General features: G+C 40.6%; 53 protein-coding genes and 1 tRNA gene (1 of these 54 running past the window's edge). 4 read left to right on the top strand and 50 right to left on the bottom strand.

Going from position 1 to position 57671, the window contains the following annotated elements; all coding sequences use genetic code 11:
• The 5 genes in view from rsxA to rsxC are tightly spaced (at most 21 nt apart) and all read right to left on the bottom strand, a layout consistent with a single transcriptional unit that may run on beyond the window.
• On the bottom strand, positions 1 to 310 hold the 5' portion of the coding sequence (rsxA, locus tag DWV68_RS02855; RefSeq protein WP_022243743.1) for an electron transport complex subunit RsxA. 266 nt of this gene lie to the left of the window's left edge; only the first 310 of its 576 coding nucleotides appear in the window; its start codon is at positions 308 to 310; the stop codon falls past the left edge of the window.
• 14 nt (positions 311 to 324) lie between these two features.
• Positions 325 to 1047: an electron transport complex subunit RsxE gene (gene rsxE, locus DWV68_RS02850; RefSeq protein ID WP_022243742.1), complete on the bottom strand. Its 723-nt coding sequence runs from the start codon at positions 1045 to 1047 to the stop codon at positions 325 to 327.
• Complete coding sequence (locus DWV68_RS02845) at positions 1047 to 1655, bottom strand: RnfABCDGE type electron transport complex subunit G (protein WP_117841015.1); 609 nt, start codon at positions 1653 to 1655, stop codon at positions 1047 to 1049. Before DWV68_RS02845 ends, rsxE begins: the two co-directional genes overlap by 1 nt.
• The gene (locus tag DWV68_RS02840; protein ID WP_022243740.1) at positions 1648 to 2595 is read right to left on the bottom strand and encodes an RnfABCDGE type electron transport complex subunit D; all 948 of its coding nucleotides are present in this window, start codon (positions 2593 to 2595) and stop codon (positions 1648 to 1650) included. The genes DWV68_RS02845 and DWV68_RS02840 overlap by 8 nt, the downstream gene beginning before the upstream one ends.
• Before the next feature lie 21 nt (positions 2596 to 2616).
• Positions 2617 to 3945, bottom strand: coding sequence for an electron transport complex subunit RsxC (rsxC, locus tag DWV68_RS02835; protein ID WP_118665011.1), 1329 nt, complete (start codon positions 3943 to 3945; stop codon positions 2617 to 2619).
• 196 nt (positions 3946 to 4141) lie between these two features.
• On the opposite strand from rsxC, the gene DWV68_RS02830 reads away from it, so the two are divergent.
• On the top strand, positions 4142 to 5248 hold the full coding sequence (locus DWV68_RS02830; protein WP_118057421.1) for a ribonuclease H-like domain-containing protein: 1107 nt from the start codon (positions 4142 to 4144) through the stop codon (positions 5246 to 5248).
• Between the two features lie 125 nt (positions 5249 to 5373).
• Here DWV68_RS02830 and DWV68_RS02825 read toward each other — a convergent pair whose 3' ends face one another.
• From DWV68_RS02825 to DWV68_RS02750, 16 genes are all read right to left on the bottom strand, one after another.
• Complete coding sequence (locus DWV68_RS02825; protein ID WP_022243737.1) at positions 5374 to 6147, bottom strand: CheR family methyltransferase; 774 nt, start codon at positions 6145 to 6147, stop codon at positions 5374 to 5376.
• Between the two features lie 20 nt (positions 6148 to 6167).
• Entirely contained in the window at positions 6168 to 7274 is a 1107-nt protein-coding gene (gene rpsA, locus DWV68_RS02820) for a 30S ribosomal protein S1 (RefSeq protein WP_118056731.1), read from the bottom strand.
• Positions 7255 to 8133: a 4-hydroxy-3-methylbut-2-enyl diphosphate reductase gene (gene ispH, locus DWV68_RS02815; RefSeq protein WP_118056732.1), complete on the bottom strand. Its 879-nt coding sequence runs from the start codon at positions 8131 to 8133 to the stop codon at positions 7255 to 7257. The genes rpsA and ispH overlap by 20 nt, the downstream gene beginning before the upstream one ends.
• A gap of 1 nt (position 8134) precedes the next feature.
• Positions 8135 to 8800: a (d)CMP kinase gene (cmk, locus tag DWV68_RS02810; RefSeq protein ID WP_118056733.1), complete on the bottom strand. Its 666-nt coding sequence runs from the start codon at positions 8798 to 8800 to the stop codon at positions 8135 to 8137.
• A gap of 36 nt (positions 8801 to 8836) precedes the next feature.
• Positions 8837 to 10072 carry an NAD(P)/FAD-dependent oxidoreductase gene (locus DWV68_RS02805; RefSeq protein ID WP_117697191.1) on the bottom strand — a complete coding sequence of 412 codons (1236 nt, stop codon included), beginning with the start codon at positions 10070 to 10072 and terminating at the stop codon, positions 8837 to 8839.
• Positions 10065 to 10994 (bottom strand): MurR/RpiR family transcriptional regulator, encoded by a 930-nt coding sequence (locus tag DWV68_RS02800; protein ID WP_022243732.1) that lies wholly within the window; start codon positions 10992 to 10994, stop codon positions 10065 to 10067. Before DWV68_RS02800 ends, DWV68_RS02805 begins: the two co-directional genes overlap by 8 nt.
• A gap of 73 nt (positions 10995 to 11067) precedes the next feature.
• Positions 11068 to 11709 (bottom strand): PilZ domain-containing protein, encoded by a 642-nt coding sequence (locus tag DWV68_RS02795; protein WP_118665009.1) that lies wholly within the window; start codon positions 11707 to 11709, stop codon positions 11068 to 11070.
• Positions 11710 to 11949: 240 nt separating this feature from the next.
• A complete protein-coding gene (locus DWV68_RS02790) occupies positions 11950 to 13368 on the bottom strand; it encodes an oxaloacetate decarboxylase subunit alpha (protein ID WP_022243730.1) in 1419 nt (472 codons plus the stop codon).
• A 10-nt stretch (positions 13369 to 13378) separates the two neighbouring features.
• A complete protein-coding gene (locus DWV68_RS02785; RefSeq protein ID WP_022243729.1) occupies positions 13379 to 14530 on the bottom strand; it encodes a sodium ion-translocating decarboxylase subunit beta in 1152 nt (383 codons plus the stop codon).
• 10 nt (positions 14531 to 14540) lie between these two features.
• Positions 14541 to 14906: a biotin/lipoyl-containing protein gene (locus DWV68_RS02780; protein ID WP_022243728.1), complete on the bottom strand. Its 366-nt coding sequence runs from the start codon at positions 14904 to 14906 to the stop codon at positions 14541 to 14543.
• Positions 14907 to 14934: 28 nt separating this feature from the next.
• The gene (locus tag DWV68_RS02775; RefSeq protein WP_117697185.1) at positions 14935 to 15669 is read right to left on the bottom strand and encodes an OadG family protein; all 735 of its coding nucleotides are present in this window, start codon (positions 15667 to 15669) and stop codon (positions 14935 to 14937) included.
• A gap of 13 nt (positions 15670 to 15682) precedes the next feature.
• Positions 15683 to 17119 (bottom strand): acyl-CoA carboxylase subunit beta, encoded by a 1437-nt coding sequence (locus tag DWV68_RS02770; protein WP_117697184.1) that lies wholly within the window; start codon positions 17117 to 17119, stop codon positions 15683 to 15685.
• Positions 17120 to 17260: 141 nt separating this feature from the next.
• Positions 17261 to 18523 carry a D-alanyl-D-alanine carboxypeptidase family protein gene (locus tag DWV68_RS02765; protein WP_242988714.1) on the bottom strand — a complete coding sequence of 421 codons (1263 nt, stop codon included), beginning with the start codon at positions 18521 to 18523 and terminating at the stop codon, positions 17261 to 17263.
• A 91-nt stretch (positions 18524 to 18614) separates the two neighbouring features.
• Positions 18615 to 19184, bottom strand: coding sequence for an SMC-Scp complex subunit ScpB (scpB, locus tag DWV68_RS02760; protein WP_022243724.1), 570 nt, complete (start codon positions 19182 to 19184; stop codon positions 18615 to 18617).
• A gap of 23 nt (positions 19185 to 19207) precedes the next feature.
• Complete coding sequence (locus DWV68_RS02755) at positions 19208 to 19957, bottom strand: segregation and condensation protein A (protein ID WP_118056735.1); 750 nt, start codon at positions 19955 to 19957, stop codon at positions 19208 to 19210.
• A 107-nt stretch (positions 19958 to 20064) separates the two neighbouring features.
• Positions 20065 to 20922 (bottom strand): metallophosphoesterase, encoded by an 858-nt coding sequence (locus tag DWV68_RS02750; protein WP_118056736.1) that lies wholly within the window; start codon positions 20920 to 20922, stop codon positions 20065 to 20067.
• Between the two features lie 98 nt (positions 20923 to 21020).
• On the opposite strand from DWV68_RS02750, the gene DWV68_RS02745 reads away from it, so the two are divergent.
• Complete coding sequence (locus tag DWV68_RS02745; protein WP_118056737.1) at positions 21021 to 22283, top strand: D-alanyl-D-alanine carboxypeptidase family protein; 1263 nt, start codon at positions 21021 to 21023, stop codon at positions 22281 to 22283.
• An 8-nt stretch (positions 22284 to 22291) separates the two neighbouring features.
• Here the strand turns inward: DWV68_RS02745 and cls are convergent, their stop codons facing one another.
• The 20 genes from cls to galE form a co-directional block, all read right to left on the bottom strand.
• A complete protein-coding gene (cls, locus tag DWV68_RS02740; RefSeq protein ID WP_118056738.1) occupies positions 22292 to 23827 on the bottom strand; it encodes a cardiolipin synthase in 1536 nt (511 codons plus the stop codon).
• 153 nt (positions 23828 to 23980) lie between these two features.
• Positions 23981 to 24871 carry a S8 family peptidase gene (locus DWV68_RS02735; RefSeq protein ID WP_118056739.1) on the bottom strand — a complete coding sequence of 297 codons (891 nt, stop codon included), beginning with the start codon at positions 24869 to 24871 and terminating at the stop codon, positions 23981 to 23983.
• A 239-nt stretch (positions 24872 to 25110) separates the two neighbouring features.
• Entirely contained in the window at positions 25111 to 27204 is a 2094-nt protein-coding gene (locus DWV68_RS02730) for a polyribonucleotide nucleotidyltransferase (RefSeq protein ID WP_117697175.1), read from the bottom strand.
• Positions 27205 to 27497: 293 nt separating this feature from the next.
• Positions 27498 to 27764: a 30S ribosomal protein S15 gene (gene rpsO, locus DWV68_RS02725; RefSeq protein ID WP_118056740.1), complete on the bottom strand. Its 267-nt coding sequence runs from the start codon at positions 27762 to 27764 to the stop codon at positions 27498 to 27500.
• Between the two features lie 144 nt (positions 27765 to 27908).
• Positions 27909 to 29027 (bottom strand): C40 family peptidase, encoded by a 1119-nt coding sequence (locus DWV68_RS02720; RefSeq protein WP_117946901.1) that lies wholly within the window; start codon positions 29025 to 29027, stop codon positions 27909 to 27911.
• 174 nt (positions 29028 to 29201) lie between these two features.
• On the bottom strand, positions 29202 to 30125 hold the full coding sequence (locus DWV68_RS02715) for a bifunctional riboflavin kinase/FAD synthetase (RefSeq protein ID WP_022242574.1): 924 nt from the start codon (positions 30123 to 30125) through the stop codon (positions 29202 to 29204).
• Positions 30126 to 30157: 32 nt separating this feature from the next.
• Positions 30158 to 31090: a tRNA pseudouridine(55) synthase TruB gene (gene truB, locus DWV68_RS02710; protein ID WP_118665007.1), complete on the bottom strand. Its 933-nt coding sequence runs from the start codon at positions 31088 to 31090 to the stop codon at positions 30158 to 30160.
• Positions 31091 to 31102: 12 nt separating this feature from the next.
• Entirely contained in the window at positions 31103 to 32053 is a 951-nt protein-coding gene (locus DWV68_RS02705; RefSeq protein WP_117841001.1) for a DHH family phosphoesterase, read from the bottom strand.
• A 35-nt stretch (positions 32054 to 32088) separates the two neighbouring features.
• A complete protein-coding gene (gene rbfA, locus DWV68_RS02700; protein WP_022242577.1) occupies positions 32089 to 32451 on the bottom strand; it encodes a 30S ribosome-binding factor RbfA in 363 nt (120 codons plus the stop codon).
• A 23-nt stretch (positions 32452 to 32474) separates the two neighbouring features.
• Entirely contained in the window at positions 32475 to 35396 is a 2922-nt protein-coding gene (gene infB / locus DWV68_RS02695; RefSeq protein ID WP_118056742.1) for a translation initiation factor IF-2, read from the bottom strand.
• Positions 35397 to 35411: 15 nt separating this feature from the next.
• Positions 35412 to 35729: a L7Ae/L30e/S12e/Gadd45 family ribosomal protein gene (locus DWV68_RS02690; protein ID WP_022242579.1), complete on the bottom strand. Its 318-nt coding sequence runs from the start codon at positions 35727 to 35729 to the stop codon at positions 35412 to 35414.
• Positions 35716 to 35994: an RNase P modulator RnpM gene (gene rnpM / locus DWV68_RS02685; RefSeq protein WP_022242580.1), complete on the bottom strand. Its 279-nt coding sequence runs from the start codon at positions 35992 to 35994 to the stop codon at positions 35716 to 35718. The genes DWV68_RS02690 and rnpM overlap by 14 nt, the downstream gene beginning before the upstream one ends.
• Entirely contained in the window at positions 35981 to 37141 is a 1161-nt protein-coding gene (gene nusA / locus DWV68_RS02680; RefSeq protein ID WP_117697162.1) for a transcription termination factor NusA, read from the bottom strand. Before nusA ends, rnpM begins: the two co-directional genes overlap by 14 nt.
• Positions 37142 to 37192: 51 nt before the next feature.
• Positions 37193 to 37660: a ribosome maturation factor RimP gene (gene rimP / locus DWV68_RS02675; RefSeq protein ID WP_022242582.1), complete on the bottom strand. Its 468-nt coding sequence runs from the start codon at positions 37658 to 37660 to the stop codon at positions 37193 to 37195.
• A gap of 144 nt (positions 37661 to 37804) precedes the next feature.
• Complete coding sequence (gene pulA / locus DWV68_RS02670) at positions 37805 to 40522, bottom strand: type I pullulanase (RefSeq protein WP_118665005.1); 2718 nt, start codon at positions 40520 to 40522, stop codon at positions 37805 to 37807.
• A 186-nt stretch (positions 40523 to 40708) separates the two neighbouring features.
• A complete protein-coding gene (locus tag DWV68_RS02665) occupies positions 40709 to 40888 on the bottom strand; it encodes a hypothetical protein (protein WP_118056744.1) in 180 nt (59 codons plus the stop codon).
• A 3-nt stretch (positions 40889 to 40891) separates the two neighbouring features.
• Positions 40892 to 41944 carry a ribonuclease III family protein gene (locus DWV68_RS02660; RefSeq protein ID WP_118056745.1) on the bottom strand — a complete coding sequence of 351 codons (1053 nt, stop codon included), beginning with the start codon at positions 41942 to 41944 and terminating at the stop codon, positions 40892 to 40894.
• A 995-nt stretch (positions 41945 to 42939) separates the two neighbouring features.
• Positions 42940 to 43590: an SLATT domain-containing protein gene (locus DWV68_RS02655; RefSeq protein ID WP_117946896.1), complete on the bottom strand. Its 651-nt coding sequence runs from the start codon at positions 43588 to 43590 to the stop codon at positions 42940 to 42942.
• Between the two features lie 419 nt (positions 43591 to 44009).
• A tRNA-Glu gene (locus DWV68_RS02650) sits at positions 44010 to 44081 on the bottom strand.
• 83 nt (positions 44082 to 44164) lie between these two features.
• Positions 44165 to 45181 carry a UDP-glucose 4-epimerase GalE gene (galE, locus tag DWV68_RS02645; RefSeq protein ID WP_022242586.1) on the bottom strand — a complete coding sequence of 339 codons (1017 nt, stop codon included), beginning with the start codon at positions 45179 to 45181 and terminating at the stop codon, positions 44165 to 44167.
• Positions 45182 to 45365: 184 nt separating this feature from the next.
• Between galE and DWV68_RS02640 the strand changes: the two genes are divergently transcribed.
• Entirely contained in the window at positions 45366 to 46208 is an 843-nt protein-coding gene (locus DWV68_RS02640) for an AraC family transcriptional regulator (RefSeq protein WP_117840997.1), read from the top strand.
• On the opposite strand, the gene spoIVA is transcribed toward DWV68_RS02640, so the two are convergent.
• The 9 genes from spoIVA to DWV68_RS02595 all read right to left on the bottom strand — a co-directional run bounded on the left by spoIVA (position 46188) and on the right by DWV68_RS02595 (position 55942).
• On the bottom strand, positions 46188 to 47675 hold the full coding sequence (gene spoIVA / locus DWV68_RS02635; RefSeq protein WP_117840996.1) for a stage IV sporulation protein A: 1488 nt from the start codon (positions 47673 to 47675) through the stop codon (positions 46188 to 46190). The two genes, DWV68_RS02640 and spoIVA, sit on opposite strands and share 21 nt — an antisense overlap.
• Before the next feature lie 52 nt (positions 47676 to 47727).
• Complete coding sequence (locus DWV68_RS02630; RefSeq protein ID WP_117840995.1) at positions 47728 to 48657, bottom strand: diacylglycerol/lipid kinase family protein; 930 nt, start codon at positions 48655 to 48657, stop codon at positions 47728 to 47730.
• Between the two features lies 1 nt (position 48658).
• A complete protein-coding gene (malQ, locus tag DWV68_RS02625; RefSeq protein ID WP_118665003.1) occupies positions 48659 to 50176 on the bottom strand; it encodes a 4-alpha-glucanotransferase in 1518 nt (505 codons plus the stop codon).
• Between the two features lie 25 nt (positions 50177 to 50201).
• A complete protein-coding gene (locus DWV68_RS02620; protein WP_117697153.1) occupies positions 50202 to 51212 on the bottom strand; it encodes a LacI family DNA-binding transcriptional regulator in 1011 nt (336 codons plus the stop codon).
• A gap of 54 nt (positions 51213 to 51266) precedes the next feature.
• Positions 51267 to 52151 carry a carbohydrate ABC transporter permease gene (locus DWV68_RS02615; RefSeq protein WP_117840993.1) on the bottom strand — a complete coding sequence of 295 codons (885 nt, stop codon included), beginning with the start codon at positions 52149 to 52151 and terminating at the stop codon, positions 51267 to 51269.
• Positions 52151 to 52993 (bottom strand): carbohydrate ABC transporter permease, encoded by an 843-nt coding sequence (locus DWV68_RS02610; RefSeq protein WP_117697151.1) that lies wholly within the window; start codon positions 52991 to 52993, stop codon positions 52151 to 52153. Before DWV68_RS02610 ends, DWV68_RS02615 begins: the two co-directional genes overlap by 1 nt.
• Before the next feature lie 85 nt (positions 52994 to 53078).
• Entirely contained in the window at positions 53079 to 54473 is a 1395-nt protein-coding gene (locus DWV68_RS02605) for an ABC transporter substrate-binding protein (RefSeq protein ID WP_117840992.1), read from the bottom strand.
• A gap of 230 nt (positions 54474 to 54703) precedes the next feature.
• On the bottom strand, positions 54704 to 55114 hold the full coding sequence (locus DWV68_RS02600) for a C-GCAxxG-C-C family protein (RefSeq protein WP_117840991.1): 411 nt from the start codon (positions 55112 to 55114) through the stop codon (positions 54704 to 54706).
• A gap of 90 nt (positions 55115 to 55204) precedes the next feature.
• Entirely contained in the window at positions 55205 to 55942 is a 738-nt protein-coding gene (locus tag DWV68_RS02595) for a class II aldolase/adducin family protein (protein WP_117697145.1), read from the bottom strand.
• 228 nt (positions 55943 to 56170) lie between these two features.
• Here DWV68_RS02595 and DWV68_RS02590 point away from each other — a divergent pair, with 228 nt between their 5' ends.
• Positions 56171 to 57445: a chloride channel protein gene (locus DWV68_RS02590; protein ID WP_118665001.1), complete on the top strand. Its 1275-nt coding sequence runs from the start codon at positions 56171 to 56173 to the stop codon at positions 57443 to 57445.
• Positions 57446 to 57671: the final 226 nt, after the last annotated feature.

Below are 57671 nucleotides of genomic sequence, written 5' to 3'. Positions count from 1 at the left end.
CAAGGCTCTTATAAAGAGCAGGCATGGATTTCTTTAAGAACATTTCTACAAACTGTACCAGCGCTGCGATTACAAGAATAAATACAATAGTCTGTAAATACTGTGTTCCCGTCGGAATCAGTATAAACTTATAAATCAATGAGGTAACAAAGGAGGATATCGTTATGACAAAGATAACGGCTCCACCCATTCCAGCAGCGGTCTCTGTTTTCTTTGATACACCCAAGAAAGGACAGATACCAAGGAACTGGCTTAATACTACGTTATTTACAATGGCTGAACCAATTGCAATCAATAATAATGTCTGCATCTGTCATATTCCTCCTATTCACTTTTTTCCTCTGCATCTGCAGCTTTCTTCTCTTTTTCGCTGCAGGTTGCAGACATGCTGCATCCGGCACAGTCTCCACTGATACAGCCGGCAGGCTCTGCCAGTGGTTTGCCTTTTGCTTCCATCTTCTGACGAACAATACTCATTAAAGCAACTAAGAATGCCAGTACCAAGAATGCACCCGGTGCCATAACAAAGATATTGATTGGTGTATACCATTTCAGTGAAAGAATCTGGAATCCAAACAACTGTCCTGCACCTAAAATCTCACGGACAATGCCAATACAGGTTAATCCGAAGGTAAATCCAAGTCCCATACCAACACCGTCTAAGATAGACAATACAGGTGGATTTTTAGATGCATAGCTTTCTGCTCGTCCAAGGATAATACAGTTAACAACAATAAGAGGGATATATACACCAAGCTGTTTAGCCAGTGCCGGTGTATAAGCCTTCATAATAAATTCTACAATGGTTACCAAAGATGCTACGATAACAATGTATGCCGGCATTCTGACACCATTTGGAATTGCTTTACGGAATAAGGAAATCAACAGGTTAGAGAAAATCAATACCACTGTTGTAGATAATCCCATTCCCAGTGCATTCATTGCTGATGTTGTTACTGCCAGTGTCGGACACATACCAAGCATCAGTACAAAGGTAGGATTTTCTTTAATCAATCCGTTATATACGCGTTCTAAATACTTATTCATTATTCAGCGCCTCCTTCCAATTCATTCTGGAAGTATGTAATGCAGGCATTTACACCATTGGTCATTGCTTTTGATGTAATGGTTGCACCGGAAATTGCTTCAATCTCGTTATCAGCAGATGGTGCCTGTTTCACAACGGTAAAGCTGTCTACATTCTTATTCTTATACTGTTTGGAGAAGTCTTCTGTCTTTGCCTTGTCTCCAAGTCCAGGTGTCTCTGACATACTGGTAACGGAATAGCCGTTTACGGTTCCATCATTCTTTATGCCAACAGAAAATGTGATATTACCCTGGCTTCCGTCTTTAGCTGTTACAGTAATCACATAGCCTAATACATTGCCATCTTTATCTAATGCTTCCTGCACACCATTGATTTCATCACTGTAACCATTCTGCTCTAACAGGCTGGCTGCGGCTTCTGCATCAAAATCATAGGTGGAAAAAGAATCTGCATCTTCAAACACTGCTTTGTATGCAGCCTGTGCAGTTGCCTCTTCTGCCTTTGCAATCGGATCCTTGGTAATCTCATATACCAGTCCGAGAATAAATCCGATTACTACGGTAAATACGGTTAAAATCAACGCGTCATGTACAATCTTCTTATTCATGCTGCTTTGCCTCCTTTACCTGTCCAAAGGCCTTTGGAATTGTAATCCTTTCAATCATAGGAACCAGAAGGTTGCTTAAAATAATTGCAAAGGATACACCTTCTGCGTTTGCTCCAAAGATACGGAATAATCCGGTAAGAATACCTAAAAGAATTCCATATAAAATCTGTCCCTTCGGTGTGATTGGTGATGTTACATAGTCGGTTGCCATAAAGAATGCACCAAGCATTAATCCACCACCACAAAGCTCAGCAACGATATAGTCGATGTCAAAGCCATGTCCGCCGAACAAGCTGATAAATACTACAAATGTAATGATATAGGTTCCCGGAATCCGAAGTGTAATGACACCCATCAGGATTAAGAACATTGCTCCAATTAAGATAGCAATAGCGGATGTCTCTCCGATGGTTCCGGCTGTCTTACCAATTAACATATTCATGGTATTAACAGCTCCAACGCCCTGTTCTCTGATCAGAGCCAGTGGAGTTGCTCCTGAATATCCATCTACGGTAAAGTTTGTCATGTCTGCGGCAAATGCTATCAGTAAAAAGCATCTTGCACCCAGTGCCGGGTTCATAAAGTTCTGTCCCAGTCCGCCAAACATCATTTTAACAATAACGATTGCAAATACACTGCCGATTACAGCTTCCCACCATGGAAGGGATGCCGGCAGGTTTAATGCAAGTAACAGTCCGGTAACTACCGCACTTAAATCACTGACGGTATTCTTCTTATGTACAATCAGATTGAAAATCCACTCTGATGCAATACAGCTTGCAACAGATACCAAAATCAATACTGCTGCTTTATATCCAAAATTAACAATACCAAATATACTTGTTGGAAGCAGAGCTATAATTACATAAAGCATGATTCTGCTTGTTGTATCTTTGGCTCGTACATGTGGTGATGATGATACATGATATAACTCACTCACAATAGTCCACCTCTTTCTTTGTTATTTATTTTTTTTCTTTTCAGCAAGAACCTGTTTTTTCATTGTCTTAATAAGCTGTGCTAACGGACGTTTTGCCGGGCAGATAAAACTGCAGCTTCCACATTCCACGCACTCAAGACCATGCCATTTTTCAAATTCTGCCATATCTCCATGCTCTGAGAATTTAGATAATCTGGATGGAACAATCTGTTCCGGACATGCTTCTACGCAACGACCACAATTGATGCATGCTGTTGCATCTGCATCTGCTTCTGCCACTTCATCTTTGGTCATACAAAGGAGTGCCGAGGTAGTCTTGGTTGTCGGCACATCTAATCCGAACATGGAAAAGCCCATCATTGGTCCACCGGAAATAATTTTCTCCGGCTGCTCTTTAAATCCACCGGCAGCATCTAAAAGTTCCTGGAAACTGGTTCCGATTAAGAACTCAAAGTTACCCGGATCTTCTACTGCATCACCGGTAACTGTAAAGATTCTGCTTGTAACAGGTTTTCCTTCTTTTACTGCATGGTATACGGCAACCATGGTTGCAACATTATCTACGATACATCCTGCATCTGCCGGAAGCATCTTGGAATTAATTGCACGTTTGGTTACTGCATAAATAAGCTGACGTTCACCACCCTGTGGATATTTTGTCATAAGAGGTGCGACCTCCATACGAGGCTCATCTTTCGTTAATTCTAATAATTTTGCGATACAATCCGGTTTATTATTCTCGACTGCAAATACACCCTTGGCATGTTCAAACATACTGAGAATGATACGCATGCCTTCTACCAGTTCTTCCGTGTGATCTAACATGATGCGGTAATCAGATGTCAGATATGGTTCACACTCTGCACAGTTGGCAATAATATAGTCGATTTTTTCCGGTTCCTTCGGAGATAATTTTACATGGGTTGGGAATCCTGCTCCACCCATACCAACAACTCCCGCTTCTTTTATACGGTTAATAATTTCTTCTTTGGAAAGAGCACTGACGTCTTCTACTGCCTGATACTCTACCTCCTTAAATTCACCATCGCTTTCAATTACAATGGAGTTCACCATATCACCTGTTGGAACTCTTCTTGGCTCAATTTTCTTAACAGTTCCGGATACGGACGCATGGATTGGTGCAGATACGAAGCCGCCTGCTTCTGCTATCTTCTGCCCTTTCAAAACGGAATCTCCTACCGCTACGATTGGTGTTGCCGGTGCTCCAATATGCTGCGATAACGGATATACCAGTTCACCTTTGGGTAATAATTCACGTATTGGCTTATCTTTTGATAAATCCTTTCCTTCGAAAGGATGGACGCCACCTTTAAATGTCATTAAACCCATCTTATGTGCCCCTCTTTCTATGATAGTATTACACTGCATATGCAATGCATTTAACATAAAATGTATTATAACACAAATTAGAATTTTTTGACACACTAAAAAGATTTTTTCTCAATATTTTTGTCGATTTTTAACAAGGAATGATTACTTTTTGACCATACATCGTGTATAATAAAAAAATGACAGGAGGGCAGATATGAAAACAATTGTACATGAAATTCCATATAGTCCGGCTTCGAATTTAGATGAGGAAATATTCACTGCTTCCTCTGTCTTTTTCGATATCGAAACTACCGGATTTTCCCCGGCTCATACCAGTCTTTATCTGATTGGATGTGCCTATCATATAGAACAGATGCTTTATATCAAACAGTTTTTTGCCGAAACACCGGAAGAAGAAAAAGAAGTACTTGAGCAGTTTCTTTTGCTATTAGACGGTTTTGATACAATTATCACTTTCAATGGAATCGGCTTTGATATTCCTTATCTGAAAGCAAAATGCAATACTTATGAATGTAACGAGCACTTTGCTGATTTTACTTATGTGGATATTTTCAAATCCATTTCCCAGATAAAGCATATTCTCCAGCTGCCAAATTACAAGCAGAAGACCATCGAAGCTTTTCTTGGTATTGGCAGGGATGACTTATATTCCGGCGGTGAATTGATTGAGATCTATCATTCGTATACCAAGGAACCACGTCCGGATAAATTGGAAATTCTTCTGCTCCACAACTACGAAGATGTTCTGGATATGCCTGCATTACTTCCCGTCTTATCCTATGTCCATCTGTTTTACGGACAGTATTTATCCTGCAGTGCTTCTGTTTCTGAATATACAGATTATAAGCAACAGGAAAAGAAAGAACTGATTCTTTCTATTGAGCCGGAATTTCCATTTCCAAAGCATATTTCCTGCCGCATAGGTTCTGTTTATTTCTATGCAAAGGGCAAAAAATGCACCCTCTCCGTCCGTTTAGAAGAGGATGCCCTGAAATATTTCTTTCCAAATTATAAGGATTATTATTATCTTCCGGCTGAAGATACTGCAATGCACAAAAGTGTAGCATCATATGTCGATAAAGAACACCGCAGACAGGCTACCGCTGCCACCTGCTATACCCGGCATGAAGGAAGCTTTCTTCCACAGTACGAAGAGCTTATTTCTCCTTCTTTTAAACACGACTATAAGGAAAAAATATCTTACTTTGAACTTACGGAAAAATTTCTTTCATCTCCGGAGCTTATTCATAGTTATGTAAACCACTTGTTAGAAGCTATAAAAAACAAGAAAATTAAGTGATACCTACATTATACGCCGCAGTGTGCATCCTCGCGGAGCGTTTTTTTTACTTTACAGGAAAGCAATTTCCTGTAAAAAAAGACCTCTTTCCCAATTTTGAGAACGAGGTCTTTACTATGTCATTATTATTTCTGAAAGAAAAATGACTGATGCCTTTTTAAATTCAACTCACGATAATTCATAATCTGCTCTGTACTTCCGATAAATAACATTCCATCTTTTGCCAAAGAATCATAGAACTTGCGATAAATCTCGTCTTTTGCTTCTTCTGTAAAATAAATTACTACATTTCTGCAGACAATCAAATGGCAACCTGATGGATATGGATCCCGCAAAAGATTATGTTCCCGAAATTCTACATGCTTTTTGATTTCATCGGAAATCTTATAGGATTTTCCTACCTGTGTAAAATACTTACGCTTCAAATCATCCGGTACAGATTCAATGCTCTTTTCGTTATAAAGTCCAACTCTTGCTTTCTCAAGTACCTGTTTATCAATATCAGTAGCAATTATATGTATCTGGTTCAGCGGAACATGCTTTGATAAAGCCATTACAAGAGAGTATGGCTCATCTCCGGTAGAACACGCTGCACTCCAGATTTTCAAATTGCTGCCAAACTGTTTTATAAGTGCCGGGAAAACCTCTTCGTCCAAAAACTTCCACTGTTCCGGGTTCCGGTAAAATTCTGAAACATTAATAGTCAGGAAATTAATAAACTGGTCAAACTTCTCTTTATCTGTATGAAGCAGATGTACATACTCATCATAGGACTGAGCCTTATTCTTTACCAAAAGGCTGTCAATCCTACGACGCATCTGTTTCTCTTTGTAAGCATTTAAGTCAATCGTGGTCATTGCATATATATCTTTTTTAAACTTTTCATAGCCTTCAAACATATATGCTACCTCCTACCTTATTATTCTTCTGTAGGAACTTCTTCGCTATATACTTCTTCTGTATCTGTTTCCTCTTCTGGCAGAAGTGCTTTCATGCTTAAGCTGATTTTCTTGTCTTCTTCATTAAAGTCAACTACTTTAGCTTCTACTTCCTGACCTACTTTTAATACATCAGAAGGTTTCTCAACATGCTCTCTAGAAATCTGGGATACATGAAGTAATGCATCTACTCCAGGAGCTAATTCTACGAATGCACCAAAGTCTGTCATTCTTGCAACAACACCTGTTACCACATTACCTACTGCATATTTCTCTGCAGCATTATTCCAAGGATTCTCATCCTCAAATTTCATGCTCAGTGCAATCTTACTCTCATTGATATCTTTGATGAATACTTTTACAGTATCGCCAACTTTGAATACTTTCTTAGGACTTTCAACACGTCCCCAGGACATTTCAGAAATATGTAACAGTCCGTCTGCTCCACCAAGGTCGATGAATGCGCCAAAGTCTGTTACGTTCTTTACTGTACCTTCTACAACATCACCAACATGGATTCTCTCCATGAGTTCTTTCTGTTTTTCAGCTTTCTCTGCTACTAAAAGCTGTTTTCTGTCACCAATAATTCTTCTCTTTCTTGGGTTGAACTCAGTGATTACAAATGAAATTTCCTGTCCTTCATACTTAGATAAATCTTTCTCGTAAGTATCTGATACAAGGCTTGCAGGAATAAATACTCTTGCTTCGTCAACTACAACACTTAATCCACCGGATAATACCTGTGTAACCTTTGCGGTAAGCACTTCCTGATTGTTGAATGCTTCCTCTAAACGCTTGCTTCCTTTTTCAGCAGCAAGACGTTTGTAAGTAAGAAGTACCTGTCCCTCTCCATCATTTACCTTTAAAACTTTGGCTTCCATAGTGTCACCTACGGATACAACGGTGGTCAGGTCTACATTTGCTTCGTTCGTATATTCATTACGTGTAATAATTCCGTCTGACTTATATCCAATATTAAGGATGATCTCATCTGGCTTAACACCGATAACGACGCCTTCGACTACCTCTCCATTTCTTATTGTTTTAAAAGATTCTTCCAACATTTGTTCAAAACTCATTTCTGACATTATTTTGAACCTCCTCAATAATTTTATTTGGGGTAGATGCCCCTGCGGTAATACCTACGTTATCAATGGTCCGAAGTACTGCCGGATCCAAATCATCTATGGTTTGTATATAGTAAGTATTTGCACATTCGTTTTTACATATTTCAAATAACTTCTGTGTGTTGGAACTGCTCTTCCCACCAACCACAATCATTGCTTCAACTTCTTTTGCCAAAGCCCTCGACTGGGTCTGCCGCTCTTCCGTTGCATTACAGATTGTATTTAAAACAATTATATCATAACCTTTTTTATTTATAATTTCAACTAATTCTTGAAATTTATTGTAGTTAATTGTCGTTTGTGATACGATACAAACCTTTTTTCCTGCTGAAACCCGGAAATTTTCTGCTGCTTCCCTCGTTCCAATTACCGTAATTTCCTCTTCATTTCCCCATCCACGGATTCCTTCTACCTCCGGATGGCTGGCATTTCCGATAATTACAACATGATAACCGGCATCTCCATATTCCCGTACATGACGATGTATCTTCTTTACAAAAGGACAGGTGGCATCCACGATATGGTAACCGGCATTTTCTAATGTCTGATATATTTTTTCGCCTACACCATGGGAACGGATGACGATGGTTCCTTTTTCTGATTCTTCTATTTCTGAAATATCATGGATTACGGTTACGCCCTTTGCCTCTAAATCCTTTACCACTTCTTCATTATGAATAATCGGTCCGTAAGTATAAATCGGGTCTTTTATTCCATCCTTTGTTTCATCGTTTGTTTCAAGCTGTGCATAAACCATATCTACTGCACGCTTTACGCCAAAGCAGAAACCTGCACTTTTTGCAACTCTGACATTTTTCATATTAACATTTTTCCCTATAAATATTTTTGATGGTTTCTACCACTTCTTCAATTCCCATATCCGAAGAATCTACAAGAATGGCATCTTCTGCCTGCTTTAATGGTGAAATTTCCCGATGCATATCCTGATAATCACGGTCCGCAATATCTTTTTTAATCACTTCCAAGTCACAGGCAGCACCTTTTTCCTGCAATTCCTGATATCTTCTCTCGGCTCTTGTTTCAACACTTGCAGTAAGATAAATCTTTACCTGGGCATTCGGCAGCACACAGGTTCCGATATCTCTTCCATCCATGATAACATCTTTATCTGCTGCAAGCTTCTGCTGTAATTCAACCAGTTTTGTGCGGACTTCCTTATAAACACTGGTGGCAGATGCCATTTTTCCAACTTCTTCTTTCCGGATTTCTTTGCTGACATTCTCACCGTTTAAAAGCACCTGCTGTTCTCCGTTCTCATAGGCAATAGATACTTCCACGGTTTTACAGGCATCTGAAATTGCTGCCTCATCTTCCTTTGCAATGCCATTTCTCATAAAATACAATGCCATACTCCGATACATGGCTCCTGTATCTACATATATAAAAGAAAGTTCCTTTGCAAGCTGTTTTGCTATAGTGCTTTTTCCGGCTCCTGCCGGTCCGTCAATTGCTATATTAAAGCTCATTTTTTATCCTCCGATTTTTCTGCTTTTTTATTCTCTTTATTCATTTCCAATACTGCTTCCTGCCAGATATCCGGTAGACCAGGCAATCTGCAGATTAAAGCCGCCGGTAAATGCATCCAAATCCAATACCTCTCCGGCAAAATAAAGATGCTTTGTTAATTTTGATTCCATGGTCGATGGATTTACTTCTTTTACAGAAACACCGCCCTTTGTAATAATGGCTTCCGAAAAGCCCCGTAAACCAGTCAGTGTAACCGGGAACTTCTTTGTCAGTTCCACCAGGCGCTGCCGTTCCTCTTTGGTTACTTCATTGACACGCTTTTCTGCTGGAATCTTAGCAAGTCTTAAAATAATCGGCAGGAATTTGGACGGATATAATTTTTCAATTCCATGAATCACCTGCCGGTTCTTTGCCTCTTCAAAGTCCCTTAAAATTCTGTGATCTAACTGTTCTTCTGAAAGTGCGGGTTTCCAGTCAATGTATAATTGCAACGGCTGTTTTCTTACCGCATCATTTACCACGCTGCTGGCGCTTAACATCAGAGGTCCACTTACGCCAAAATGGGTAAATAACATTTCTCCAAAAGCTTCATACAAAAGCTTTTTGCCCTGATAAATGCTCGCCTTTACATTTTTCAACGATAGCCCCTGCAATTCTTTGACATATTCCTCTTCTGCGTTAAAAGGCACAAGGGATGGACTGCAGGTTTTTATGGTATGTCCGCAGGCTTCTGCGAAACGATAACCATCCCCGGTAGAACCGGTAGATGCATAAGAACAGCCGCCTGTTGCAATAACTACTGCATCTGCCGGCATTTTCTTTCCCTCTGCAGTAATTACTCCATGTACACAATTCTCCGATACCATAAGCTTTTCTACCGTTGTATGATACATAATCTTTACTTTATGTGCATCCAGGGAGCGTTTTAAGGCTGCAATGACATCCGACGAATGGTCTGATACCGGAAATACACGGTTTCCCCGTTCCACCTTTACCGGTGTTCCATTCTGTTCAAAGAAATCCATGACCCGGAAATTGTCATAAGAATAGATTGCGCTGTATAAGAACTTGGAATTCCTTGGAATGTTTGAAAATAGTTCTTCCGTATCACATGCATTGGTAAGGTTGCATCTTCCTTTTCCGGTAATGAATAATTTTTTCCCGATTTTCTCATTGCGTTCTAACAATACGACCTGATGTCCCTGTTCTGCTGCAGCAATTGCCGCAAAACAGCCCGCCGGTCCACCGCCGATTACAAGTACCTTACTCATCTGCATCTCCTAATTTGGCATATCTCATTTTGATTTTATCATCAATATAATTAATTTCATCATTTTCATATACCTGGTATTCATTCCAGATATCCTCCAGGGTCTCCAATGTCTTGGCAACCTCACCCTGCTTCTTCATACACAGAGCAACAATCAGTGCGTTGATAACACTAAGCGGTGCCACCAGAGAATCCACAATAGATGCCATATCACTTCTTGCAATCAGATTACAGGAAGAATATAAATTCATTGGGGAATGCACACTATCTGTTAATGTAATTACTTTTGCATTCCGGTTATTGGCAAATTCCATTGCCTTTAAGGTACGCATGGAATATCTTGGAAAACTGATTCCGATAATGACATCATCCTTACTGATTCGCACCATCTGTTCAAATAATTCACTGGAATTATTGGTCTGAAGCAATGTCACATTTTCAAACATCAGATTAAAGTAAAACGCCATAAAAGCTGCCAGTGGAGCGCAGCTTCGTATTCCAACAATATAAATATGTTTTGCTTTGATAATGGTATCTACTGCCAGTTCAAAAGCATGCTCATCAATATGTTCCAAGGTATCCTTAATTTTCTCCTGATCCGACTGCAATACCGTTTCTAATATATGCGACTGGCTGATTCTTCCATAAGTCACTTCCATACGCTGAATGGAGTTGAGCTTATTCCGAACCATCTCCTCTAAAGCCTTCTGAAATTCCGGATAACCCTTATAGCCTAAATGTGTAGCAAATCGTACTACAGTCGATTCGCTCACACCTACTACCTGTCCCATTTTTGCTGCCGTAAGAAATACAGCCTTATCATAATTATCCGTAATATAGGTTGCTAATATTTTCTGTCCTTTGCTTAAACTTCCATAACATTCGTTGATTCGACTGGTCAAATCATTAGTATTCCCATTCATAGTTCCTTCTTCTCGATTCTACAAATATTTTGCATTTTTTATGTCATTTTAACATTTTTTTGCAGGATTTTCGTCAGTTTCCATGTCGTCTGGCAATTTCCTGCTTCTGCTTGGAGGCGACATAAGTCCCCAAGTCGAGATTTGCCTGCTTTACCGTACATCCTACAATCACTTTCGTTTCATCTACCGGCTCCTGACGAACAGCCATACCGGATAACTGCACTTTAAGCCTGCTTGCTTTATCTTCAAACGTCAAATGAAACGGTCCCATGGAAAGATAATTCATATCCGGCACCCCCACAAAGGACACTCCGGTTGCACTGATATCTTTTACAATCACAGAATAATTTGCTCTTGTACTGTCAATGGACAACATTCCATCCAGTCCCAGATACTGGCGGTATGCCTGTCTGCGGTTCCATCTCATTCCATCACGTTTACATACAATTGCGTGATATTTTTCTTTTCCTGCCTGGACGGTCTGCATTCTGCACCCCTCCCATATCAGCGGTTTGATTCCATCTTCCATATAAATCACACTGATATGCACCTTATCTCCGGAAAAGTTAATAATTTTCCCATCATAACGTATTGGCTCGATTAATAAAATGCCTCCTTTTCCAAAAGCAACTGTACTATCATATTCTGCTGAAGCATTCTCCACTTTCACCAGCACCTGCACCGGCTCCCCTGTCCCCAATTCATACAGTTTCATTGTCCTTCACCTTTTCCCTCTCAAAATACCGTGAAAGAACTGCCACAATATTTTCAAATGCTTTGCAATTAAAATTGTCTACCCCATGACAAATCATGACTTCATCATAGCAATCTTTTGTCCTCTTGTCCATAGAATTTTTATGTAATTCTGATATTCCATTATACCCATCAAAAGGAAAACAGCTACAGACATATTTGTCTGTAGCCGCTTCTTTACTGCTATAGATAGCAAGGTACCCTATACCGGATATGCTCCGTTCTTTGTATCTGCAATTGTTGTATCAACTTTCGTCTGCTGTGCCTGACGATATTTGAAGAACTCAGTAGCAACCTGTGGGAATAATGCATAGGATAATACATCTTCATCCTGCTGTTTGTACTGTTTCATTTCAGCTTCAATCTTATCTAATTCAGGCTCAAGTAAGTCTGCCGGACGGCAGGTAATTGCCTTATCTTTGTCAGCACCGAGAACCTTATCCACAACTTCCGGATTGAAAGGTTTTACAGTCTGACCATATTTTCCAAGAAGAATATCCTTGGTCTCTTTGGTAGCAACTTTGTAACGCTCACCCATTAATACGTTAAATACAGCCTGTGTACCAACAATCTGGGAAGAAGGTGTAACAAGTGGTGGCTCACCAAGGTCTTTACGAACACGAGGTACTTCAGCCAGTACTTCTTCGTATTTATCTTCCTGTCCCTGCTCTTTTAACTGGGAAATCAGGTTGGATAACATTCCACCCGGTACCTGATATAATAAAGTCTTGATATTAACACCAAGTACCTTTGGATTCATCAGACCGCTGTCTAATGCTTCCTCACGCATTGGGCGGAAGTAATCAGCGATTTCAGCCAGTTTGTTCTGGTCAAGACCGGTATCATACTGTGTTCCCTTGAATGCTTCTACCATAACTTCGGTTGCAGGCTGGCTGGTACCAAGTGCAAATGGTGACATTGCAGTATCGATAATATCACATCCAGCTTCTACAGCTTTCATGTATGTCATGGAAGCTACACCGGAAGTATAATGTGTATGCAGTTCGATTGGAAGGCTGGTTGAAGATTTCAGAGCCTGAATCAGTTCGGTTGCTTTCTGAGGAACTAAAAGTCCTGCCATATCCTTAATACATAAGGAATCAGCACCCATGTCTTCTACTCTCTTTGCCATTTCCATCCAGTAATCCAAGGTATAAGCATCTCCTAATGTATAGGATAATGCAACCTGAGCATGTCCTTTTTCTTTGTTACATGCTGTTACTGCTGTCTGAAGGTTACGAACATCATTTAAGCAGTCAAAAATACGGATAATATCAATTCCGTTTGCAATAGATTTCTGTACGAAATACTCAACCACATCATCTGCATATGGACGATATCCTAAGATATTCTGTCCACGAAACAGCATCTGAAGTTTAGTTTTCTTAAATCCATCTCTTAATTTACGAAGTCTCTCCCATGGATCTTCCTTTAAGAAACGAAGGCAGGCATCAAATGTTGCTCCACCCCAGCACTCTACTGCATAATATCCAACTTCATCCATTTTCGGGATAATTGGAAGCATCTGTTCTGTTGTCATTCTGGTTGCAATCAGAGACTGATGTGCATCACGAAGAACAGTTTCTGTAATTTTTAAAGGTTTTTTCATTTCTTCTGACATTTCTATCCTCCTATATACCAAAGATTGCCATAAATACACCGGCAGCTACTGCTGTACCGATAACACCGGCAACGTTTGGTCCCATTGCATGCATAAGTAAAAAGTTTGTCGGGTCTTCTTCTGCACCGACCTTCTGCGATACACGCGCAGCCATAGGCACGGCGGAAACTCCGGCAGAACCAATCAACGGATTAATTTTTCCTTTGGTAATCCAGCAAAGCAGTTTTCCAAAGAGGACTCCGGCTGCAGTACCAAACATAAATGCAATCAGTCCAAGAGCAACAATCTTAAGTGTGCTGACATTTAAGAATGCTTCTGCACTGGTAGATGCACCAACGGAAGTACCCAGAAGAATAACTACGATATACATCAAAGCATTGGATGCTGTATCTGTAAGCTGTCTGACTACACCAGACTCACGGAAGAGGTTACCAAGCATAAGCATACCAACCAACGGAGCGGTTGTCGGAAGAATCAGACATACAATTGTAGTAACTACGATTGGGAACAAAATCTTCTCCAGTTTGGATACCGGACGAAGGTTCTCCATCTTGATTGCACGTTCTTTCTTTGTTGTAAACAGTTTCATAATTGGCGGCTGAATAATCGGAACCAGAGACATATAAGAATATGCTGCCACCGCAATCGGTCCCATCAATGCAGCCTGTCCTAATTTACCGGCAAGGAAGATAGAAGTCGGACCATCTGCTCCACCGATAATAGATACGGCTGCTGCTCCCTTGTCATTGAATCCCATCAGAATTGCAAGCAGGTAAGCTCCGAAAATACCGAACTGTGCTGCTGCTCCTAAAAGGAAGCTGATTGGGTTTGCAATCAAAGGGCCAAAGTCTGTCATCGCACCAACTCCAAGGAAAATCAGAGAAGGTAAGATTGACCACTCATCCAGAGTATAGAAATAATAAAGTAAACCACCGACACCATTGCTGGTCTCTTCCGGACTTGCAATAATGTCCGGATAAATGTTAACCAGAAGCATACCAAATGCAATCGGAACCAAAAGAAGAGGTTCATAACCTTTCTTGATTGCCAGATATAAGAATACGCAGGCAATTACAATCATAAGGTAGTTACCCCAGGTCAGGTTAAAGAATGCAGTCTGATGCAGGAGGTTACTCATTGTGTCTCCAACATAACTTAACATAATTTTCCTCCTAGTTGTTCATTGTAGCAAGTAATGCTCCTGCTTCTACGCTGTCACCAACTGCAACTTCGATGCTTGCAACTGTTCCGTCTTCCGGTGCAACAACAGGAGTCTCCATTTTCATAATTTCAAGAATCAGAACTGCATCACCTTTCTTTACTGCTGTTCCAGGCTGAGCCTCAATCTTGAATACTTTTCCGGCTGCTCCGGCTTCAATCTTAATGCTTCCTGCTCCGGCTGCTGCCTTAGGTGCTGCTGCTTTTGCTGCAGGAGCTGCTGCTGCCTTTCTTGGTGCAGCTACAGGTGCAGATGCTCCGTTCTCTTCTACGGTAACATCATAAACATTTCCATTTACTGTAATTGTATAGTTTTTCATCTTTATATCCTCCTAATTATTCTTCAAACTATCTTCTCTTAATGGAACGTACTACAAATCCATCTGTAGAACTTCCTGTTGCTGCCGCAATTGCAGCAGAGATAACTGCAACAAGTTCCAAATCATCCTGAACCAGCTCTTCTTTCTGAGCAATCTGTTCTACTACTTTATCTTCTTTTGCAGCAGTTGCATCAGCCGCATTCTTTTTCTTATTCTGTAAATAAGGAATAATGCGGAATGCATAAATAATAATACTGATTAAAATTAAGATTACAAATACGGTACCCATGCCCATAAGTGTATTCATTCCGGCTTTGCCCATTTTCTCGCCAAGTGAATATACCTTGTCAAATGTCATACTGGTAAGTTCCGGTGTGTCTGTAGTTGTATCAAATACAACAGTAAAACTCAAATCACGGTTGGTATAATTCAATGTCTGTTCCATTACCATTGTCTTATTTGACTCTGTCATGGTAAAGTCACCAAATCCCTGGAAATCTCCTTCGTCAGCAACAGCTTCTTTCCAACTGCTATAGAAGTTGTAGTTTACTGCATCGCTCTTCTCTGAAATGGAAGAAAGAGCATTATCAATATCAGCTTCTGACACAGTAGTTATCTGCTGTACTGTCTGTTGTACTGTATCCTTCCACTGGTCATAGGTGCCTCCATTGAATGTTATTGAAGTCTGATCTGTCTTACCACAGGCCGTAACAGAAAATGCAAGCAGACAAACACATACAAGCATCCACAATTTTTTCTTCATAAGATTCACCTTTCTATTTTGTTCCATGTTTCTTATATGGAGTATCCATACGTTTTGTAAACAGCATTTCAAAAGCTGCTACAAGATATTTTCTGGTATCAGCAGGCTCAATAATCAAGTCTACATATCCTCTCTTAGCTGCAGTTACAACGTTAGACTGTAATGCCTCATATTCTTTTGCTTTCTCAGCAAGCTTGTCCGCATCAGCGTCTGCATACATAATCTCTGCTGCAAGACGTGCATCCATCATACCGGTCTTAACATCCGGCCATGCGTATACAAGGTCAGCACCGATTGCTTTGGAGTTCATCATTACTGCTGCACTTCCGTAAGCATTACCGGTAAGAAGGCTAACCTTAGGAACGGTAGCATTTGCAAATGCATATGTAAGTTTAGCCAGAGCTTTTGCAAGTCTTCTTTCGCTGCATTTTGTTGCTGTAAATCCAGCCACATTGGTAAGAGATAATACAGGAATATCAAATGCATCACAGAACTGGATGAATTCAGAAGCTTTTTCACAGCCTTTTGCACAAAGTGCTGCATCATGCTCTGCGACTTTCTTTCCTTCTTCATCATATTCTTCTGTGCAGTTAGCAACAGCACCGACAGTCAGTCCGTTTAACTGGATGAATCCGGTTACCATGCTCTTTGCATAATCCTTCTTTGTCTCTAAGAAATTGTGATTATCAGAAATCTCGCTTAATACGAAACGAGGATCGCCTTTCATGGTATCTACATTTTCGCATGCACGGTTCAAATCATCTTCACAGTCTTCCATATAACCATTCTCTGTGTTATCTGCCGGAAGCATGCAGACCAGTTCACGAATCTGTGCAAAGATTTCTTCTTCAGAACCTGCCATATCAATGACGCCGGTCTCTGTGCTCTGGAAATCTGCAGAAGAAGTATCACATTTTCCAACGTAATTTCCTTCGATTGCGTTTGGTGCATTTACAAACATTTTGGCTTTATCAGCTTCCATATATGCAAAATCACATAATCCAGGTACTACGGTAAGTCCGCCGCCACAGTTGCCAAATACAGCACAAATCTGTGGAATTACTCCGGATGCCATAACCTGTTTTTCATAAATCATTCCTAATGCATTCAAAGCATCTACTGATTCCTGAAGACGAACTCCGGCACAATCCAAAAGTCCGATTACCGGTGCACCCATCTTCATCGCCCTGTCATAAACAGCTGCAATTTTCTTTGCATGCATCTCGCCAATTGTTCCATTTAATACGGAAGAATCCTGACTGTAGACAAATACCAGATTACCATCAATCAGACCATGTCCGGTAATGACACCATCTGATGGCGTAGCTTCATCTGCCAGATTAAAATCCGTATTTCTTGCGGTTACCAGAGAACCGATTTCCATAAAGCTGTTTTCATCCAGCAAACGGCAAATTCTCTGTTCTGCTAAGTTATTACTTCTGTTGCTCATCTCTTAGTCCTCCATCTATTTTAGAAAAAATAAAATTTTTCGCTAGGGTAATTGTAGTACATTGACCAAAACTTTTCAATAGCAAATTGTTAATTTTTTCACAGATTTTACATATCGCATTTTATGGCTGATTTTCTGACTTTATAAAGAAAAAAGGTCAACCATTCTGAGGCAGCTGTAGCGGTAATCCCATGCCGGAACACTGTCTTTTAAGACAAGTTCTTCCTCTCTCACCACCTGCCCGTTCAGTATATACTTAAGGGTTCCAACAGTAGTTCCTGCTTCCACCGGAGCCTCAAGTCTCTGCTTTCTCTCCAATTTAAATTCAATGGATTCATCCTTACGAAGCAGTATATTTTCTATCTGTTTTTCCTCTGTCCTGTTCTGAACCTCTGTCATCTTAATTCTGCTACAGTCTTCTGTCTTTGCCCCACTTATCTCAAGGGGACATTCTGCTTCCTTGGGGATTTCCAACTCCAGAAGATTTACCTTTTCAAAAGAATCGATTCCATACTGCATCAGCTGTTTTGTATCTGCCCATTTATAGTTCTTATTGTTTGGCCAGCCGCAGCCCAAAAGTGCCACCACATAGGTACGGTCATCCCGCCGCAATGCTCCCACATAACAGTATCCGGCATTGCCCGTAAAACCGGTTTTACCACTGATTGCTCCGTCCATCATCGTAAGGAAACGGTTATGATTATTGCAGCTGTAGTTTCGTGTTCCTTCTATATTAGAAAAGGAATAGGACGGTGTCTGCGTAATTTCAAGAAAAGTCTCTTTCATGGGAGACTCATTGATGCAATAGCTCATAATCCGGGCAAGGTCGGCTGCTGTCGTTCCATGGAATCCGTTTTCATCTTCCTTATCCAGTCCGTTTGGCGTAAGGAAATAGGTATCCATGCAGCCAAGCTCCGCCGCCTTCTCATTCATCAAGCCAGCAAATGCCTCCACACTTCCTGCCACATGTTCCGCAATTGCCACTGCCGAATCATTGTGGGATTCTAACATCAGAGAGAAACAAAGGTCTTTTAATAAAAACTGTTCCCCACTTGCTCCATTCAGCTGCACATCCGGCTGGGAGGCTGCATAATCAGAAAATGTAACCACGTCATTTAAATCTGCATGCTCTAAGGTTACAATCAATGTCATAATCTTTGTCGTACTGGCATTTGCCCGGCGCACATCCTCTTCTTTTCCAAACAAAATACGCCCTGAATCCGCATCCATTAAGCATGCAGACAGCGCGTACAAATTCTTTGGTTCTTCGATTTCTATTTCATTTTCTTCCTGCGTTTCATCCGGATTATCCTGTGGCAGCGGTTCTGCCGGAATATGATTGGAACTAAAAAATATAAAAAGCAGAGATAATGCTGTCATTTTCTTCCACCGTCTCTTTTTCATGACCGCTCCGAAATACATTTTCTCTGCATTCTATTCATTTCTTTCTATGATTATACTTCGATTATACTTCCGCTTACTACATTCCCTGTTGCTATACTTCAAGCTTCATTTCTGCTTCCTGTTCAGCCTGATGCTTGAATTCTTCCACCTGGTCTTCATTCAGCACCGGGAGTTCATCGATGGAATGCACCCCAAAGCTCCGTAAGAATTCCTCTGTTGTGCCAAATAGCATCGGTCTGCCCGGAGCATCCAATCTTCCCACTTCATTGACCAGATTATATTCCACCAGTTTGCTTACTGCATGGTCGCAGGATACGCCACGGATTTTTTCAATCTCCGCCTTAGTGATTGGCTGCTTATAAGCAATGATGGATAAGGTCTCCAACAGTACGTCTGTAAGGACACGCTTCTTTGGCTGTTTTGCAATCCGAATCAGATATTCATACATTTCATTCTTCGTACACATCTGATAAGCGCCGTCCAGTTCGATAATCTGGATACCTCTTTCTTCCTGCTCATATTTCTGCCGGAGTGCTTCTATTTTCTTTTTGGTTTCCTGTTTGTCTAATTCAATTGCATTGGCAATTTTATCCAATTCTACCGATTCCCCCATGGTAAATAAAATTGCTTCTATAATTGCTTCATAATTCTTTTCTTCCATTACTACCCTCATATAATAAGAGCCTAGGCTGCAACCTTGGACTCTATTCTGATATCATCAAATATTTTATCCTGATAAATGGTTATCTTGCCCATTTTCATCAGCTCAAGCACTGCAAGGAAGGTCACGATAATCTCCATCTTGCCACACTGTGCTTCTAAAAGACTGCGGAAGCTGAAATGTGGATGTGCCATTGCATACTGCTCTAAATATACCATTTTATCGGACAGTGATACTTCTTCTTTCTCAATCTTGCCAAATTTGGAACGAACCGGGTCAATCTTATCTTCCTGCTTACGCATGATGGATTTGAAAATATCATTCAATTTCTTCAATGTGACATCTGCCATCAGTTCCTCTAAATCCACCGGCTCTTCATAGGCAGCTACCTCGTCCGGAATCGTCGGCTCCTTAAACATCACCTTTTCCGCATCCATCTGACGGTCTTTTAATTCATAGGAAATGCATTTATACATCTTATATTCCAAAAGCTGTTCTACCAGTTCTGCTCTCGGGTCTTCTGCTTCCTCTTCTTCTGTCTCTTTTGCCGGAAGAAGCATCTTTGATTTAATATCAATCAGTGTGGCTGCCATGACTAAGAACTCACTCATAACATTTAAATCCTGCCGCTTCATTTCCCGGATATATTCCATATACTGATTGGTAATCTCCACAATTGGGATATCATAGATATTTACTTTATTCTTATCCAGCAGATGAAGGAGCAAATCTAATGGTCCTTCGAACACCTGCAGCTTTACTGTTAATTCCATTTCAAAACCTCTCCATTCTTTCCTAGCACATCTATTTTAACGGTATCTAAGAAAAAACGCAAGTGTTTTCACAAGATTTAGTGTTTTTCACAACTTTATACCACAAATCAAGCAATATCTTGTGGTTTTATAACCATAAACACAAGTTCCGCCCGGTTAAAGATTCTGATATGAAAGGTATGGGTTCCAAGCCCCCGGCTTACGATTACTTTCTTTCCCTCAAAATCAAAGGCTCCTGCATCATATTTCGGGAACCACTGAAACTGCGGAGAAATCAGGCTTCCAACACCCGGAATCCGTATCAGTCCTCCATGATTATGTCCGCAAAGAGTCAAATCCGCTCCCCAGTCTGCATATTCCTTCGCGTATCTTGGATTGTGTGCTAACAGCACCTGAAATGTATCTTCCGTCTGCTCCGGAAGCGTTTTCTCAAGATAATCCTGTGGAAGTGGCACATCCACTCCTTTTTTATAACAGGACAATGGAATTTCAAGCCCGGTAACCGCCAGTTCTCCAAAAGCTTCTGTTTCATTATGCAGTACATGGATGCCAAGCTCTTTTACCTTATTTTCAAAAGCGAAAAATTTCTCCTGATACTTACTTTTTCTTATGTGGGCACGGGATTCATGATTTCCGTAAGAATAATAAACCGGTGCAATCCTGCACAGCTCTTCCAATATCTTTAACGCTGTCTCATAGGTGTCACTTTTCCTGCTGACCACCATATCTCCTGGAATCAGAATCAGATCCGGCTGTCCACTTCTAATTGCATCTAAAAGCGGGATGTTGTCTTTTCCATACTGAAAACCATGCAAATCTGCCAGTACTGCTGCCTTATATTCTCTTTGCACTTTACCACTTTTTATCTCATAATCCGTTCTTGCAAATTTTTTTAATTCCTGCCACTGCCAGATTATGTAAACCAAAATCACACATGCTATTACAATAATGATTTTTAATAACATCTTTCACCTCTTTGCATCAACAAAATAAACCATGCTTTATCTGCATATTTTTTTCTCTTCTCTATTAAAATGTAATAGAACATACCGGAGGTATTCTTATGCATACCATTCTTTCCATTTTCATAAGCCTGTCTCTTCTCAGCCCGGCCTTTTTACCAATGGCATCACAATTTTCTGTTCTTGCAGAAAACGAAAGTTCTACAGAATCCGGCAATCCGTCCCCGGATGCTTCCATGCCAGATTCTTCCAATCCGGATGCTGCTTCCGATGCATCTGCTCCGGTCGCATTGTCCGCTCCCAGCGCTCTTTTAATGGAAGCATCTACCGGAACCATCATCTATGAAAAGGATGCTCATTCCATCCTGCATCCTGCCAGCATTACGAAAATCATGACACTGATTCTGATTTTCGATGCTCTGGACGCACAAAAAATTTCCCTGGATGATGTTGTCACAGTTTCGGAACATGCTGCAAGCATGGGCGGTTCCCAGGTCTTCTTAGAGCCGGGTGAAACCCAGACCGTTGATACCATGATAAAGTGTATCAGTGTTGCCAGTGCCAATGACGCCTGCGTTGCCATGGCAGAATTCATTGCCGGTTCGGAAGATGCCTTCGTTGCCCAGATGAATGAGCGGGCTGCCGGACTTGGTATGAAGGATACCAACTTTGTTAACTGCTGCGGTCTTGACGTTGACAATCATATGACCAGTGCCTATGATGTTGCTCTAATGTCCCGGGAATTAATCACAAAATATCCGCAGATACATAATTATTCCACCATCTGGATGGAAAATATTACCCATGTCACGAAAAAAGGGTCTTCCGAATTTGGTTTAACCAACACCAATAAGCTCATCAAACAATACGCCTATGCCACTGGATTAAAAACCGGTTCCACCGGTCTTGCCAAGTACTGTGTCTCAGCCACTGCTGAAAAAGATAACATTAAACTCATCGCAGTCATTATGGCTGCACCGGATTATAAAGTGCGTTTTGCTGATGCGTCCGCCCTTTTAGACTATGGTTTTTCCGTATGCCGGCTCTATCAGGATACCACACCGCCCGCTCTGCCGGAATTATCAGTACGGGGTGGCACTGATAAAAAGGTCAGTCTTTCCTATGAAGGAACCTTTTCATATCTTGATACTGCAGGAAATGACTTAAATCTTATTGAAAAAAAGCTTTCTCTTCCAGAAGAAATAAAAGCTCCGGTAACACAGGGAAAAGAAGCCGGCACACTTTACTATACATTAAATGAAAAAGAAATCGGCTCCATCCGTGTCTTATATGATACTACAATTCCAAAAGCTACCTATCAGGATTATTTTCGTAAGACGCTTACTTATTTCTTCTCCCTGTAAAACCTTTTCTACAAAAGCGGGGCCAGCAGACGCAGACAGGTCTGTATCATCCGTACTCCTACAAATCTGTGTTTGCAGAATTCCAGATCAATCTGCTGTGACTGTCCGATTACCGCAAGTGCATCTTCTTTTAACTGCAGCACTGCCTCGGTCTTATAGCACCAGACTCCGCATTCAAAATGCAGATACATACTGCGGTAATCCAGATTGATACTGCCTACGGTAGCAATTTTATCATCACAGACAAAACTCTTTGCATGAATAAATCCCGGTGTATACTGATAAATCTTTACACCACTTTCAATAAGAACACCATAATCTGCCTGTGTCAGAAGATAAACAAATTTCTTATCCGGAATTCCAGGTGTTACAATCCGCACATCCACACCACGTTTTGCCGCATTCTGAAGGCTTACCAGCATTTCATGGTCAATAATCAGATACGGGGTGAAAATGTAGACATACTTTTGTGCTGAATTAATAATGTTCATGTATACATTCTCGCCGGTATTTTCGTGATCTAACGGTGTATCACTATACGGCTGCACATATCCAACGGATGGAATCTTTGCCACATAGTCTGCATCCGGCCGGAACTTCTCATAATCCTCCGTGGAATTTATTATATAATTCCACATTTCAAGAAACATACAGGTAAAGCTCCATACCGCTGCACCTTTCATACGGATTCCGGTATCCTTCCAGTATCCAAACCGCTCAATTTCATTGATATATTCATCTGCAATATTAATTCCGCCAGTAAATGCAACATTTCCATCAATAACGAGGATTTTTCTGTGGTCACGGTTATTCATAATAACAGCCAGTCTCGCCCGCAACGGATTAAACGCCGCACATTTAATTCCGATTTTCTGCAATTCCTTATAGAAATTATTCGGCAGTGTCGTAATGCAGCCAACATCATCATAAATCAGACGTACTTCTACGCCCTCTTCCACTTTTTCCTTCAAAAGCTGAATCAGCTCCCGGAACATCTTTCCATCATCTAAAATAAAATATTCCAGAAAAACAAACTTTTTCGCTTTCCGGATTTCTTCTAACATAACTGGAAACATTTCTTCTCCGGACGGATAATAATTTGTTGCTGTATGTTCATAAACTGGAAAATGCGCCCAGTCACTGATATATGCAGACTGTCCAGCGGCAACCGAATCTTCTTCTGCCAGCCGTTCTCTGCACGCTCTATCTTCTGTAAGAAGCGGTTCTACTTCCTCATTTACACGGTTCATTTTCTCTCTTGCCTTTCTGGTGAGTTCCGGTCTTCCAAATACCACGTACAGCAATAATCCGAGCAATGGAAACATCAGAATAATAAATACCCATGCCAGCCGGTATGCCGGATTCATTCTTCGATTTACAACGAATAAAGCTACGATAAATGCAAGTATATTGAGAATCAGGTTGATGTAAGTAGACATTTTACCAACTTCCAGCAGCAGATAAAATAAATATCCAAACTGAAGTAAAATAAGTAAAACTGTGATAAAAAGTCTGCTGATTAAAACTTTAACTATTTTCTTCACCTTATTCCCTCCTCTTTCTTTTTCTACCCCTTATTTTATGCGTATTTTTCATTTTACCGCATTTTCTCCCAGAAATCAAATGTCCGGCGTATTCCTTTCCCTCTGTCTCTGTCTCTTTCTTTCTGCTTTTTATCTCTTCCAGGCTATTTTCTTTTATCGAATCAGCCGCATGACATCCAGCCTCCCCCAGCCCTGTGCATGCTTGGATTTTCCAGTATCTACACTCGTCTCATAAAGCCGCAGTTTTACTTCTGCCGGTTTTAGATTTGGATAACGGCTTAAAAGCACCGCGACCGCCCCGGCCACCACCGGTGTTGCCATAGAGGTTCCACTTTTCATCTCATAACCATTTCCCATCCGCTTACAGCTGACAATCGCTGTTCCAGGAGCCACTACTTCTGGTTTCATAATGCAGGCTTCCGTCGGACCCCTCCCACTATACCCACGCATCAGACCCAGATTTTTTACTTCTCCTTCCTCATCATCACTGCTGCCCACCGTTATAATCTTCCGGCATAGCCCCGGTATCGTAATACTCTTATCCTTTGGCCCGTTATTTCCTGCAGCAGCAACCACTACGATTCCTGCGTCCCAGACTGCTTCAATTGCTGCTAACAATTCCTCCTGTTCTTCCCTTCTGGCCGAAGCAAGCATTCCTACGGAAATATTTAAGATTCTTATATTCATTTTCCCATAATTTGCAATCAGCCATTTTAATGCAGATACCACCAGTCTGGTATTACCTTTTCCCATGCGGTCTAATACTTTTATCGAAAATATCTGTGCTCCCGGAGCCATTCCCCGGTAACGTCCATGGGAAGCGAAACCAGAACCTGCAATAATTCCGGAAACATGGGTTCCATGACCGTTATCATCATAAAGTATCTTCTTATCACCTACATAATCACGAAATCCTCTGATTCTTTGTCCAAAATCAATATGAGTTCCAATTCCTGTATCCATCACGGCTACCGTGACATTATTTCCAATATATCCTAGTTTATGAGCTTCATTCACCCTTGTAATCTGTCTGACCCGTTCCATACTGCACCATTTTATGTTTTCTTATAATATATGCAGTGCAGCATTTTTGACCACCGGCAGAGCTTTCCGGATACCCGAAAAGGAAGTTTACTCAGCAAACTCGGCTCTTTTTTTCTGCCAGACTTTTTCTTCGCTACTTACGTAAAAAGGCGTATACCCTTGTGGATTTTCATCCGCAAAAGCATACGCCTTATTTTATTTATGTGAGTATTGAAAAATCACATGCCACGAATCTGCAATTAGTTCTGAGCAGGAACATCCTTGATGGAGAAGCTGATTCTTCCCATTCTGTCTTTGCCCATGCAGATACAGGTTACTGTATCACCAAGAGTCAGAACATCTTCTACATGTTCGATTCTCTCTTTCGCAATCTTGGAAATGTGAACCATTCCCTCTTTGCCCGGTGCAAATTCGATGAATGCACCAAATTCTTTGATGCTTACTACTTTACCAGTGAAAATCTGACCTTCTTCGAAATCAGTTGTAATGATACGGATCATGTCAGCAGCTTTCTCAAGCATTGCTTTATCGGTACCACAGATGCTTACTGCACCTTCATCATTGATGTCAATCTTAACACCAGTGCGGTCGATAATCTCGTTGATTGTCTTACCCTTCTGACCTACTACATCACCAATCTTAGCCGGGTCAATCTGAACCTGAAGAATCTTTGGAGCATACTGTCCAACTTCTTTTCTTGGCTCAGCAATTGCTTTAGACATAACTTCGTCCATGATATAAAGTCTTGCTTCCCTGGTTCTTCTGATTGCTTCTTCTACGATAGGTCTTGTTAATCCGTGAATCTTAATATCCATCTGGATTGCAGTAATACCGTCATGTGTACCAGTTACCTTGAAGTCCATATCTCCGAAGAAGTCCTCAAGTCCCTGAATATCGGTTAATACGATGTAATCATCATCTGTCTCACCAGTTACCAGACCACAGGAAATACCTGCAACCATTTTCTTAATCGGAACACCTGCAGCCATAAGCGCCATACAGGATGCGCAGGTAGATGCCATAGAGGTAGAACCATTAGATTCAAAGGTCTCGGATACGGCACGGATTGCATATGGGAATTCTTCTTCAGAAGGAAGAACCGGAACCAATGCTTTCTCAGCCAGTGCTCCATGTCCGATTTCACGACGTCCCGGTCCTCTGGAAGGTTTTGTTTCTCCAACAGAGTAGGATGGGAAATTGTAATGGTGCATATATCTCTTGGTGGTAATATTCTCATCTAATCCATCGATTTTCTGAACTTCAGATAATGGAGCTAATGTTACAACATCACAAATCTGAGTCTGTCCACGGGTAAACATAGCAGAACCATGTACTCTAGGAATAATATCAACCTCAGATGCCAGCGGACGAATCTGGTTGATTGCTCTTCCATCCGGACGTTTGTGGTCTTTTAAAATCATCTTACGAACGGTCTTCTTCTGATACTGATATACAGCCTCACCAACTAATGGAAGCCACTCTTCGTTATCTGCAAATGCCTCTTCCATTTTCTCTGTTACTTTACGGATATTTTCTTCTCTGGTCTGTTTGTCGTCAGAGAATACTGCTACTTCCATCTCATCCGGTGTAACAATCTCACGCATAGCTGCAAACATTTCCTCTGGAACTGCACAGCTTGTATATTCATGTTTTGGTTTACCAACTTCGTTTACCAGTTTCATAATGAAATCATTAATGGTCTGGTTGATGTCGTGTGCCATGTAAATTGCTTCAATCATTTTATCTTCCGGAATCTCATTTGCTCCGGCTTCAATCATGATTACTTTCTCTCTGGTAGAAGCAACCGTCAACTGTAAATCACCATTGTCCCAAACTTCCTGGGATGGGTTGATTACAAATTCACCATCTTTCATTCCGACCTGTGTCATAGCACATGGTCCGTCAAATGGGATGTCCGAAATGCAGGTTGCAATCGCAGAACCAAGCATTGCTACGATTTCCGGACGGCATTCCGGGTCAACGCTCATAACGAGGTTGTTTAATGTTACATCATTACGATAATCCTTTGGGAATAACGGACGCATAGGTCTGTCAATTACACGGGAAGTAAGAATTGCATTCTCAGATGCTTTTCCTTCTCTCTTATTAAATCCACCTGGGATTTTTCCTACTGCATAAGATTTCTCTTCGAACTCTACGCTAAGAGGGAAAAAGTCGATTCCGTCTCTTGGCTTTTCAGATGCTGTTGCAGTAGATAATACAGTGGTATCACCGTAGTGCATGAATGCACATCCATTTGCCTGTTTACCCACACGGTTAATATCAACCGTAAGAGTTCTTCCGGCAAGTTCCATTGAATAACTCTGGTACATATCATTTCTCCTTTTTTGTATACAGGATATTCCTGCTTATTATGGCAGAAGTTCCGAAATGGTGCTGTTTGCAGCCATCCGGAGGTGTATCGACCGAAACTACTGATTAACACAATCTGTAATTGCACTAATCAGTGGTCTCGGAATCGTCCTTCTGCCGTTCTTACATTGTCATCCATAAGACTCTGTACTTGCAGTTCCTTACGGATATCCGGCAACCTGTGGAAGCCTAGCAACCGAAAAATAGAGCGGACAACTCCGCTCTATTCTATACGGTTTCCTTTTACAAGAAATTACTTTCTTAAACCTAAACGTTCGATTAAAGAACGATATCTTTCAATATCAACTTTCTTTAAGTAAGCCAGTAAACGACGTCTCTGACCAACCATCTTTAAAAGTCCTCTTCTGGAATGATGATCCTTCTGATTTACTTTTAAGTGCTCATTCAGCTCATTGATTCTGGCTGTTAAAAGTGCAACCTGTACCTCTGGTGAACCTGTGTCTGTAGCAGTTTTACCATATTCTGCGATGATTTCTTCTTTTCTTTCTTTTGATAACATTTACGTTTCCTCCTTATATTTTCTTATCGCCTGATAATCAGCAAAAGGTCGGAGTGTCCATCTACCGAATATCGGCTAAATCATACCTAACAAATATAACATACTACTTATTATTTGTAAACAAAATTCTGTTAGTTTCCTTATCTAGTTTCCTAATACACGGACAACACATACTGGTGAACGATAATATGCATTGGAAATCTTGATTCCGGTAGAAGGTGAACTTGCATGAACAATCTGACCATTTCCGATATAGATTGCCACATGGTTGATGCCCTTACCGCTACCATAGAAGAACAAATCTCCCGGCTGTGCTTCGGATGCACTGATTCTGGTTCCGCATCCTGCCTGTGCTCTGGATGAGTGTGGCAGATATACGCCATAATTTGCATATACGGATAATACGAATCCGGAACAGTCCGCTCCTCTGGTAAGGCTGGTTCCGCCCCATACATATGGATTACCGACAAACTGTGTTGCATAAGCCACCAGTGATACTCTTGTATCTGAAACACCCTGACCATATTTTAATTCTGTCATGGTCTGTGCCTTTGGCAGCTGCTGTGAAATCTCTACATAGTCGGTGCTTGCATATCCTACATCACCATCTAAGTCTACTTCCACCCAGCCATCATACTGATTTAAAACCTCTAATTCTTCTCCTTCCGGCATCAATGCCAGTTTGGTACAATCGGTATTCATCTCAGCACGTACATTTAAAGTCTGTGTTGTAACGGTTGCAATGGTCTTCATTACTTCCTGGGCTTTTGCTACAGCTGCCTCTCCGGTAATGATATATTCTGCTTTTACATATCCGGTTACCTGACCAGATTCAATTTTAAGCCACTCGCCATCGTCCTCTAAAATTTCACATCCGGCATCACTCTGCATCTTTCCTACGATATCAGAATTGGTATCCGGCTGTTCCCTTACATTTAAACTGCTGTCAACCTGTGCAATACCAAGATTGGTATATCCACAGATTGTTGTATCTACAGGTACCGCTGTATCGGTTGCTGCTGTATCTGCAGGTACCGTTGTATCAGTTGCTGCAGCATCCTCAGACTGTCCTTCCATCGTTGTAACAGTATTGGTTGCTGAAACAACAATATCTGTATTATAATAGGAATCCATTGTAGCAAATATTCCTGCATTTAAGCCGGAACCTGCTGATGTCTGTGCAGCTGCGCCACCCTCAAGCGCCACTGTAAGTCCACAGGTAAGAATAAATGCTGTTGTCTTCCACTTTCTATTGTTCTTCATAAAAATATGCCTCCTGACATTGTAACGATGCAAAATGCACCCTGCATTTCCGCATCTGTTCGAATCAATATGCTTCTCCATATTTTAAGATTATAGCAACGTGATTTCATAATGTCAACATAAATATGTAACAATTATGTAACAATTGTTCGAAATTTTACGAAATTCATATATTTAATGCTGCTGTACATAAAATCTGCCATAGGCAATATCCTGTTCGAGTTGTTGCTTTAAAGCCTCTAAGGATTCAAACTTCATCTCGCTGCGCTCTCTGCTCCGGAAGCAGACACGCACTTTCTTTCCATAGAGATTCTCATTAAAATCAAAAATATTGGTTTCCACTGCTACCGGATTAACCCCTTCGATAGTCGGCTTACATCCCACATCTGCGATTCCATGATACGTCTTATCCCCTACTACAACATCACAAACATAGACGCCAAACGGCGGAAGCAGTTTGTTTTCAGGCGGTATGATATTTATGGTCGGGATTCCAAGTACCTTCGCGCCCATTTCTCTGCCATGTATTACAACACCTTCCACAAAATAATCATAGCCAAGAAGGTATTTTACTTTTTCCATATTGCCCTTTTCTACTTCTTCCCGGATAAAGGTACTGCTGATATCCCGATTCTCATACTGAACCTTATCTATTACCTTAAGTTCATAATGCAGCTTCTTCGCATATATTTCCAGCAGATGGTAATCTCCTCGGCGGTTATGTCCGAAATGAAAATCTGTTCCAACCACAATGCCACGGATTTTCATGGAAGAAGCCAGCATTTCAATAAATGCTTCCGGTTCCATGGTCATGACTTCTTTGGTAAAAGGATATTCAATCAGATAATCAATGCCCTGCTCTTCACAGATTGCAACCTTCTCTTCATTCGTCGTAAGCACCTTCTGGACTTCATTTATCCTGCCCGGTCTCGGCGGAATGGCAAAGGTAAACAGTACCGTTGCACAGCCTTTATTCTTCTGCTCCATCATATGTTCTAATAAAGTCTCATGTCCTCTGTGCAGACCGTCAAATTTGCCAAGGGAAAGCACGCATTCTTCTTCAATATGAAATTCTGTTGTTCCATGTATATACTTCATTTTTTATACCTGCTTAAATGTCTTTTTCCTTCTCATTGCTGTGTAAAGAAAAGTTTTACCGGCTTAAACAGCCTGTCCGCTGTACGGTATTCATATATTCCAACAAAATGATTTGCATTGTCATACACTCTGACTTTTTTGCAGTCATCTTCTTTATAAAAAGAAGCAAGCGTATGCTCTATCGTCTCTGCCTCTGCTATCACGGGCAGCGGCAGCTTATTTCCATTATATAAAAGTGCAGTACTATCTTTGCGGCTGTGAATCTGTGGCAGATTTTTAAATACGGTATCAATGGGATATAAAATCTCTTCTATCTTACCACTTTTCATTATTGTCTCAATTTCCTGCAGTGTTTTTGCAGCTTCTATTTGAAAATCTGAAACTCTTGTCCGTATCAGGTACTCCATACAGGCTCCACAACCTAATTTTTCTCCGATGTCATGGCACAATGTCCGGATATAAGTTCCTTTGGAACAGTGCACCCGCATGGTCACTCGCGGCAAGTCGATTGATAAAATTGCAATATCTAATATCTGAATCTTCCTTGCCTTGCGTTCTACTTCCACACCTTCTCTTGCTAAGTCACATAATTTCTTTCCATTGACCTTCAGTGCAGAATACATCGGCGGAATCTGTGCATATTCTCCCACAAAGCTTTCAATACACTGCTTTACTTCTTCTATGGAAAGATTTACCTCGGATTCCTTTAATATGGTTCCTGTCATATCCTGGGTATCCGTTTCTTTTCCCAAAAGCATGACTGCCTCGTATACCTTGTCCTTATCAGTTAAAAGGTCACAGACTCTGGTTGCTTTTCCTATACATACAGGAAGTACGCCCTCCGCATCCGGATCAAGCGTACCTGTATGTCCAATCTTTTTCATTTTTAAAATTCCACGCAGCTTTGCAACTACGTCAAAGGACGTAAATCCTTTTTCTTTTCTCACATTAATAATTCCGTCCATACGTTATCCTGTCTATTTCAAAAGCTGTTTTTCAACGTCCTTTACGATTCCCTCAAGAATCTCTTTGGCATTGCCTTCTATGGTTGCTCCGGCTGCCCGTATATGACCGCCTCCACCATAGGACATCATAATAACTGCCACATCTACCTTACCACTGGAACGCATGCTTGCTTTAAAGCTTCCATCCTCATTTTCGTAAAGAAAGATTGCAGCTTCCACATCTTTGGTAGCACGAAGCTGCTGTACGATTCCTTCTAAATGTTTCGGAAGAACCTGGTATTTTTCCATTTCTTCTTTGGTTACGATAGATGCAATGCATTTTCCATCTAAAAAGAGCTGGCTGTCCACCAATGCCTGACCCAAAATCCGGTTCTGCTCGTAAGTTTTCTCATAATAAGTCTTATCCACGATACGGCTGAAATCAATTCCCATTTCCATCAGCCTGCCGGCAATGTTCATGGTCTTTGCGGAAGTACAGGAATACTGGAACACACCGGTATCATGCACAATTCCCACATAAATACATTCTGCAATTTCCTTTGTAATCTTCTCTTCATCTATGAGTTCATATACAAGCTCACAGGTTGAACTTGCCTCCGGGAAAATGTAGTTTGCATCTGCAAAGCTCTGATTGCTGATATGATGGTCAACACAGAAGGTGCGTTTTGCTGCATGAAAATATTTCACTGCATTTCCCAGTCGTTTCTCATCACCGCAGTCCAATGCAATAAATAAATCGTATGGCTCTTTTTCTATATAAGAGCTGTCAATTTTATCTGCATTTGCAAGGAATTTGAAAATGTTTGGAATCGGTTCCAGATGGAGTTCCACTTCCATTTCCGGATGATATTTTCTGATATAGTTATATACTGCTAACGTGGAACCTACACAGTCTCCGTCAGGTTTTACATGACCGGCTATTGCTACACGCTTCACATCATAAAGCTGTTCCTCTAATTTCATTGGCAACACCTGCTCTCTTTCTCTTCGGATGAGGCTTAGGACTCTTCCTGTCCAATCACCTCATCAATTTTCTTTGACATGTTTACACCATACTCAATGGACTGATCCAGGATAAACCGAATCTCCGGAGTATTTCTTAAATTGATACTTTTTGCGAGGGCATGACGAATATACCCTTCTGCACTATTAAGACCTTTGATTGTATTATTCTGAGCTTCTTCGTCTCCGAATACACTGATATACGCCTTACAGGTTTTTAAATCCGGTGCCACTTCTACGGCAACCACGCTGGTCATCGGCGCAATACGCGGGTCTTTTACTTCACTCCGGATAATGTTGGAGAGTTCTCTTTGAACTTCTCCATTTATCCGCATATTTTTCATACTATTTTTTTGCATAATTTTCCTGTCCTTCTATCAGATTATCTGGCAACCTCTACCATCTTATATGCCTCTACCTGATCCAGTTCTGCAATATCATTAAATCCTTCGAATACAAGACCACACTCATATCCGGCTTTTACTTCCTTCACATCGTCCTTGAAACGTTTCAGGGAAGCAAGATTTCCTTCAAATATCTGTGTTCCCTCACGGGTAATACGGACTTTACATCCACGCTCAAAGTTACCATCCAATACATAAGAACCTGCAATGTTACCAACACCGGATGCTTTGAAAATCTGACGAACTTCTGCATGGCCGATTACTTTTTCTTCGTATACAGGATCTAACATTCCCTTCATAGCAGCTTCTACGTCTTCAATTGCGTTATAGATAACTTTATACAGACGGATATCTACACCTTCATTTTCAGCAGTAACCTTTGCTGTAGGGTCCGGTCTTACGTTAAATCCAATGATGATTGCGTTAGATGCAGATGCTAAAGTAACATCAGATTCGTTGATTGCACCAACACCACCATGGATAATCTTAACCACAACTTCGTCGTTGGAAAGTTTTACAAGACTCTGTTTTACGGCTTCTACAGAACCCTGGACGTCTGCTTTAACGATGATATCCAGCTCTTTTACATCTCCGGACTGAATCTGTGAGAACAGATCATCTAAAGACATTCTGGAACGGGTCTCCTCTAACAGTTTTGCCTTTCCTTCGGAAATATATGTCTCTGCAAAGTTTCTTGCATCTTTTTCACTGTCACATGCTACGAATGTTTCTCCTGCATCCGGTACACTGGAAAGTCCTAAAATCTCTACCGGCATGGATGGTCCGGCTTCTTTTACTCTTCTTCCTTTATCGTCAATCATGGCACGCACTTTACCATATGCACTACCACAGGCAATCGGCTCACCAACTGTAAGGGTTCCCTTCTGTACTAAAACAGTTGCTACAGCTCCTCTTCCTTTATCCAGCTGTGCCTCAATGATAACACCACGGGCTTTACGTTTTGGATTTGCCTTTAATTCGCTGACTTCTGCTGTTAATAATAACATTTCCAATAACTGGTCAATACCTTCGTGGGTATGAGCAGATACCGGTACAAAGATGGTGCTTCCACCCCAGTCTTCCGGAATCAGTTCGTATTCGGATAACTCCTGTTTTACTCGGTCGATATTGGCATTTGGCTTATCAATCTTATTGATTGCTACTACGATTTCAATTCCGGCTGCTTTAGCATGGTTAATTGCTTCTACCGTCTGTGGCATGACACCATCATCTGCTGCAACTACAAGAATTGCGATGTCGGTAGATTTTGCTCCACGCAGACGCATTGCGGTAAATGCTTCATGTCCCGGTGTATCTAAGAAGGTAATCTTCTGTCCGTTGATACTTACCACATATGCTCCGATATGCTGTGTGATACCACCAGCCTCACGGTCTGTTACATGTGTATTACGGATTGCATCCAGAAGGGATGTTTTACCATGGTCAACGTGACCCATTACACAGACAACAGGTGGTCTTGGAACTAAATCTTCTTCTCTTTCTTCATCCTCTTTTAAAAGCTCTGCAATTACGTCTACCTTTTCTTCCGGCTCTGCAATACAGTTAAATTCCAGTGCAATTTCTTCTGCACTGTCATAGTCGATTTCCTGGTTTACGGTAACCATCTGTCCCTTCATAAAGAGCTTCTTGATGATTTCAGAAGCCTGAACCTTCATCTTATCTGCCAGTTCCTTAATCGTCATACGCTCCGGCAGGGATACGCTGCGGATGGTATCTTCTTCCTTTGGTTTCGGCTGTGCAGGACGTTTCTTCTTACCGCCGTTTTTCTCAAGATTTACATATCTTTCCTGTTTCTTGCTTCCTAACTTATCGTGCTCCTGCACCTGTTTCTTACGGGTATTGTCACGGTCACGGTTCTCACGGCTTTCTTTTCTTAAATCGTCCGGTCCTGCCTGGATTGCTTCTTTATTGAAACGGTTTAATTCCTGATCGAATCTTCCACCATTTCTTCCGCCTCTTCCATTTCTGTCGCCTTGTGGACGGTTATTATTGTATGGTCTGTCTCCCTGTGGGCGGTTATTGTTGTACGGTCTGTCTCCCTGCTGACGGTTGTTATTGTACGGTCTGTCTCCCTGCGGGCGGTTGTTATTATACGGTCTGTCTCCCTGCTGACGGTTATTATATGGTCTGTCCCCCTGCGGGCGGTTATTGTTGTACGGTCTGTCTCCCTGCTGACGGTTATTATACGGTCTGTCTCCCTGTGGGCGGTTGTTATTATACGGTCTGTCTCCCTGTGGACGGTTATTGTTGTATGGTCTGTCTCCCTGCTGACGGTTATTGTTAAAGTTTCTTGTCTCCGTCTTCTTCTCTTCTGTTTTCACTACCGGTTTCTCCTGAACAGTTTTTGTTTCCGTAGTCTTTACTTCTGCAGTTTTCGTTTCTGCTGGTTTTACTTCTGCAGCCTTAACTTCTGTTGCTTTTACCTCTGCCGGCTTAACTTCTGCAGTTTTTACTTCTGCAGGCTTTGGTGCTGCCGTTTTTGCAGGCTGAGCTGGTCTTGCAGCCGGTGCCGGCCTTCTTGCTTCTCCGGTCTTGGCATTGGTGTGATAAGCCTGACGTCTGCTTCCCGGATTGGTCTTGCTGTTCTGTGGGTTAAATACAGCAGAAATACTTGCTTTTTTCTTCGGTCGAGCCGGTGCCTCTGTTGATTTTGCCTCGCCTGCAGCTTTTGCTTCGCCTGCCGGCTTTGTCTCTGCTGCTGGCTTTGCTGCCGGTTTTGCTGCTCCTTTTACTTTAGAACGTACCAGTTTCTGTGCATCTTCATCTATACTATTACTGGATGTCTTTACTTCATACTGGGTTCCTTTTAAGGAATCCAAAACATCCTGCGGCTTTATATTTAATTCTTTTGCGAGTTCATATACTCTGAGTTTTGACATATATAACTACCTCCGTTATTCAGTTGTTAACAGTTTCAATTGCTTTATGACGGCTTTGGCAAGACCTTCGTTGGTAACTGCCAATGATGCCCGAAATTCTTTTCCAATATGATGTCCGAGACTCTCCTTATCAGCATAAGCATAAAATGGCACTTCATAAAAGCTGCACATATCACGGAAATGTTTCTTCGTATTATCTGAAGCATCTCCTGCGACAATGACCAGATGAGCCTTTCCTTCTTTTACCGCTTTCTCTGTTGAAAATTCTCCGCTTGCAACATTTCCTGCCTTGGCAGAAAGTCCAAGCATGGATAACACCTTATCTTGTTTCAATATTCTGCATCTCCTTTTGCAATTCCTCATATATTTCTTCCGGAATCGCCATTTTCAAAGATCTTTCCAAGCCCTTTGTCTTTTTTGCTGCCAAAAAGCAATCCATATTCGGACAGATATATGCGCCTCTTCCATTCTTCCTTCCAGTGGAGTCCACTACAAGTTCATCTTCCGGCGTATGAATAATCCGAATCAGTTCTTTCTTGCTTTTCATTTCCTGGCATCCTACACATTTCCGCATAGGAATCTTCTTATTCGTTGCCATCTATGAACTCACCATCTCCTGCGTTTTCTTCTTCATAACCTTCCTCATAACCCTCTTCATACTCCTCATCATAGTCCTCGTAATCATTTTCATAATCCATGAATTCACCGGACTCTCTTGCCTGTGTCTCACTCTTGATATCAATCTTGAATCCGGTCAGTCTTGCAGCAAGTCTTGCATTCTGTCCTTCTTTACCGATAGCAAGGGATAACTGATAATCCGGAACAACAACCTTTGCGCTCTTCTCTTCGCCATCTGCGATTACGGAAATAACTTTTGCTGGGCTTAATGCGTTCTCGATTAACATAGCAGGATTCTCATTCCAGTTAATGATATCAATTTTCTCACCGCGTAATTCACTTACGATAGCATTTACCCTGGCTCCGTTCATACCTACACATGCTCCTACCGGATCTACATCAGGGTCATTGGAGTAAACAGCAATCTTTGTTCTGCTTCCTGCTTCACGGGCAATACTCTTAATCTCTACAATACCATCCTTTACTTCAGTAACTTCTGCTTCAAACAGACGTTTTACTAATTCCGGATGTGTTCTTGAAACCATAATCTTTGGTCCCTTTGGTGTAGATTTTACTTCCAGAATATATACCTTGATACGTTCGGTCGGTTTGAATACTTCACCCTTTACCTGCTCATTTTCAGTAAGAATGGCATCTGCTTTACCAAGATTAATGGAAATATTTTTTCCAACATATCTCTGTACAATTCCGGTTACAACGTCTTTTTCCATGCTATAATATTCGCTGTAAATTGCTTTTCTTTCTTCCTCACGAATCTTCTGTAAAATTACGTTCTTTGCATTCTGTGTTGCAATACGTCCAAATTCTTTGGATTTAACTTCTACATTTACCACATCACCAAGATTGTACTCAGAATCAATCATGCGTGCATTTGCAAGGCTGATTTCTGTTACATCATCTTCTACTTTTTCCACTACGGTCTTCTCAGCAAGCACATGGAACTCGCATGTTTCCGGGTCAATATTTACTTTAATATTATCTGCCTTTCCAAAATGGTTTTTGCATGCAGTCAGCAGAGAATTCTCAATTGCCTCAAGTAAAGTCTCTTTGCTGATATTTTTTTCCTGCTCCAGTATTGTCAATGCTTCCAACAACTCGTTATTCATTTCTTTATCCTCCTATATACTTATTTTCTAAGTTGTATGCTATGTTAATGATTAAAAATCGATGGCAAGACGGATTAATGCAATATCCTTCTTATCAAATACCTTCTGTCCATAAGATTCGTCTTCAATTGTTACGGTATTCTCATCATATGCACTTAAGACTCCACAAAATTCCTTTTCATGATCTATGGCACGATACAGACGTATCTCCACTTCTTTTCCCATAGAACGGACATAGTCCTTTTCTTTCTTCAACGGTCTGCCAAGTCCCGGCGAACTCACTTCAAAAATATAAGAGTCTTCCACATAATCTTCCCGATCCAGAATCTCATTCATTTCCCGTGCTACCATTTCACAGTCATTGACGGTAATTCCGCCTTCCTTATCAATGTAAGCCCGTAAGTACCAGTCGGAACCTTCCTTGACATATTCCACATCTACCAGTTCAAAATGATACTTATCAACGATTGGCTGAATGAAGCTTTCTGTCTTCTGTTCATAAATTTCTTTTCTGGACATGTAACCACCTTTCCATCTGCTTAAATTTTGTTCTAAACATGAATTGAGAGTGGACGCAACGCCCACTCTCAAAGCCTAAATCATCATGTACTGTATTATTATAGCACTATTTTCTTAAATTGCAAGATTTTATTTCCAAATTATCTACTTTCTGCCGGCTTTTCCTGCCTTTTTCTGTGACCAGACAGAACATGCTCCAATCACTACGGCAACCAGAATTGTAAATACATATGCCATCCATGCTGGTAATGTTCCTGCAGATACTACTGCTGTGCTGCCGTTTCCATCACCTTTTACTAAAATCAATGCAGAAACCGGAGCTACTTCTGCTGTTCCAGAAATTGTTTCAATCGTATCTGTTCCTGCTAAGGTATCATTAATGCATACATTCCAGTTTCCTTCCGGAAGAGTTACTTCTTTTTTCTCATTATTGGCATTGAAGATCACATACATTCCATCTGCTGTCTCTCCGTCAACATCACCGGTAATTGCAAACGCTACTACATTATCATCTAAATCTTCTACCGGAGTCACATGTGCTTTTACATCCTCTGCATTGTCAAGGCGAAGCACCGGATGTGCCTTACGGAATGCAATCAGTCCTTTATAATACTGGTAAACATTCTGATACTGTTCATCTTCCAGATTGCTCCATTTTAAGCTGTTTACTGAATCTGGTGAGGCATAGCTGTTTTCATCAAGACCACCATCTGCTTTCACTTTGCTTCTTAAGAATTCTTCTCCTGCCTGCATAAACGGAACACCCTCTGCCGTCATATAAATGGCTGCTGCAAGATTGTTCATGCGGATTCGCTCCTCCACGGAAGCTTCCGGAGTAGAACGGATAATACGATCCATCAGGGAAAGATTATCGTGACAGGATGCGTAGTTAACGGACTGGGAAGGTGTAGTACACCATTCCGGTGATAATCCCATAAAGCATTTCTGTAAGGTCTTCTCTTTGCCATTTGCTCCGGATACAAAACCCTTTTCTGTAGTTGAAAATGTATTTCCTTTTAACAAATCTCTTAAAGTATCACTGAAAAAAGCCATTTCCGGTACTTCTGTGGAATTGGTCTGTGTTGTCATGGAATATCCTTCTTTGGTAAGGCTTGTCTGCATCGACCATCCTTCTCCGTAGAAGATAACATCCGGGTGGTCTTTGTGCACTTCCTCGATTACCTCGTTCATGGTTTCCGTATCCAAAAGTCCTACCAGGTCAAAACGGAAGCCATCAATATGATATTCATCTGCCCAGTATTTCACAGAGTCCACAATATATTTCTTCACCATGGAACGCTCGGATGCTGTGTCATTTCCACAGCCGGAACCATTAGAATAAGTCCCATTATCATTTACTCTTGAGAAATACTCCGGCACAATTACGTTAAAACAGAATTCCCCTGCATTGTATACATGATTGTAAACCACGTCCATAACGACACTGATATCGTTATCATGTAATGTTTTTACCATTTCTTTAGCTTCTTTCACCCGGACTTCTCCATGATATGGATCCGTGGAATAAGAGCCTTCCGGTACGTTGTAGTTGACCGGATCATATCCCCAGTTAAACTGCGGTGTATCCAGCTTTGTTTCATCTACGGAACCATAATCATAAAACGGAAGTAAATGTAAATGTGTGATTCCCAAATCCTTGATATGGTCAAGTCCGGTCGGAACACCATTTTCAGTTGTGGTTCCGGTCTCTGTCAGTCCTAAATATTTTCCAACGTTTTCAATTCCGGAACTGGAATCTGAAGAGACGTCACGGATATGCATTTCATAAATAACAGCATCATTAATACCCTCTCCGGCATGTGGGTTACCGTCACTGTCCCACCCTTCCGGATTGGTGGATTCCAAATCAATTATCATGGCACGTTTTCCGTTGACACCTGTGGTTCTTGCATATGGGTCATTGGCTTCTTTTTCCTCACCATTAATGGTAACGGTATAAGTATAATATGTACCATTTAAATCTCCATCCTTTGATGCCACCCAGGTTCCGTTTATATCTGCAGTCATTGGAATGGATTCGATTAAATCATCGGTTCCTTCTGTTCCTGATTCATAGAGATTTACAGAAACAGCCTGTGCGGTTGGTGCCCAGAGACGGAACGCTGTGCTGTCTTTTGTCCAGGTTGCACCAAGGTCATCTCCGTCATAAGTATATTCTTCTTCAAATTCTTTGGTGGAATATACGCTCGGCATCACTACTTTATATTCAGTTCCTTCGTATGTAATCTGATAGCTCTTATAAGCATCTAATGGTTCTTCCACAACTACCTGATATACGAAATCATCATCTTGTGTTACTTCTTTGATAGTAACCGCCACACCATCGGCACTCTTAATGGAAAATGCCTGCATCAGATCCCCTTCAATTGCTCCGGTCATCTGAACGGTTACTGCGCTTTCCCCATCATATTTGGCTCCGGATAATTTAGTTCCGGTTACAGCATCATCACCATATTCTTTGGTATATCCTTTCACACCGGACTCCACATAAATATCCACAGTGCCGGATACCATCTCGGAAATATCAATAAACTGGTCTTCATCAACATCCTTGGTCCAGTCTGCTGTACGCACAATAAATCCAACAGAGGTTGTACCCGGTGTTACTTCCATGGTTGCCACATGGTCACCATCTTCCTCTGCCAGTTCATAAGCTGCACCATCCGCACCTTCTCCCCACATCCAGACATCCCATCCATCGTAATTGTCGTCTGCTCTGTGGTAATGCAGCTTAATCAAAAGTTCGTCAGCCTTTACCATTGCCGCATCTGAGACTACTGAAAAAACAGTCATCATGATAAGCAGCAATGCCATCCCCAATGCTTTTCCTCTTCTCTTCATGTCACCCTCCATCATACATTTGTTAGATTTGCTTATTTTTTCCTTGTTTGTTACCGGAAACATAGTAAATTGTAACATAATGTTTGATGATTTAGAAGAGAAATTTTCGTAAATTTTAGTATTTTTACATTTTTTAGTTATAAAAAAACATACCAAATCCTATTTTGATATGTTTCTTTCATTTACTTATTCATCTTCTTCATCACTTCTCCAGGATGAAATCAGATGTATTTCTCCAGTATCTAAATCCAGTGCCATGTTGTCTGACACTCTTGACATCAAATGTCCCTCCATATCCATTGCGATATTATCTGATGTCTGACAGAGCATATCTCCATCATTGTAATCAAGCATATTTCTATACATATTCTATTTCTCCTCTAAAACCATCTTTAACATTTTAAATGCAGCTCTCTTTTTTGCTTCTTTTTTTGCTGTTGCATCTGCCATGCAAATACTATCATATTCTTTAATTACACACTCACAATGCCAGATTGGATTACCATTCGAATCATATTTCTCCGCAAAGTTATATTGCGGAATGGAAAAATAGCCTCTCCTTGCAAGAATTTCAAGTTGATTAATAGAATCTTGTTTATTTGGGTGTTCTATTTCATCCCTAATAGTAAACAATAAGTTATTCTTTTCCAGGTACTGGTATACATATTTTGCTGCAGCCTTTCTGGCTTCTTTCTGCGAGTCACCAAACCCAAGAATAATATTGTCAAATTCTTCAATTTTTAGATACGCCTTATATAGTGGCCTTTTTCCGTTTATCGGCCACTCACTACACACATAATCCCCCATATACCAATGTGCAGTATTGTATTTTTCCACATGATATAATGGCAAAATTTCATATTTTCGTAATGACCACTCCTGCAAAAGTTGAATATAATTGTCATCTTCATTCTCTAAATCAGGTTCCAGCATCTGCTCAATCACCTGTTTAAGAATTTTCATATTCCAATTACAATCCAATACTACTGCCCCAATGATTGCTTCAAACAAATCTTCTTTTACAGCATCTTTTTCTTCCGCATGTCCGTTAATATCACTTTTTCCCATAATAAGAAAATCAGCGAACCCCAGCATATCAATTCTTTCTGCCAGATTCTTCCTTTGAACAAGTTTGCTCTTAATTTCTGTCAATTCACCTTCATCACATTCAGAATAAAATTCATTACACTCATCCCTGTTGAAATCATCGCACTCAGATGCCATATAACCGTACTCTTCTGTAAGCAATTGAACCACAACAAAATCAAGAGCCTTATCACCAATGAACTCTAAAACTTCGTTATTTGCCCCGCCATTTTCTGCAGAATACGACCTGCGAACAAATGCCTGTTGTAACAAGTCCCGGTTTTTAAATTTGTAATCAATTTGGTTTTCGATACCAATTAAATCATTTGTATCCATATGATACCTCCTAGTTTATTTTTACTAGAAGACATAAAGAGTCCAATAATAAACAATCCATTCTTATAATGCATTGCTAAATTGAACAAGATAAGATAAATTTGAATCTTTGTTTTTCTATGTTTACATCATTTCACTTTCATAAAATGAAATAAACCTATGAAAACAATGGTTTTAATTTATAATATTATGCCCTCTGTTTTTAATATAACAGAAAGCATGCTGTTTTTCAATTCTTATTTTTCATATTCCTACCAATCAAAATCGAAATTGATTTGAATTCAAGTATTCTCCCCCCTTAATCATTTTGTACAAATTCAAGCATTTTAATTGTGTATACATTTCCACAAATTTACCTTTTCTTTTTTTGTAGAATCTCCTTTATTTTTTAATTTTTAAACATATTGCTTTTATCCAATATTTTAAGGAGGTAACGATATGTTGCAGTTTTTAACAGCGGTTCTATATGTATTCTTCAACATTGCAAATTATTATTTTGATAATTTTTTAACATCTTCTTACTAATATTTTTGAAGAGCACTATGAAAAAATAACACAATTACTTTTACAAAGCATCAAACACTATAGGGACATCCACTTTATTTTTCTCCGCCTGCAGCTAGCCTTCTCCATTTGTGATGCAATCAATATTCAAGGCAAACCTCTTTTTATTCCATTGCATTTTCATGCAAACTAGAAAGCTGTCAGCATACCTATAAAAAGGTTATTGGCACTGTCACTAGAATTACTGTGTCAACTAATAATGCCTTACATAACTTTCAACTGTTGCAGACTACTATGCAGCTGCGTCCTCCACCACTGCTACATTACACGAATAATACGAATCCAATTAAATATCATCTCAGCTTTTCAACTGTCCCAGCTACACTTATAGCTCATAAACTATCCATATCCTTATCAACTCAGCAATCCGGAGTAGCATAATAAAACGATTGCTTCATTCCTTTTTAATACACACACCACAACTTTCTCGCTTAAATCAGAAAGCAAATTATAAAAATCAAAATTGGCATAAGAACTATTACCCCATAAAGAATATTGATACAAACAACTTTTATTTGCTGTAAAAAGGGATTATTTTCGCTTAGATAATTGTTTAACTTATCCAATTGTCTTATTCTTTCTTTTTCCAATGTACATCTTTTTGCTTCTATTATATCATTCTTATAACAGTACCATCTTATGCTATACTCTTTGCATCTTTGCTTAAGCGTATTAAAAAAGTCTACCTCCGCCCGATATTCCATTCTGTCAATCACTTCGTTATATTCGGACTTTTTATCAGAAAGATTTTCATCAGTAAGTTCTCTTTTTAACACTTTGATTGCATTCAACGTCGATTCTGTTGCTTTAATTCTTTCAGAGTATTTTGAATTTCCATTTATAATAGAAAATGCCAAGATTACAACAGAAATGATTATGCTAAAATATCCAGACAATATTTCATCATAATATTTAGGAAAATACAATGAAGTTAACGAATAAATAATCAAGACTATACTGTAATAAATAAGCACAAAACTTGAAAATTTTGAGTTCTTATCTAATCGCTTCAACATATTGGCTTGATTGCATTGAGTCACATTCATGATATCATATATTCTATCTCTCGTATATTCTTCCATAATTCTCCTCTTTTCCTCTGTATAAAACAATTATATTTCATATCGGTATAAACTGCAACTACACTTATGACATACCATATACTCTTTTATTTAAGGTCAAAAACTAAACCGATTTGTGGTCGATTTATCTTGGGTAAGCACTTTTGCAGGACTCTCCTTTCCTGCGTATTTTATCAATCGAACATATGTTAGAATACCTTTTTGAATACCTCGCACTTTTAGCAATGTATTTTTAAGGCTTTTTAGAACAACTACGAGATACAAACTTTGCGAGTTTCCCGAGTTATCGCAGTGCTTGCCAAATATGCATGCAAGCATGCGATTTTTCTCGCTACTCGCGTAAATAAAAAATGCTGTAAAACCATTATCTGGCTTTCAGCATCTTCTATGGGTTGGGCTATTAAATTATTAATAGTGAGCAGTTCATAGGGGAATCGAACCCCTGTTTCCGCCGTGAGAGGGCGGCGTCTTAACCGCTTGACCAATGAACCGGACAAGTGATACTATAACACGACGCCCTCTAAATTGCAAGCACTTTTTTAATTTTTTTGCAATTTTTTTCTTCAGCTTCTTTCTAGTCCTCATATCCATTCGGATTATTCTTCTGCCATCTCCAGGAATCGGCACACATTTCACGAATGCCAAACTCTGCTTTCCAGCCAAGCTCCCGCTCTGCCTTTGAAGGGTCGCAATAACAGGTCGCAATGTCGCCGGCACGACGTGGCTTAATGGAATAAGGAATCTTTACGCCTGTTGCTTCTTCAAAATTCTTTACAATATCAAGTACACTATAACCATGTCCGGTACCAAGATTGTAAATACTTAATCCGGCATTTTCCTCAATCTTCTTTAATGCCTTTACATGTCCCTTTGCCAGGTCTACTACATGAATGTAGTCTCTTACCCCGGTTCCGTCCGGTGTATCATAATCATTTCCAAATACGCCAAGCTCTTTTAACTTTCCAACTGCCACCTGGGTAATATATGGCATCAGATTGTTCGGAATTCCATTCGGGTTTTCTCCCATAGTTCCGCTCTGATGTGCTCCGATTGGGTTAAAATATCTTAATAAGATAACATTCCATTCCGGATCAGCTTTCTGCATATCCATAAGAATCTGCTCTAACATGGATTTCGTCCAGCCATATGGATTGGTACACTGTCCCTTCGGGCATTCCTCTGTGATTGGAATCTGTGCCGGATCACCATATACGGTCGCGGAGGAAGAAAAGATAATATTCTTGCAGCCGTGCTGGCGCATCACATCTACTAAAGTCAATGTTCCTGCAATGTTGTTATTATAATATTCCCATGGCTTTACCACAGATTCTCCAACTGCTTTTAATCCTGCAAAATGAATGCAGCAGTCAATCTTCTCTTTTTCCATGATTTCATTTAAGATATCACGGTCTAATATATCTCCACGGTAAAATGTAACTTCTTTTCCAGTAAGCGCTTTTACACGCTCCAATGATTTTTCGCTGGCATTGGACAAATTATCCAGCACTACTACGTCATAGCCTGCCTGCTGTAATTCCACGCAGGTATGACTTCCGATATAACCTGCTCCACCTGTAACTAAAATAGACATATTCTCCACTCCTTTGTACTAAAATATGTATTTTCGTGTTCCTTACAAATAATAGTATACCTTATATTCCTGTATTTGAACAGTATCTATTGTATAAACAATATGTATTTTTGTTGCATCTGCAAAGGACAGCCTCTATAATATATCTATAATCTATCTGCAAATTCCAGAAGGGAGGCATACGATGGACCCAAAATATAAGAATTCTTATAAAGTAAATAAAAAAGAACTGGTTTCCCTTTCCGTCTATAATGTCGGTTTCCAGAAATGTGAACCTCTTTACCAGTGGGGACCGGGAATCCGTGACCATTATCTGATTCATCACATTCTATCCGGCAAAGGATATTATTCTGTTGGTGGTAAAGTTTATGCCCTTTCCACCGGAGATACCTTCCTTGTCTACCCTCAGACCGAAATCACCTATTATGCAGACGAAAAAGACCCGTGGGAATATGCCTGGGTAGGCTTTAATGGCAGTGACGCTGCCATTATTTTGAATGCCACAGATTTTTCCAGGGAGTTTCCACTGATTCACCAGACGCCGCTTTCCGAATCCATCCGGGAACACCTTCTCGGTATCTATGAAGCCTGCGGAAATGATTTCATGGATTCTGTAGAAATGACCGGACGGCTCTATCAGACGCTGGCTCTTTTTATGAAACATGCCAGCAATAATGAACAGTATAACAGTTCCAGCAACTATGTCCAGAAAGGAATTGCCTATATTTCCGCCAACTATTCCTACCCGATTCACGTAGAAGATATTGCTGATTATGTAGGCGTAAGCCGGAGCCATCTGTACCGCTCTTTTGAAACCATACTGGGTCAGTCGCCGAAAAATTATCTGACCCAGTTTCGTTTAAAACAGGCATGCTATCTCTTAGAACACTCCAGCCTATCCATTACTGCTGTAGCTAATTCCGTAGGCTTTGACAATGGGCTGCATTTTTCCAAGACGTTCCATAAGCTGAAAGGAATATCGCCCCGGGATTACCGGCTTGCATCCTTAAATAATAATACAGACTAATCCGCCATTATTATCATTTACAACTTTCTGCATGGTATCCTGCAGTTTCATCTGGCTTTCATCATCCATCATGCCAATCTTGCTGCGGATACCGTCTTCCATCAGTTCTCCAATGGATTTTCCAAAAATGCTGGTTCCCCAGACTCCATCTTCTGTGCTCTGTCCCTCTTTGATATAATGAATCAGGTCGTTTGCCTGCTCTTCACTTCCTACAATCGGTGCAATCTCCGTTTCAATATTTGCCCGGATCATATGAACAGACGGTGCTACTGCCTTGATTTTTACACCAAACTTATTGCCATGTTTAATCAGCACCGGATCATCCATTTTAATATCTGAAAGCTTCGGACTCACCACTCCATATCCTTTCATTTCTACCGATTGTACCGCATCCGCTACCTTCTCATATTCCTTACGTTTCTCAGAAAGCTCTTTTATCATGGAAATAAGCTGGTATTCCCCAGTCACTTCTGTTCCGGTCAGTTCACTGATATTTTCATAATAATACTGATCTGCAATATCCAGCCGGATATCTGCTGTGCCATTTTCCAGATTCACCGCCTGCATCATCATATTGGAAATGTAATCTCCCTCCGGAGCCATCTTGTAATCCATCAAATCTTTAATCAGAGTTACTTCCGACAGCATTTTTCCAGCATTTGCAACCACATTTTCTTTGATTGGATGACTCATTTCCAACATTTCTACCCATTTCGGAAGAAAGAAATTCATCTTCACCACCGGGAATTCATAGAGGATACCCTTCAGCACTGCATAGACATCTTCTTTTCGAAGCTGCTCACAATTCAGTGGAAATACACTGACTTCATATTTTTCTTCTAATTCTTTTGCCAGTTGTGCCGTTTCCTCGCTGTATGGTTTTACGGAATTCAGTACCATAACAAAGGGTTTTCCGATTCTCTGCAGCTCTTTTATGGTTTCTTCCTCACCTTTCACATAATTCTCCCGCGGGATATCTGTGAAACTGCCATCTGCAGTTACTACAATTCCAATGGTTGCATGGTCATTAATAACCTTTCTGGTCCCGACCTCTGCTGCCTTTGTAAAAGGAATTTCCTCTTCAAACCAAGGCGTCTTTACCATTCGCTCCACACCATTTTCCAGATGTCCGGTGGCACCCTCTACCATATAACCCACACAGTCAATCAGCCTCACTTTTACTTCGGCATCTTCGCCAAGCCGGATTTTTGCAGCATCTTTTGGAATAAACTTCGGCTCTGTTGTCATAATGGTTTTCCCCTGGGCCGCCTGTGGCATTTCATCCACCGCACGCTGGCGGCTGTTTTCATCCTCCATAAACGGAAGTACCATCAGCTCCATGAAACGTTTGATAAAAGATGACTTTCCGGTCCGCACAGCTCCAATCACACCTATGTAAATTTCCCCATTTGTCCTTGCACTGATATCTTTATACATATCATAAGTGCCTGTATTAAAATTTTCCATATAAATTCCTCCTGCCTATACTGTTATATGTATATGCAGGAGGAAGTCACCTTTATAACAAAATATTCAGTTTTCCAGAAAGACATCTAAACTCTGCGTGCGTCACATCCCCACAATATTCTCCGTCAGCATGCAATACCATTGGTTTTTCCAAATCCACGCTGAATTTTCTGCAATTATGGATATCAAAGCACTTAAATCCTGTATGTTTTCCCTTTACCAGAAATGGCAGCAGAAAAAAGGTACGCCACCTTGCCACTCCATAGCCACAGCAGACCGAAAATTCTCCGTCCGTAGCCACTGCATCCGGAGCCATCGGCACTCCGCCGCCTTCACAATACTGATTCATTCCAGCAATAAAAATCATCCGGGAAATCGGCTCTTCCACTTCATCATCAAATACTATCTTCGCCTCTGCTGTCGGCATGGTAAACAGGGATTTTATCGTAAGACAGACGTAGGTTAATGAACCAAGTCCCAGTTTATTTAATGCTTTCTTTAATCCGGAATGCAGTGCCTGTTTACATACATCCGCATCCAGTCCAAGACCGGAACTAATTGCAAAAATCTTCTGTTCCTTCTGTCCTTCTTCCACCCAGCTGACACAACCTAAGTCAATCGGCGTTGTCTCTTCCGCCTGAAGTATCCGCTCTAAATTTTCTGTAGGTGTTCCATTGATTTTCATACCTCTTGCGAAATCATTCCCGGAGCCGGTCGGTATGTAGCCAAACCGGATTTTTTCAAAATCATGCATCCCGTTCAGTACTTCATTTAACGTACCATCACCACCGACCACAATAAGATACACTTTTTCTCTATCAATATCACATACACGGTCTGCAAGCTTCTTCGCATGGCCCTCATACTCTGTAAAATGTGCTTTATACCTTATTTCATGCTCCAGAAGGTAATTCTGCAGTTCCTCCCAGACCCGTTTGGACCTGCCGCCTCCCGAGGTATTGTTTACTATAAAATGATACATTTTATTCTGCTGTTTCTAAAGCTTCCAGCTCTTCTTTTGTTTTTCTCTTTCTACAGTAGATTTCCATATTTTTGCAGACTTTCTTTGCAAGTGCCGAAGTAATCTGTCCATCTACTGCACGCCATTTCCAGTTCATGCCAAGTGTAGATGGTGTATTCATACGTCCTTCACTGCCAATTCCAAGAATATCCTGCATCGGAACAATAGCCATATCACCAACACAGCCCCATACTGCTTTCATGGTGCCCCAGTTATATCCTTCTTCTTTGTTTAATCTTAAATATTCTTTGGCATATTTAACGCTTTCCTTTGGAGCCGTCTTGAACCATCCCATAATGGTATCATTATCATGAGTTCCAGTATAAACAACACAATTCTTTTGATATGTATGTGGAAGGTAATCACTCTCTTCTCTGCTGTCAAAAGCAAACTGGATTAACTTCATTCCAGGGAAACCGGTATCCTTTAACAACTGTTTTACGGACGGTGTTAAATAACCCAGATCTTCTACAATAATATTTAATCTGCCAAGTTTCTTTTCCAGAGCATTGAACAGGTCCATACCAGGACCTTCTCTCCACTCTCCATTTCTTGCTGTCTTATCCTTTGCAGGAATTGCGTAATATGAATCAAAACCTCTGAAGTGGTCAATACGAACAACATCATACAATTCAGACATTGCTTTGATACGTTTTGTCCACCAGGTATAACCATCCTTCTTCATAGCATCCCAACGGAATAACGGGTTACCCCATAACTGTCCATCATCGGAGAATGCATCTGGAGGACATCCGGATACATCAATCGGATCCAGGTTCTCATCTAAATAGAACTGTCCCGGATTTGCCCATACATCTGCGCTGTCACCAGCAACATAAATAGGTACATCACCGATAATCTGAATGCCTTTTTCATTAGCATATGCTTTCAGCTCTGTCCACTGTTTGAAGAACAGATACTGCAGCATTTTCCAGAATTCAACATCATCTGCAAATTCTTCTTTCGCATTTTCAATTGCTGATGGTTTGCGGAGTTTTAAATCTTTCTTCCATTCAAACCATGCAACCCCGCCATTTGCATCCTTCAATGCCATAAACAGTGCATAGTCCTCTAACCAGTCACTGTTTTTCTCACAAAAGTCCGCAAAATCATCCGGTAATGCTTTTTTAAAGCGCTGATATGCTTTTTTCAATAAAGGAAAACGGTTTTCATAAAGTGTTCCATACTCTACAAATTCCGGATTTTCTCCCCATTCATAGCTTAAACATTCCTTTTTTGTCAGTAACTTATCCTTACAAAGATAATCTAAGTCAATAAAATATGGATTCCCCGCAAAGCTTGAAAATGACTGATACGGAGAATCTCCATAACTGGTTGGGCATATCGGTAATATCTGCCAGTAAGTCTGTCCTGCTTTATCCAAAAAGTCTACAAATTTTTTGGCTTCCTTTCCCATTGTACCAATTCCGTATGGTGACGGAAGTGAAGATATATGCATTAATATCCCACTTGTTCTCATAATTAAATTCCTCCTGCAAACTAGATTATTTTCCTATCTCACGAACACTTTCCCCCAGTGCAAGTTCAAAAGGTATTATCTCATGTACTGCCTTGGTTTTCAAGTCAATTGTACGAAATAGTATTTCAAGACTGCGTTGTGCCATCGTCTGGTACCGCTGTCTTATAGTGGTCAGCTTTGGATTATAGTAATCCGCCATTGGTATTCCGTCAAACCCCACAACGGAAATATCATCCGGTACCAACAGACCTCTGTCTCGTATCGCACGAATTGCTCCAATTGCCATGACATCACTCATCGCAAATATAGCAGTCACATCCTTTGCCTTCTCCAAAAGTTTTTCCGTAGCCCGATATGCACTTCCAAAGTCAAATCTTGCTTTCACAAAATATTTATCGTAATCAAATATTCTTCCCTTTTCACCAAAGCATTTCTCGCACCCGATATAACGCTGTTCACTGACATAAGAGGAACTTAAATTTCCTCCAATTACCCCAATATGAACATGCCCCTGATTCACCAGATAATTCATGGCACATTTCGCTGCTTCCACATCATCTGTTGCTACACTGGACAGGTTCGGAAAGCCAAGATCTTTTCCTGCTGTAGACACTAATACCGATGGAACTTTTACTTCATGAAACTTTTCCCTGAAAAATGCAGGATTACCTCCGAGGAATAAAATCCCCAGAGGTTTTCTTTCACGACACTGAATAATTGCCTGTTCTACTTCATTTTCTTCTTCATCCAGATATATCATATTCAATGTATAACTGGTCTTATTTACAATCGTCTGAATTTCTTCTGCTATCCCTGAAAAAACCATATTTGACGTACCTTTTACCAGTACGCAGATGGTTTTAGAGGCAATCTGTTTCAAATGTTTGGCATTTCCATTTGGAACAAAATTGTGTTCTGCAACAATCCGCCGAATCTTCTTTTCTGCTTCCGGACTCACATCATCCCTGTTATTCAGAACCCTCGACACAGTACTTACTGAATATCCGGATTCTTTTGCAATATCTTTTATTGTCATGTTTTGTCCTGCCTTTACACTATATCTATAGCGAAATACTTATTATATAAATGCTTAACCTTTTACAGCTCCTGCAACAACGCCTTCGATAATATATTTCTGGCAGATTCCATAGAAAATGATAATTGGAAGAATTGCCAGTACCAGCATAGCCATCATTGCACCCCAGTCGATAGAGCCATATCCACCTTTCAAATACTGAATTGCAATCGGAATCGTTTTCCATTTTCTGATATCGAGTACCAGATATGGAAGAAGGTAGTCATTCCAAATCCACATTACCTGAAGAATTGCAACTGTAATTGCCGTAGGCTTTAAAATCGGGAATACAACCTGGAAATATGTCTGAATCGGGCTGCATCCATCAATCATTGCTGCTTCTTCGATTTCAAGCGGGATACTCTTTACAAAGCCGGTAAACATGAATACCGCAAGTCCTGCTCCAAATCCAAGATATACTAAAATGATTCCAACCGGATTTCCAAGATGTAACATATTGGACAGCTTGGATAATGTAAACATTACCATCTGGAAAGGTACAATCATGGAAAACAGGCAAAGGCAATATAAACCTTTTGAAAACTTATCATTCACGCGGATGATATACCATGCACACATAGATGTGCAGAGAATAATTACTGCAACAGAACATACTGTGATAAATAATGATGTTCCAAACGCATTAAAGAAGTTAATCTTGCGGATACCTTCTGCATAGTTGGTTAATCCAACAAATGCCTTCTGTACTCCGGCAACAAATCTGTCCCATCCGTCAGTCATTTTAAACGGTCCTAACTGGAACGGGAATCGGTTAATATATGCCTTTAATTTAAAGGAGTTCATAAATACGATTACAATTGGAAGTACCCACAGTACACTTAAAATAGTAAATATAATGGTAAAAATCCAGCCATGTTTTGCTTTTCTTACATTACTCATTACTGCTGCACCTCCTTACGTCTGGTCAGATAGTTCTGTCCAAGTGCAATTATTGCTACCAGAATAAAGAATACAACTGCTTTTGCCTGACCAACGCCTTCCCATCCGTTTCTACCATAGAAAGTATCATAGATGTTCAATGCTAAAAGCTGTGATCTCTTTGCAGGTTCACCTGCTGTCAATGCTAAGTTCTGGTCGAATAATTTAAATCCGTTGGTCAGTGTTAAAAATGTACATACGGTAATAGATGGCATTACCATCGGTAAGGTTACATTTTTAAGTACCTGCCAGGAAGTTGCCCCGTCGATTTCTGCAGCTTCAATCAAATCTCCAGGAATATTCTGGATACCTGCGATATAGATAATCATCATATAACCTATCTGCTGCCAGCACATCAGGATAATCATACCCCAGAAACCATATTTTTCATTATATACCAATGTTCTGCTGTAATTTGCGAGAATACCATTGAAAATCAACTGCCAGATATATCCTAATACAATACCACCAATCAGGTTCGGCATGAAGAAAATGGTACGGAACGCATTTGTTCCTCTAATACCCTTTGTTAAAAGCATCGCAATTACGAATGCAAAAAAGTTAATGGCAAGCACAGAAACAATTGTAAAGAGTGCTGTATACCATAATGAGTGAACAAATGTCTCATCTCCAAAGATTTTGGTATAGTTAGATAGTCCTACAAACTTTGCATCCGTAACAGTTGTGAATTTACAAAAAGAAAGATAGATACCCATAGCAAAAGGAATTATAAAACCAATTGTAAATGCAACTAACGTTGGAAGTGCAAAAAGAGGAAAATATTTTTTAATTGATTTGTTCATAATATTTTTCCTTTCCCTTTATAAAGGGCAGGCGATATCCGCCCGCCCTTTTTTCACATATTGTTCTGATTATATGTGATAAGTCTTACTCGTTTGCTGCTGCGTACTCAGAAGCCCAGCCATCAACGAATGCAGTTACAACATCATCCCAGGAACCTGTTCCAGCAGCATAAGCTGTTAATGCAGAACCTACGCCATCTTTCCAAGCCTCAGAAGGCATTGTTGTAAAGCACCAAGCTACAGAAGTCTTACCATCTGCAATGTACTGGTTAGCTGCATCCATGAATGCATTGCTTGCCTGATATCCATCATCAAATGAATCAAATGGTGTTGTGAAGCCCATCTGGTTAGCAACAACGTCACGTCCTGTGTCACTTGTAATAACCCAGTTCAAGAAATCTTCTGTTGCTTTGATGTTTTCTTCAGAAGCATTAGCATTAATACACCAGTAGTTCTCAGATCCTGTACAAAGTCCCTGATTCTCTTCTCCATCAACTCCGATGTAGATAGGCATCATTCCAAGGTCATCATCTGTTAATACACCAGCATTGATAATATCATTGTATGCCCATGTACCATTCTGATAGAATACAGCTTCGCCTAAGCCAAATTCAGCTGTTGCATCATCACCAGTCTTGCTTGCTAACATAGAGCCTTCGCAAGTAGAATCTGTTGTGTATAAATCCCAGATCTGTTTGTAGTTATCAAGGTAAGTTCCTTTGATAGCATCTGTAGATCCGATTCCATCTGCTTTGTATTCATAGTAGATTGGAAGGTTTGCTAAATGGGTTTTGAATCTCCAGTCAGAAGATGAATCCATACCAGCTGAAGTAAATGCACCCTTAAGGTCATATTCAGGACCAGCTGCTTCACTTACTTCTGCAAGTCTTGACTGAATATCATCTGCTACTTCTTTTAATTTTGCAAAGCTGTTGATTTCATCGATAGAAGTAACTTTAGCTCCGTCCATTCCGCAATATGCGTTTAATACGGTTTTGTTGTAAATAAGACCATAAGTCTCAAGTACATATGCGATACCTTTTACTTCGTCTCCATCTTTCAGTACAAAGTCATCACTCTTAACATGTGAATAAACATCTGTTCCTGATAAGTCTGCGCAGTAATCTTTCCATGTTGCAAGACCAACCGGTCCGTTTACCTGGAAAAGTGTAGGTGCATCAGATTTAGCCATCTCAGACTTTAAAGTCTCTTCATATGTACCAGATGCTGCTGTAACAACTTCAACTGGGACACCAGTCTCATCTGTGTAAGCTTTTGCAAGATCCTGCCACTGCTGATCCTGTTCTGGTTTGAAGTTCAAGTAGTAAACAGAACCACTTGCTGCTTCTTTGCTGTCATCTGTCTTCTCTGTTCCTGCTGCATTATTGTCAGCTGCTTTCTTGTCGTCGCTTCCACATCCAGCAACCATAGCTGCTGTCATAGATACAACTAACATAAGAGATACTAATTTTCTTTTCATAGTACATCCTCCTAAAATATAATATGCTGTCCTTCCTGAAAACCTCTTCCCCAATCTGTATACCGACTTGTCTGGAACCTAGTTGGTTACGTTCTCGGTAACGTTTTCAGTGGATGTATATAATATAACCCCATTACTCAAAAATAGCAATGGGGTTTTCAACATTTTGTACACTTATATAATTTTGACATTCTGTTTTTGTGCACTTTTACCATAAAATTGTGTTTTTTCTATGAAAACAAGTGCTCTGCTATACGGACTGCATCTTCAATACAGCCATCGCAGCTCCGCAAAACCTTTCCGGTTTCAATTCCTTTCAATTCTTTACAGATATGAGAGCCGTTTTTTTCATCAAATGCTGCTGTCAGTCCCTTTACCGTCTGATATGTTCTGCCTTTGGTCATGCCCTTTTCAATTGCTCCCGAGCTTCCCAGTGCTCCTGCAATCATATACATGCCGGTTACTGCTCCACAGGTTCCCTGCATATCTGCCATTCCTGCGCCGAATCCTTCGGACAGACGGAATAAAGTTTCCTCGTCAATTCCAAGCTTATCACTGTAACTGCATAATACTGCCTGCGCACAGTTATAACCACTGTGATGTTTTTCTTCTGCTAATTTTACTCTTTCTTCTATTGTCATCTTCTAATCTCCTTTTTCTGTTTCCCGCTATTCTCTGTAATAACTTTTTCTTGCTTATAAAATGCTGCCTTCTGCCAAACGTTTTCTTTTCTATCCATCTGGCAAAAGATTTTTCCTGCGGATACACTCACGGCAGCTTTCAAATAATAATTTCTTACTGCCACAGACTGTTTCCGGATTCTTCATTCCTGCCTTTTCCCGCATCAGACACAATTTGTGTACCGTATCTGCATCCAGCTCCCGGTCCATTTCCATCATTTTACTCTGGTAAAGAAGTCTTGCATATAATTCTACCGACTCCATCCGGTAATAAGCTTCCGTCAGATCCTTTCCATAAGTCAGTGCCCCATGATGCGCTAAGAGCAACGCATCAAAATAGTCAAGATATGGTGCAATGGCATCCGGTATTTCCTGCGTAGACGGCAGCCCATATTCTGCTACCGGCACACACCCAAGACTTACAATGGATTCTGATATGATTGCACGATTTAATGCCTGACCGCCAATCGCAAAGGTTGTGGCATATGGCGGATGCGCATGTACAACTGCTCTTACATCTGGACGTTTTTCATATACTTTCAAATGCATCTTCATTTCAGAAGACGGGCGGAACCCATCCTGACAGGATAAGACTTCTCCCTGCAGATTTATCTTACATAAACATTCTTCCGTCATATATCCTTTGGATATTCCGGTTGGCGTACACAAAATTTCATTCTCTGATATACGCACAGAAAGATTACCATCATTGGCAGCCACCATTCCACTCTGATAAATTCTTTTTCCAATCTCTATCATCTGTCGGCGTATCCTGATTTCTGATTCCATCTTTCTTCCTCCATTGCCTGTAATTTCCAGATTTTATAGAAAGCCTTCACTTATTATAGTCACCCCGGTTATTTTTTGCAAATAAAATTCTCTTCATTTATCTCTTCATTCATCTTGTAAATTTATTTCCAGAATGCTACTATTTCTTATAGAATATATATTTTTCAGAAAATACAAACAATTTCTGCTTATAATATTTACTTTATATAAAAAAGGAGTTACTACATCATGAACGAACCAGTTACCAAAGAACTTGTGATACATAAAATCAAACACAATCTGCGCCGTCTGCGTACCGCCATAAAATGGATTATTTTTTCTATTCTGTCCGGTCTTCTCATCGGTATGGTGGGAATTGCCTTTTACTTTGGCATGACATGGGTCACCGATACAAGAACTGCTTATCCATGGCTCATCTTCTTTCTTCCGCTGGGTGGAATCGTGATTGTACTGCTCTATCATCTTCTCCATGATGAAAAGGATACTGGAACCAACCTGGTGCTTTCCGCCATCCACTCTGGGGATGAAATTCCACTGCGTATGGCTCCGCTTATTTTTATCTCCACCTTAATCACACACCTCTTTGGTGGTTCTGCCGGCCGGGAAGGTGCAGCACTTCAGCTTGGCGGAAGCATCGGAAATTCTCTCGGAAGACTTTTCCGTTTTGATGAAAAAGATAAACATATTATGATTATGTGCGGCATGAGTGCTGCTTTTTCCGCCTTATTCGGAACACCGATGGCTGCCGCTATTTTTCCGCTGGAAGTAGTCAGTGTCGGCATCATGCACTATTCTGCATTAGTGCCATGCGTTATCTCTGCTTTAGTAGCACATGGTCTGGCATTACACTTTCAGATTGCGCCGCCGTCCTTTGCTATTTCAGACATTCCGGAATTTGGAATTTCTTCTGCAGTTACCGTAACGGTTCTTGCCGTTTTATGTGCATTGGTCAGTATCCTGTTCTGTATTTCCTTACATTACAGTGAAGCCATTTACCGTAAATTTATCAAAAATCCTTACCTTCGTGCTGCGGCAGGCGGCTGCATCATTATTCTCCTCACCCTTCTGGCAGGTAATCAGGATTACAATGGAACCGGCGTTAATATTATTTCCAAATGCTTTGACGGCACAGTGGCTCCGGAAGCTTTTCTTTTAAAAATCATTTTTACCGCCCTGACCCTTGGTGCCGGCTTTAAAGGTGGCGAAATTGTTCCTACTTTCTTTATCGGTGCAAGCTTCGGCTGTCTCTTTGGAACGTTGACCGGTTTCTCCCCAACCTTATGTGCCGCCATCGGTATGGCTGCCATTTTCTGTGGTGTTACCAACAGCCCGATTACTTCTTTGCTGATCAGCTTTGAAATGTTCGGCTTCGCTGCAATGCCATTCCTGCTTCTTGCGATTGCATTCAGCTATATGCTCTCCGGCTATTACGGACTGTACCGCAGCCAGAAGATTATGTATTCAAAATTTAAGACAAGCTATATTAATAAACAGACGCACTAACTACGAGAAACACGCTTTGCGAGTTTCTCGAGTTATCGCGGTGCTTGCCAAATCTGCATGCAGGCATGCGATTTTTCTCGCTGCTCGCATAAAAAGAACTTCTGCTGATTGTTTTCCAACCGGCAGGAGTTCTTCTCATATCATTCACAATATGCTATTTTTAATCTCTTCTTATAAGGGTTATAGGACAAAACGTGTTGATGGCTAATCCCATTCTGTAAAAGAT

Origin of the sequence: Roseburia sp. AF12-17LB, assembly GCF_003479605.1 — a bacterium.
Taxonomy (GTDB): Bacteria; Bacillota; Clostridia; order Lachnospirales; family Lachnospiraceae; genus Roseburia_C; species Roseburia_C amylophila.
This window is presented reverse-complemented; position numbering and strand designations above follow the sequence as displayed.

Excerpts from the sequence above, each read along its gene's own strand:
- rsxE (WP_022243742.1), bottom strand. The coding sequence starts at position 1,047 with ATGAATAAGTATTTAGAACGCGTATATAACGGATTGATTAAAGAAAAT.
- DWV68_RS02845 (WP_117841015.1), bottom strand. The coding sequence starts at position 1,655 with ATGAATAAGAAGATTGTACATGACGCGTTGATTTTAACCGTATTTACC.
- rsxC (WP_118665011.1), bottom strand. The coding sequence starts at position 3,945 with ATGGGTTTAATGACATTTAAAGGTGGCGTCCATCCTTTCGAAGGAAAG.
- DWV68_RS02830 (WP_118057421.1), top strand. The coding sequence starts at position 4,142 with ATGAAAACAATTGTACATGAAATTCCATATAGTCCGGCTTCGAATTTA.
- DWV68_RS02825 (WP_022243737.1), bottom strand. The coding sequence starts at position 6,147 with ATGTTTGAAGGCTATGAAAAGTTTAAAAAAGATATATATGCAATGACC.
- rpsA (WP_118056731.1), bottom strand. The coding sequence starts at position 7,274 with ATGTCAGAAATGAGTTTTGAACAAATGTTGGAAGAATCTTTTAAAACA.
- ispH (WP_118056732.1), bottom strand. The coding sequence starts at position 8,133 with ATGAAAAATGTCAGAGTTGCAAAAAGTGCAGGTTTCTGCTTTGGCGTA.
- cmk (WP_118056733.1), bottom strand. The coding sequence starts at position 8,800 with ATGAGCTTTAATATAGCAATTGACGGACCGGCAGGAGCCGGAAAAAGC.
- DWV68_RS02805 (WP_117697191.1), bottom strand. The coding sequence starts at position 10,072 with ATGAGTAAGGTACTTGTAATCGGCGGTGGACCGGCGGGCTGTTTTGCG.
- DWV68_RS02800 (WP_022243732.1), bottom strand. The coding sequence starts at position 10,994 with ATGAATGGGAATACTAATGATTTGACCAGTCGAATCAACGAATGTTAT.
- DWV68_RS02795 (WP_118665009.1), bottom strand. The coding sequence starts at position 11,709 with ATGAAACTGTATGAATTGGGGACAGGGGAGCCGGTGCAGGTGCTGGTG.
- DWV68_RS02790 (WP_022243730.1), bottom strand. The coding sequence starts at position 13,368 with ATGTCAGAAGAAATGAAAAAACCTTTAAAAATTACAGAAACTGTTCTT.
- DWV68_RS02785 (WP_022243729.1), bottom strand. The coding sequence starts at position 14,530 with ATGTTAAGTTATGTTGGAGACACAATGAGTAACCTCCTGCATCAGACT.
- DWV68_RS02780 (WP_022243728.1), bottom strand. The coding sequence starts at position 14,906 with ATGAAAAACTATACAATTACAGTAAATGGAAATGTTTATGATGTTACC.
- DWV68_RS02775 (WP_117697185.1), bottom strand. The coding sequence starts at position 15,669 with ATGAAGAAAAAATTGTGGATGCTTGTATGTGTTTGTCTGCTTGCATTT.
- DWV68_RS02770 (WP_117697184.1), bottom strand. The coding sequence starts at position 17,119 with ATGAGCAACAGAAGTAATAACTTAGCAGAACAGAGAATTTGCCGTTTG.
- DWV68_RS02765 (WP_242988714.1), bottom strand. The coding sequence starts at position 18,523 with ATGAAAAAGAGACGGTGGAAGAAAATGACAGCATTATCTCTGCTTTTT.
- scpB (WP_022243724.1), bottom strand. The coding sequence starts at position 19,184 with ATGGAAGAAAAGAATTATGAAGCAATTATAGAAGCAATTTTATTTACC.
- DWV68_RS02755 (WP_118056735.1), bottom strand. The coding sequence starts at position 19,957 with ATGGAATTAACAGTAAAGCTGCAGGTGTTCGAAGGACCATTAGATTTG.
- DWV68_RS02750 (WP_118056736.1), bottom strand. The coding sequence starts at position 20,922 with ATGTTATTAAAAATCATTATTGTAATAGCATGTGTGATTTTGGTTTAC.
- DWV68_RS02745 (WP_118056737.1), top strand. The coding sequence starts at position 21,021 with ATGCATACCATTCTTTCCATTTTCATAAGCCTGTCTCTTCTCAGCCCG.
- DWV68_RS02735 (WP_118056739.1), bottom strand. The coding sequence starts at position 24,871 with ATGGAACGGGTCAGACAGATTACAAGGGTGAATGAAGCTCATAAACTA.
- DWV68_RS02730 (WP_117697175.1), bottom strand. The coding sequence starts at position 27,204 with ATGTACCAGAGTTATTCAATGGAACTTGCCGGAAGAACTCTTACGGTT.
- rpsO (WP_118056740.1), bottom strand. The coding sequence starts at position 27,764 with ATGTTATCAAAAGAAAGAAAAGAAGAAATCATCGCAGAATATGGTAAA.
- DWV68_RS02720 (WP_117946901.1), bottom strand. The coding sequence starts at position 29,027 with ATGAAGAACAATAGAAAGTGGAAGACAACAGCATTTATTCTTACCTGT.
- DWV68_RS02715 (WP_022242574.1), bottom strand. The coding sequence starts at position 30,125 with ATGAAGTATATACATGGAACAACAGAATTTCATATTGAAGAAGAATGC.
- truB (WP_118665007.1), bottom strand. The coding sequence starts at position 31,090 with ATGGACGGAATTATTAATGTGAGAAAAGAAAAAGGATTTACGTCCTTT.
- DWV68_RS02705 (WP_117841001.1), bottom strand. The coding sequence starts at position 32,053 with ATGAAATTAGAGGAACAGCTTTATGATGTGAAGCGTGTAGCAATAGCC.
- rbfA (WP_022242577.1), bottom strand. The coding sequence starts at position 32,451 with ATGCAAAAAAATAGTATGAAAAATATGCGGATAAATGGAGAAGTTCAA.
- infB (WP_118056742.1), bottom strand. The coding sequence starts at position 35,396 with ATGTCAAAACTCAGAGTATATGAACTCGCAAAAGAATTAAATATAAAG.
- rnpM (WP_022242580.1), bottom strand. The coding sequence starts at position 35,994 with ATGGCAACGAATAAGAAGATTCCTATGCGGAAATGTGTAGGATGCCAG.
- nusA (WP_117697162.1), bottom strand. The coding sequence starts at position 37,141 with ATGAATAACGAGTTGTTGGAAGCATTGACAATACTGGAGCAGGAAAAA.
- rimP (WP_022242582.1), bottom strand. The coding sequence starts at position 37,660 with ATGTCCAGAAAAGAAATTTATGAACAGAAGACAGAAAGCTTCATTCAG.
- pulA (WP_118665005.1), bottom strand. The coding sequence starts at position 40,522 with ATGAAGAGAAGAGGAAAAGCATTGGGGATGGCATTGCTGCTTATCATG.
- DWV68_RS02665 (WP_118056744.1), bottom strand. The coding sequence starts at position 40,888 with ATGTATAGAAATATGCTTGATTACAATGATGGAGATATGCTCTGTCAG.
- DWV68_RS02660 (WP_118056745.1), bottom strand. The coding sequence starts at position 41,944 with ATGGATACAAATGATTTAATTGGTATCGAAAACCAAATTGATTACAAA.
- DWV68_RS02655 (WP_117946896.1), bottom strand. The coding sequence starts at position 43,590 with ATGGAAGAATATACGAGAGATAGAATATATGATATCATGAATGTGACT.
- galE (WP_022242586.1), bottom strand. The coding sequence starts at position 45,181 with ATGTCTATTTTAGTTACAGGTGGAGCAGGTTATATCGGAAGTCATACC.
- DWV68_RS02640 (WP_117840997.1), top strand. The coding sequence starts at position 45,366 with ATGGACCCAAAATATAAGAATTCTTATAAAGTAAATAAAAAAGAACTG.
- spoIVA (WP_117840996.1), bottom strand. The coding sequence starts at position 47,675 with ATGGAAAATTTTAATACAGGCACTTATGATATGTATAAAGATATCAGT.
- DWV68_RS02630 (WP_117840995.1), bottom strand. The coding sequence starts at position 48,657 with ATGTATCATTTTATAGTAAACAATACCTCGGGAGGCGGCAGGTCCAAA.
- malQ (WP_118665003.1), bottom strand. The coding sequence starts at position 50,176 with ATGAGAACAAGTGGGATATTAATGCATATATCTTCACTTCCGTCACCA.
- DWV68_RS02620 (WP_117697153.1), bottom strand. The coding sequence starts at position 51,212 with ATGACAATAAAAGATATTGCAAAAGAATCCGGATATTCAGTAAGTACT.
- DWV68_RS02615 (WP_117840993.1), bottom strand. The coding sequence starts at position 52,151 with ATGAGTAATGTAAGAAAAGCAAAACATGGCTGGATTTTTACCATTATA.
- DWV68_RS02610 (WP_117697151.1), bottom strand. The coding sequence starts at position 52,993 with ATGAACAAATCAATTAAAAAATATTTTCCTCTTTTTGCACTTCCAACG.
- DWV68_RS02605 (WP_117840992.1), bottom strand. The coding sequence starts at position 54,473 with ATGAAAAGAAAATTAGTATCTCTTATGTTAGTTGTATCTATGACAGCA.
- DWV68_RS02600 (WP_117840991.1), bottom strand. The coding sequence starts at position 55,114 with ATGACAATAGAAGAAAGAGTAAAATTAGCAGAAGAAAAACATCACAGT.
- DWV68_RS02595 (WP_117697145.1), bottom strand. The coding sequence starts at position 55,942 with ATGGAATCAGAAATCAGGATACGCCGACAGATGATAGAGATTGGAAAA.
- DWV68_RS02590 (WP_118665001.1), top strand. The coding sequence starts at position 56,171 with ATGAACGAACCAGTTACCAAAGAACTTGTGATACATAAAATCAAACAC.